Source organism: Roseibium sp. (genome assembly GCF_965232425.1).
Taxonomy (GTDB): Bacteria; Pseudomonadota; Alphaproteobacteria; order Rhizobiales; family Stappiaceae; genus Roseibium.
In genome coordinates, this window is sequence record NZ_OZ246971.1 from 3,062,844 (window position 1) to 3,119,631 (window position 56,788).

General features: G+C 61.1%; 51 protein-coding genes and 1 tRNA gene (2 of these 52 only partly in view). 38 read left to right on the plus strand and 14 right to left on the minus strand.

Features of this window, described 5'->3' with window-relative positions:
* The 6 genes in view from ACO08A_RS14110 to ACO08A_RS14135 are tightly spaced (at most 60 nt apart) and all read left to right on the plus strand, a layout consistent with a single transcriptional unit that may run on beyond the window.
* A protein-coding gene (locus tag ACO08A_RS14110) for a transporter substrate-binding domain-containing protein (protein WP_422041642.1) crosses the window boundary here: on the plus strand, positions 1 to 169 show its final stretch. Its footprint begins 668 nt before the window's first position; only the last 169 of its 837 coding nucleotides appear in the window; its start codon lies off the left edge, out of view; its stop codon occupies positions 167 to 169.
* Between the two features lie 16 nt (positions 170 to 185).
* The gene (locus tag ACO08A_RS14115; RefSeq protein ID WP_422041643.1) at positions 186 to 860 is read left to right on the plus strand and encodes an amino acid ABC transporter permease; all 675 of its coding nucleotides are present in this window, start codon (positions 186 to 188) and stop codon (positions 858 to 860) included.
* Positions 857 to 1,522: an amino acid ABC transporter permease gene (locus ACO08A_RS14120; protein ID WP_422041644.1), complete on the plus strand. Its 666-nt coding sequence runs from the start codon at positions 857 to 859 to the stop codon at positions 1,520 to 1,522. Before ACO08A_RS14115 ends, ACO08A_RS14120 begins: the two co-directional genes overlap by 4 nt.
* Before the next feature lie 2 nt (positions 1,523 to 1,524).
* Complete coding sequence (locus tag ACO08A_RS14125) at positions 1,525 to 2,298, plus strand: amino acid ABC transporter ATP-binding protein (RefSeq protein WP_422041645.1); 774 nt, start codon at positions 1,525 to 1,527, stop codon at positions 2,296 to 2,298.
* Positions 2,299 to 2,322: 24 nt separating this feature from the next.
* Positions 2,323 to 3,231 carry an aminotransferase class IV gene (locus tag ACO08A_RS14130; RefSeq protein ID WP_422041646.1) on the plus strand — a complete coding sequence of 303 codons (909 nt, stop codon included), beginning with the start codon at positions 2,323 to 2,325 and terminating at the stop codon, positions 3,229 to 3,231.
* Positions 3,232 to 3,291: 60 nt separating this feature from the next.
* Positions 3,292 to 3,978, plus strand: coding sequence for a GntR family transcriptional regulator (locus ACO08A_RS14135; protein WP_422041647.1), 687 nt, complete (start codon positions 3,292 to 3,294; stop codon positions 3,976 to 3,978).
* A 28-nt stretch (positions 3,979 to 4,006) separates the two neighbouring features.
* Here ACO08A_RS14135 and ACO08A_RS14140 read toward each other — a convergent pair whose 3' ends face one another.
* Positions 4,007 to 4,309 (minus strand): hypothetical protein, encoded by a 303-nt coding sequence (locus ACO08A_RS14140; protein ID WP_422041648.1) that lies wholly within the window; start codon positions 4,307 to 4,309, stop codon positions 4,007 to 4,009.
* A gap of 105 nt (positions 4,310 to 4,414) precedes the next feature.
* Between ACO08A_RS14140 and ACO08A_RS14145 the strand changes: the two genes are divergently transcribed.
* Complete coding sequence (locus tag ACO08A_RS14145) at positions 4,415 to 5,443, plus strand: LacI family DNA-binding transcriptional regulator (RefSeq protein WP_422041649.1); 1,029 nt, start codon at positions 4,415 to 4,417, stop codon at positions 5,441 to 5,443.
* Positions 5,444 to 5,447: 4 nt separating this feature from the next.
* On the opposite strand, the gene ACO08A_RS14150 is transcribed toward ACO08A_RS14145, so the two are convergent.
* Positions 5,448 to 7,421, minus strand: coding sequence for a C1 family peptidase (locus ACO08A_RS14150; RefSeq protein WP_422041650.1), 1,974 nt, complete (start codon positions 7,419 to 7,421; stop codon positions 5,448 to 5,450).
* A gap of 263 nt (positions 7,422 to 7,684) precedes the next feature.
* Here ACO08A_RS14150 and ACO08A_RS14155 point away from each other — a divergent pair, with 263 nt between their 5' ends.
* From ACO08A_RS14155 to ACO08A_RS14205, 11 genes are all read left to right on the plus strand, one after another.
* The gene (locus ACO08A_RS14155; protein WP_422041651.1) at positions 7,685 to 9,493 is read left to right on the plus strand and encodes a caspase family protein; all 1,809 of its coding nucleotides are present in this window, start codon (positions 7,685 to 7,687) and stop codon (positions 9,491 to 9,493) included.
* 404 nt (positions 9,494 to 9,897) lie between these two features.
* Positions 9,898 to 11,883: an AMP-dependent synthetase/ligase gene (locus ACO08A_RS14160; protein ID WP_422041652.1), complete on the plus strand. Its 1,986-nt coding sequence runs from the start codon at positions 9,898 to 9,900 to the stop codon at positions 11,881 to 11,883.
* Positions 11,880 to 12,707 carry an ABC transporter ATP-binding protein gene (locus ACO08A_RS14165; protein WP_422041653.1) on the plus strand — a complete coding sequence of 276 codons (828 nt, stop codon included), beginning with the start codon at positions 11,880 to 11,882 and terminating at the stop codon, positions 12,705 to 12,707. Before ACO08A_RS14160 ends, ACO08A_RS14165 begins: the two co-directional genes overlap by 4 nt.
* Positions 12,708 to 12,721: 14 nt before the next feature.
* Positions 12,722 to 13,675 (plus strand): branched-chain amino acid ABC transporter permease, encoded by a 954-nt coding sequence (locus ACO08A_RS14170; protein ID WP_421979863.1) that lies wholly within the window; start codon positions 12,722 to 12,724, stop codon positions 13,673 to 13,675.
* A gap of 3 nt (positions 13,676 to 13,678) precedes the next feature.
* The gene (locus ACO08A_RS14175; protein ID WP_422041654.1) at positions 13,679 to 14,755 is read left to right on the plus strand and encodes a branched-chain amino acid ABC transporter permease; all 1,077 of its coding nucleotides are present in this window, start codon (positions 13,679 to 13,681) and stop codon (positions 14,753 to 14,755) included.
* A 106-nt stretch (positions 14,756 to 14,861) separates the two neighbouring features.
* Complete coding sequence (locus ACO08A_RS14180; protein ID WP_421979861.1) at positions 14,862 to 16,196, plus strand: ABC transporter substrate-binding protein; 1,335 nt, start codon at positions 14,862 to 14,864, stop codon at positions 16,194 to 16,196.
* Between the two features lie 58 nt (positions 16,197 to 16,254).
* Positions 16,255 to 17,109, plus strand: a complete 855-nt coding sequence (locus ACO08A_RS14185; RefSeq protein ID WP_422041655.1) for an ABC transporter ATP-binding protein — start codon at positions 16,255 to 16,257, stop codon at positions 17,107 to 17,109.
* A gap of 39 nt (positions 17,110 to 17,148) precedes the next feature.
* On the plus strand, positions 17,149 to 18,387 hold the full coding sequence (locus ACO08A_RS14190; protein ID WP_422041656.1) for a phenylacetate--CoA ligase family protein: 1,239 nt from the start codon (positions 17,149 to 17,151) through the stop codon (positions 18,385 to 18,387).
* 611 nt (positions 18,388 to 18,998) lie between these two features.
* Positions 18,999 to 20,090 (plus strand): ferrochelatase, encoded by a 1,092-nt coding sequence (hemH, locus tag ACO08A_RS14195; protein WP_422041657.1) that lies wholly within the window; start codon positions 18,999 to 19,001, stop codon positions 20,088 to 20,090.
* A gap of 215 nt (positions 20,091 to 20,305) precedes the next feature.
* Entirely contained in the window at positions 20,306 to 21,298 is a 993-nt protein-coding gene (locus tag ACO08A_RS14200; protein WP_422041658.1) for an SPFH domain-containing protein, read from the plus strand.
* On the plus strand, positions 21,295 to 21,750 hold the full coding sequence (locus ACO08A_RS14205; RefSeq protein ID WP_422041659.1) for an NfeD family protein: 456 nt from the start codon (positions 21,295 to 21,297) through the stop codon (positions 21,748 to 21,750). Before ACO08A_RS14200 ends, ACO08A_RS14205 begins: the two co-directional genes overlap by 4 nt.
* A gap of 117 nt (positions 21,751 to 21,867) precedes the next feature.
* On the opposite strand, the gene ACO08A_RS14210 is transcribed toward ACO08A_RS14205, so the two are convergent.
* The 3 genes from ACO08A_RS14210 to ACO08A_RS14220 all read right to left on the minus strand — a co-directional run bounded on the left by ACO08A_RS14210 (position 21,868) and on the right by ACO08A_RS14220 (position 24,705).
* Complete coding sequence (locus tag ACO08A_RS14210; RefSeq protein WP_422041660.1) at positions 21,868 to 22,722, minus strand: flagellar motor protein MotB; 855 nt, start codon at positions 22,720 to 22,722, stop codon at positions 21,868 to 21,870.
* A 26-nt stretch (positions 22,723 to 22,748) separates the two neighbouring features.
* Positions 22,749 to 23,516 carry a motility protein A gene (locus ACO08A_RS14215; RefSeq protein ID WP_421979853.1) on the minus strand — a complete coding sequence of 256 codons (768 nt, stop codon included), beginning with the start codon at positions 23,514 to 23,516 and terminating at the stop codon, positions 22,749 to 22,751.
* A 175-nt stretch (positions 23,517 to 23,691) separates the two neighbouring features.
* The gene (locus ACO08A_RS14220; RefSeq protein ID WP_422041661.1) at positions 23,692 to 24,705 is read right to left on the minus strand and encodes a KpsF/GutQ family sugar-phosphate isomerase; all 1,014 of its coding nucleotides are present in this window, start codon (positions 24,703 to 24,705) and stop codon (positions 23,692 to 23,694) included.
* 75 nt (positions 24,706 to 24,780) lie between these two features.
* On the opposite strand from ACO08A_RS14220, the gene ACO08A_RS14225 reads away from it, so the two are divergent.
* From ACO08A_RS14225 to ACO08A_RS14240, 4 genes are all read left to right on the plus strand, one after another.
* Positions 24,781 to 25,023 (plus strand): hypothetical protein, encoded by a 243-nt coding sequence (locus ACO08A_RS14225; protein WP_422041662.1) that lies wholly within the window; start codon positions 24,781 to 24,783, stop codon positions 25,021 to 25,023.
* Complete coding sequence (locus ACO08A_RS14230) at positions 25,024 to 26,481, plus strand: outer membrane beta-barrel protein (RefSeq protein WP_422041663.1); 1,458 nt, start codon at positions 25,024 to 25,026, stop codon at positions 26,479 to 26,481.
* Between the two features lie 211 nt (positions 26,482 to 26,692).
* Positions 26,693 to 27,844, plus strand: coding sequence for a lytic murein transglycosylase (locus ACO08A_RS14235; RefSeq protein WP_422041664.1), 1,152 nt, complete (start codon positions 26,693 to 26,695; stop codon positions 27,842 to 27,844).
* 101 nt (positions 27,845 to 27,945) lie between these two features.
* Complete coding sequence (locus ACO08A_RS14240) at positions 27,946 to 29,127, plus strand: GDSL-type esterase/lipase family protein (protein WP_422041665.1); 1,182 nt, start codon at positions 27,946 to 27,948, stop codon at positions 29,125 to 29,127.
* Positions 29,128 to 29,210: 83 nt separating this feature from the next.
* Here the strand turns inward: ACO08A_RS14240 and ACO08A_RS14245 are convergent, their stop codons facing one another.
* Together ACO08A_RS14245 and gltB are read right to left on the minus strand one after the other, a co-directional pair.
* Complete coding sequence (locus ACO08A_RS14245) at positions 29,211 to 30,641, minus strand: glutamate synthase subunit beta (protein WP_421979849.1); 1,431 nt, start codon at positions 30,639 to 30,641, stop codon at positions 29,211 to 29,213.
* 86 nt (positions 30,642 to 30,727) lie between these two features.
* A complete protein-coding gene (gene gltB, locus ACO08A_RS14250; protein WP_422041760.1) occupies positions 30,728 to 35,407 on the minus strand; it encodes a glutamate synthase large subunit in 4,680 nt (1,559 codons plus the stop codon).
* 660 nt (positions 35,408 to 36,067) lie between these two features.
* On the opposite strand from gltB, the gene ACO08A_RS14255 reads away from it, so the two are divergent.
* The 5 genes from ACO08A_RS14255 (at position 36,068) to ACO08A_RS14275 (ending at position 39,884) form a co-directional block, all read left to right on the plus strand.
* Positions 36,068 to 36,367, plus strand: a complete 300-nt coding sequence (locus ACO08A_RS14255) for a DUF2282 domain-containing protein (RefSeq protein ID WP_421979848.1) — start codon at positions 36,068 to 36,070, stop codon at positions 36,365 to 36,367.
* A gap of 96 nt (positions 36,368 to 36,463) precedes the next feature.
* The gene (locus ACO08A_RS14260; RefSeq protein WP_422041666.1) at positions 36,464 to 37,354 is read left to right on the plus strand and encodes a DUF692 domain-containing protein; all 891 of its coding nucleotides are present in this window, start codon (positions 36,464 to 36,466) and stop codon (positions 37,352 to 37,354) included.
* Between the two features lies 1 nt (position 37,355).
* Positions 37,356 to 38,138, plus strand: coding sequence for a DNA-binding domain-containing protein (locus ACO08A_RS14265; protein WP_422041667.1), 783 nt, complete (start codon positions 37,356 to 37,358; stop codon positions 38,136 to 38,138).
* A 48-nt stretch (positions 38,139 to 38,186) separates the two neighbouring features.
* The gene (locus tag ACO08A_RS14270) at positions 38,187 to 38,780 is read left to right on the plus strand and encodes a DoxX family protein (protein ID WP_422041668.1); all 594 of its coding nucleotides are present in this window, start codon (positions 38,187 to 38,189) and stop codon (positions 38,778 to 38,780) included.
* 45 nt (positions 38,781 to 38,825) lie between these two features.
* A complete protein-coding gene (locus tag ACO08A_RS14275; protein ID WP_422041669.1) occupies positions 38,826 to 39,884 on the plus strand; it encodes a threonine aldolase family protein in 1,059 nt (352 codons plus the stop codon).
* Between the two features lie 87 nt (positions 39,885 to 39,971).
* Here the strand turns inward: ACO08A_RS14275 and ACO08A_RS14280 are convergent, their stop codons facing one another.
* Positions 39,972 to 40,418 (minus strand): Hsp20 family protein, encoded by a 447-nt coding sequence (locus ACO08A_RS14280; protein WP_421979843.1) that lies wholly within the window; start codon positions 40,416 to 40,418, stop codon positions 39,972 to 39,974.
* 271 nt (positions 40,419 to 40,689) lie between these two features.
* Here ACO08A_RS14280 and ACO08A_RS14285 point away from each other — a divergent pair, with 271 nt between their 5' ends.
* Both ACO08A_RS14285 and ACO08A_RS14290 read left to right on the plus strand, forming a co-directional pair.
* On the plus strand, positions 40,690 to 41,121 hold the full coding sequence (locus ACO08A_RS14285; protein WP_422041670.1) for a hypothetical protein: 432 nt from the start codon (positions 40,690 to 40,692) through the stop codon (positions 41,119 to 41,121).
* 98 nt (positions 41,122 to 41,219) lie between these two features.
* Positions 41,220 to 42,356 carry an alpha/beta fold hydrolase gene (locus ACO08A_RS14290; protein WP_422041671.1) on the plus strand — a complete coding sequence of 379 codons (1,137 nt, stop codon included), beginning with the start codon at positions 41,220 to 41,222 and terminating at the stop codon, positions 42,354 to 42,356.
* 1 nt (position 42,357) lies between these two features.
* Here ACO08A_RS14290 and hisN read toward each other — a convergent pair whose 3' ends face one another.
* Both hisN and ACO08A_RS14300 read right to left on the minus strand, forming a co-directional pair.
* On the minus strand, positions 42,358 to 43,155 hold the full coding sequence (gene hisN, locus ACO08A_RS14295; RefSeq protein WP_422041672.1) for a histidinol-phosphatase: 798 nt from the start codon (positions 43,153 to 43,155) through the stop codon (positions 42,358 to 42,360).
* Positions 43,156 to 43,430: 275 nt separating this feature from the next.
* The gene (locus ACO08A_RS14300) at positions 43,431 to 44,339 is read right to left on the minus strand and encodes an N-formylglutamate amidohydrolase (protein WP_422041761.1); all 909 of its coding nucleotides are present in this window, start codon (positions 44,337 to 44,339) and stop codon (positions 43,431 to 43,433) included.
* Between the two features lie 231 nt (positions 44,340 to 44,570).
* Here ACO08A_RS14300 and cpdR point away from each other — a divergent pair, with 231 nt between their 5' ends.
* From cpdR to ACO08A_RS14325, 5 genes are all read left to right on the plus strand, one after another.
* A complete protein-coding gene (gene cpdR / locus ACO08A_RS14305) occupies positions 44,571 to 44,930 on the plus strand; it encodes a cell cycle two-component system response regulator CpdR (protein ID WP_029060655.1) in 360 nt (119 codons plus the stop codon).
* Between the two features lie 135 nt (positions 44,931 to 45,065).
* A tRNA-Val gene (locus ACO08A_RS14310) sits at positions 45,066 to 45,140 on the plus strand.
* A gap of 151 nt (positions 45,141 to 45,291) precedes the next feature.
* Positions 45,292 to 45,417: a type B 50S ribosomal protein L36 gene (ykgO, locus tag ACO08A_RS14315; RefSeq protein WP_006932207.1), complete on the plus strand. Its 126-nt coding sequence runs from the start codon at positions 45,292 to 45,294 to the stop codon at positions 45,415 to 45,417.
* A gap of 173 nt (positions 45,418 to 45,590) precedes the next feature.
* On the plus strand, positions 45,591 to 46,241 hold the full coding sequence (locus ACO08A_RS14320) for a tetratricopeptide repeat protein (RefSeq protein ID WP_422041673.1): 651 nt from the start codon (positions 45,591 to 45,593) through the stop codon (positions 46,239 to 46,241).
* 66 nt (positions 46,242 to 46,307) lie between these two features.
* Positions 46,308 to 47,318 (plus strand): alpha/beta fold hydrolase, encoded by a 1,011-nt coding sequence (locus ACO08A_RS14325; RefSeq protein WP_422041674.1) that lies wholly within the window; start codon positions 46,308 to 46,310, stop codon positions 47,316 to 47,318.
* A gap of 44 nt (positions 47,319 to 47,362) precedes the next feature.
* Here ACO08A_RS14325 and pyk read toward each other — a convergent pair whose 3' ends face one another.
* Together pyk and ACO08A_RS14335 are read right to left on the minus strand one after the other, a co-directional pair.
* Entirely contained in the window at positions 47,363 to 48,799 is a 1,437-nt protein-coding gene (gene pyk, locus ACO08A_RS14330; RefSeq protein WP_421979837.1) for a pyruvate kinase, read from the minus strand.
* Positions 48,796 to 49,284, minus strand: a complete 489-nt coding sequence (locus tag ACO08A_RS14335) for a DUF1036 domain-containing protein (RefSeq protein ID WP_422041762.1) — start codon at positions 49,282 to 49,284, stop codon at positions 48,796 to 48,798. Before ACO08A_RS14335 ends, pyk begins: the two co-directional genes overlap by 4 nt.
* A gap of 424 nt (positions 49,285 to 49,708) precedes the next feature.
* On the opposite strand from ACO08A_RS14335, the gene ACO08A_RS14340 reads away from it, so the two are divergent.
* From ACO08A_RS14340 to ACO08A_RS14350, 3 genes are all read left to right on the plus strand, one after another.
* Positions 49,709 to 50,518, plus strand: coding sequence for an N-formylglutamate amidohydrolase (locus ACO08A_RS14340; protein ID WP_422041675.1), 810 nt, complete (start codon positions 49,709 to 49,711; stop codon positions 50,516 to 50,518).
* Positions 50,519 to 50,552: 34 nt separating this feature from the next.
* Positions 50,553 to 50,849 (plus strand): DUF1244 domain-containing protein, encoded by a 297-nt coding sequence (locus ACO08A_RS14345; protein ID WP_421979834.1) that lies wholly within the window; start codon positions 50,553 to 50,555, stop codon positions 50,847 to 50,849.
* Positions 50,850 to 50,983: 134 nt separating this feature from the next.
* Entirely contained in the window at positions 50,984 to 51,250 is a 267-nt protein-coding gene (locus ACO08A_RS14350; protein ID WP_420334125.1) for a DUF2312 domain-containing protein, read from the plus strand.
* A 91-nt stretch (positions 51,251 to 51,341) separates the two neighbouring features.
* Here ACO08A_RS14350 and ACO08A_RS14355 read toward each other — a convergent pair whose 3' ends face one another.
* Entirely contained in the window at positions 51,342 to 53,084 is a 1,743-nt protein-coding gene (locus ACO08A_RS14355) for a DUF882 domain-containing protein (RefSeq protein ID WP_422041676.1), read from the minus strand.
* 298 nt (positions 53,085 to 53,382) lie between these two features.
* Positions 53,383 to 54,939, minus strand: coding sequence for a sigma-54-dependent transcriptional regulator (locus tag ACO08A_RS14360; protein WP_422041677.1), 1,557 nt, complete (start codon positions 54,937 to 54,939; stop codon positions 53,383 to 53,385).
* Between the two features lie 185 nt (positions 54,940 to 55,124).
* Here ACO08A_RS14360 and ACO08A_RS14365 point away from each other — a divergent pair, with 185 nt between their 5' ends.
* Positions 55,125 to 56,788: the 5' portion of a M3 family oligoendopeptidase gene (locus ACO08A_RS14365; RefSeq protein WP_422041678.1), read on the plus strand. 163 nt of this gene lie beyond the right edge of the window; 1,664 of the gene's 1,827 nt are visible here — the first part of the coding sequence; it begins with the start codon at positions 55,125 to 55,127; its stop codon lies off the right edge, out of view.

Here is a 56,788-nt window from a genome sequence, read left to right on the forward strand (position 1 = left end):
GACCAGCGCCGCCGTGCGCAAGGGCGACACCGACTTCGTTGCTTTCGTCGATGCGCAGTTGGCGGACTACTACCAGTCCGGCCAGATCCAGACCTGGTACGAGGAATTCCTCTCCGGTTTCGGTCTCGATCCGAAATCCGCTCCGCCGATCATCAAGGAACTCCTCTGAACCGCGCGGACCGATCATGTACGAGTGGGACTTTTCACCGGTACTTGCGGAGGGCGGCTTTCTCCTCGTCGGCTTCCGCAACACGTTGATCCTGACAGCGACGGCGCTCTCGGGCGGGCTGGTCGTCGGTCTCCTGCTCGCGTTCGCGCGCCTGTCCCACAGGCGCTGGCTCAACGTTCCGGCAGGGGTCGTCATCGAAGTGTTCCGGACGACTCCTCCGCTCGTGCAACTGTTCTGGTTCTATTTCGGCCTGCCGATCGTGCTGTCGATTGAAATGACCCCGTTCCTCGCCGCCTCGCTGACCTTCATGATCCAGAGCGGGGCGTTCTTCGCCGAGATCTTCCGGGCCGGCATCGTGTCGATCGAGCGCGGGCAATGGGAGGCCGCCAAGGCGATCGGCATGACCTACAATCAGTGCATGCACAGGGTCATCCTGCCCCAGGCCGTCAAGCGGATGTTTCCCTCCATGATGGAACGGTCCATCGAGTTGATGAAGACGACGACGCTCGTTGCGACGGTGTCGTACGCAGACCTCCTGTTCCAGGCCAACGAACTGGCGCAGAAGACCTTCCGTCCGCTGGAAGTCTTCACGGTCGTCGCGCTGATCTACTTCGTGTCGATTTCCTTCATCAGTTTCGTTGCCTCGCGCCTGGAGCGCCGCTTTGCCAAGAGCGGCGAGTTCACGCCATGAGCTATATCTGGAACTTTCAGGACGTCTTCGACAACTGGTATGCGCTGGCGATCGGCGCGGCCGGAACGCTGCGGCTGTTCGTTGTCTGTCTTGTCATCGGCATGGGGCTCGGCCTGATCATCGCCCTTGGAAAGCGCTCCAAAAACCGGCCGGTCCGCTGGCTCTCCACGGCCTTCGTGGAGTTCTTCAGGAACACGCCGGTTCTGGTGCAGATCCTCTGGTTCTACTATGCGCTGCCGATCATCGCACCGATCGAGATCGGGCCGTTTCTGGCGGCGATCCTCGGGATCTCGTTGAATTCGGCGGCCTATTCGGCGGAGATCTACCGGGGCGGTATCCAGTCCATCGAACCGGGTCAATGGGAGGCCGCGCGCGCGATCGGCATGAATGGTCTTCAGACCTTGCGGCGCGTGATCCTGCCGCAGGCCATCAGGCGCATCATTCCGGCCCTGACCAACCGGGGTGTCGAAATCTTCAAGATGACCACGCTGGCGTCGGTCGTTGCCTACGTGGAACTCCTGCAGCAGGGCAAGCTGATCGCCTCGCTCAGCTTCAACCCGCTGGAGGTCTATACCGTGATCGCCGCGATTTTCCTCATCATTCTATATCCGATCGTGCGCCTGACCTATGCGCTCGAGCGCCACCTTGCACGGAGTGACTGAACGTGAACGCACCTGTTCTCAGATTGTCCGGTTTCGGCAAACAATTCGGGTCGCTGCGCGTCTTCTCGGATATCGATCTTGATGTCATGCCGGGCGACAGGATTGCCATTCTGGGCGCTTCTGGGTCCGGCAAGAGCACGCTGCTGCGCTGTATCAACGTCCTGGAGACACCGAGTGAAGGCCGCCTCGAACTGGATGGTGACACCGTCGGTCAGCCGTCGCGATCCGGTGACATGCGCTTCTCGGAGCGCGAACTCTGCGCCCTGCGGCAGCGGGTCGGAATGGTGTTCCAGCAGTTCAATCTTTTCCCGCACATGACGGTTGCCGGCAATGTCGCGGAAGGATTGAAGACCGTGCGCGGCGTTCCGGCCCCGAAGGCGATGGAAAGGGCGGTCGCGGAACTTGAGCGCGTGGGCCTTGCCGACAAGGCCGAGACCTTTCCGTCACGCCTGTCCGGCGGGCAGAAGCAACGGGTCGCAATCGCGCGCGCCCTGGCGATGGACCCGGAGATCCTGCTTTTCGACGAGCCGACCTCCGCGCTCGATCCGGCCCTTGTCGGAGAGGTGCTCGGGGTCATCGAGCAGCTGGCAACCGAGGGCCGCACCATGCTGCTCGTTACGCATGAAATCGGCTTTGCCTATCATTTCGCGACGCGGATCCTGTTTCTCGCCGAAGGCGGCATTTACGAAAGCGGGACGCCCGACGACGTTCTCAAGAATCCGAAACGCCCCCTGACGCAGCAATTCCTCGCAGAGCACCGGCGATTTCAGTTTTAGATCATTTCTGGAGACCATAATTCGATGAACACGTCTGCAAGCGCGCAAAGCTATGTCGCGGATCCGCGGAACGAAACCGTTCTGGTCTATGTCGATGGACAGCTGGTACCGCGGCATGAGGCCGTCGTCTCCGTGTTTGACAGCGGGTTCGTGCTTGGAGACGGCGTCTGGGAGGGCCTGCGGGTCATAGACGGACGCATTCTCCAGCTGGACGCGCATCTTGACCGCATGTTCGAAGGCGCCAACTCCATCGCGCTCGACATCGGCTTGAGCCGGGACGATCTCAAGGCCGCAATTCGCAGGACACTGGATGCCAACGGCATGACGGACGGGGTTCATATCCGGCTGATGGTTTCGCGCGGGCTCAAGAGCACGCCGAACCAGGACCCGCGCTTCGTGGTCGGCAAGGCAACCGTCGTGATCGTGGCCGAATACAAGTCGCCGCGGGCCGATACAAAGACGAAAGGGCTTTCCCTGTTCACGTCGACCTTCCGGACCAGCGGGCCGGACGTCTTCGATCTGCGTCTCAATTCCCACAGCCGGCTCAACCTGATCCAGGCTCTTATCCAGGCGATCAATGCCGGTGCGGATGAAGCCCTGATGCTCGATCCACGCGGGTTTGTCGCCAGCTGCAACTCGACGAATTTCTTCATCGTCAGGGGCCGGGAACTGTGGACCTCCACCGGCTCCTTTTCCTTCAAGGGATTGACGCAAAAAGCAGTCATCGACAGCTGGCTGAACCGTGGCAATGTCGTCCGGGAGAAAGATTTCACGCTCGCCGAAGCCTATTCGGCCGACGAGGCCTTCATCACCGGAACACTCGGGGGCGTGACCCCTGTCGTGCGTATCGACGGGCGCACCATCGGCACGGGTCTGCCCGGAAGCGTCACGTCGGAAGCTGAAAAAGCTTACAAGGACTGGGTCTTGCGCTAAAACGCAGGGAAAGCTAACCGAAGCAAGACGCCGGCCGAAGAAGACCAAGTGCACAGGACCATGAACAAACCGCAACTCATGTCACAGAACCGGGTCAAACCCGTCAAGCGCGAAACGTTCAGCAACCAGATTGCCGCCAATCTGCGCCGTGCGATCATCAGCGGCGAAATCGAGTCCGGCAGCCAGATCACCGAATCCGACCTTGCCGCCAGGTTCGGCGTGAGCCGCGGACCACTGCGCGAGGCCATGGGGCAGGTCGCGGCTGAAGGCCTGATCGAGACGATACCCTATACGGGGACGCGCGTCCTCAAGCTGTCGCCGGAAGATGTCCGGGAAATCTACTCACTCCGGACCGCGCTCGAGACGCTCGCGTTCCGTGAAATCTGGGATCGCCGGGACGATGCATTCGCGCGCGAACTGGAAGCGCGCCACAAGGATCTACTGGCAACGCTGGAACTTGATGATCACGTGTCATCGAGCGAGGCGGAGGTCCGGTTTCATTCCCTTGTCTACGAGATGAGCGGGCACAAGCTGCTCCTGGAAAGCTGGCGCCGGATCGCCGGGCGGCTGCAGCTTTACCTTGCCGAGCACCAGAGGGCGCATGGCCGCAAGGGACCGATCGTTGATGCCCACGAACGGTATCTGCAACTGGCCCTCGGCGAGCGGCTGGACCTCATGCTCAAGGAAATCGACGCCCACATGCAGCGCGGGGTCAAGCAGATCGAGGAATATCTGGGCTTCTCCTAAGGTCAGGACCCTAGCCGCACCTTTCGCCTCACCCGTATGCGGCCGCAATGCGCTCCCAAACCTCTTTCGGATCTGTCGCACCGGGCGGCTGTTCCGCGCGCCTGAACCAGTAGGCCGCGTTGCCGAGATCGCCTTCGATCAGGTGACACAGCGCATGGATCCAGTCGTGTGTCTTCTGGCCTTCCGCTTCCTGGCAGATCATGTGCGCGCGCTCCCACTCCGGACCAAGGCCGAGGTCACCCTTCCTGAGCCACCAAAGAGCCTTTTGCGGTGCCGTGAAATCCGCGGGAGGTTCGTCGGACGATACGTCCATCAGTCGTTCATCGGGCATAAGTCGCTCCTGAGATTGCCAATCTGGTTGCAAGCATTGCCTTTCCGCACCGATATTTGAAGAATAAATCGCCAGATCGGAGTCTTGTCGTTTAAGAACAATTGAATGAGCGAGTCGAACGTCAGAAAACCCAATCCCACCGTTCAGGATGTCGCGCGTGCGGCCAAGGTCTCCACGGCGACGGTCAGCCGGGCTCTGTCCACGCCTGAACGCGTCTCGATCAAGACGCGCGACAAGGTTGCCAGGGCGGTCGAGGAAACGGGGTATGTGCTCAATCACGCCGCGCGAAACCTGCGCAGGCGCGACACGGGCACCATCGTGGCGCTTGTGCCTGATATCGGCAACTCGCATTTCTCCAACATCCTGCAGGGTATCGAGACCGTTTGTGCGGCAAAGAACCTCAAGGTTCTGATTGCGGACACGCGCAAGCCATCCATGTCGCGTTCGACGGTCAGCGACTTCTTCAGCAAGAACAATTGCGACGGCATCGTCATTCTCGACGGACATTTCTCGATTTCCGCTATCCGCGCAATGAACCCCAAGCTGCCGCCGATCGTGGCCTGCGGGGAGTGGAGCGATGACCCGGCAGTGCCGATCGCCGTGGTGGACAATCTTCTCGGCGCGCGTCTGGCGGTCTCGCATCTGCTTGAGTGCGGGCACACGAAGATCGGGCATGTCACGGGATCACTGACCCACAAGCCGGGCCGGGACCGGCTTGACGGGTACACGTCGACGCTGGCGAAGACCGGTCTCGACCCGGACAAGAACTGGCTTTTCGAAGGCGACTACACGCTGGAGGCCGGGGAAAAGGCGGCCGAGGCATGGCTCCGTTTGAAGGACCGTCCGACGGCGGTCTTCTGCGCGGCGGACCGGATGGCCTTCGGATTCATTTGCGCCTTGAACGAAGCCGGTGTGCGGGTTCCGCGGGATGTGTCGGTCGTGGGGTTCGATGACATCGATATTGCCGGGCACTTCGTTCCGCCGCTGACGACGGTCCACCAGCCGCGCCGCGCGGTCGGCGAGCAGGCTGCAAGGTTGCTGCTCGACCTTCTCGAAGGCGCGCCGCCGGAGGAGGGAAACATTCAGCTGAAACCCTGGCTCGTCGCCAGAAAAAGCACCGGCGCGCCCTCATGAGGCCTCAGTAGCCGGTCATGTCCTCCGGCTGGAACCCTTTCGCGGGTGACGGTTTCACACCGAGTATGTTCTTCAGGATATTGTTCATCGTTGCCCGGTCGTTGTCGAAGCCGCCGTGGGTCTTGCTGTCCGTGATGGTGTCGCCGCGTCCTGCATAATGGAGCTTGTGGGCCGGTTTCAGGGAGAGGTCCTTGCTGAAGTTCTCCATTCCCAGAAGCGGCATCTTGCGCGTGTCTTCAAAGGCATTGGACACGAGGTAGAGAAGCGACTTCCTGTACGGGCCGACCGAATCGTCGCGCTCGCGCTGGTCGATCAGATTGTACTGCACCAGTTGCGCGACATCCGATGCGGCGTTCTTGCCGCCAATGCGCGGGTGGTAGAACCTGTTGAAGAAATCAATGGTGCAGGCGGGTGCCATCAGCGAGCAGGACTGAACCGGTTCGGAGAGCGGGTTGACGGCGTTGAGCCGGTCGAGCAGGTGGCCCAGAAAAATCCCGCCGGCACTGTGACCGATCAGATGGATCTTGAGCGGCTTTTGACGCCTGGCATTGCCCTTGAGCAGGATCTTGAGGGCCTTGGTGCCACCGCCCGTCGACAGGAAAGACTGGCCGGCATCGCGTTTCATGTCGCGCCAGATGGCGCGTCCGGGAAGCCGTGCCGTCGTTTCCAGCACACGGTCGAAAAAGTCGGAAACGCTGCCGACCCGTGCCGCGGCTTTCGCGTTCGATGCGAAAATGATGTCACCGAGCGTTTCGAAAAATCCCGTTTCCCACATGAAGTGGATCGGGTAGATGCCGTTGCGCTTGAACACCTCCTTCATTTTTCTGACGCGGTTCGCCGAAGCGTTCTGATCGTTGAGGCCGCCATGGGCATAAAAGAGCAGGTGCCTGTAGTCGCGCCCGGCCGTCGCGTTTTCATCCGCCAGGAAGTTTGCCGTTTCCTGGAGACTGGCGACAGGTGTTGGATACTTGCCGGTTTCGACGAGATTGCCGTCGTCGAGGTGGATGATGTGTCCGACAATTTCCTCGTGACGGGGTGCACGCGTGGCGGGGGAGCCCAGCAGGTTTCGGCTGGCGTCTTCCTGTGACCGGACCGTGAGATCGAACGAGTCCGGGGTTGGCACATTGAGCCGCAGGACCCAGGCATCCATGATGTTTGCCGACCAGTCCTCGTAGCGCCAGCGGGCGATTCCGGGCTGTCCGTCGAAGCCGCCCCATTCTTCCCCCCAGGAATTCTGGATCAGGAACCCCTTGTCGTCATAGCCGACGATGATGAAGGCGTGGCCGCCCTCCGTCACGTTCGAGGGCGCAATGTCTCCCCGGCGCGGCCGTTGCCAGCCACGGTGCACCATGGCGGAGGCATAAATGACGCCGGCCTCGTTCAGGGCCGCGTGATAATCGATGATCTGGGGGCGCAGGCGAAAATAGGCCCCGAGGCCGAGCTTCCTGGCATCTTCGGCCTGGTCCTTATTCAGATACCAGTTTCGCTCTCCCTCGACATAAGGGGCCAGGTCCTCGCTGCAGACGCCGTTGTTGAAGAACCCTTTCAGCGCCGCCCTTATGCTCGAACCCTCATAGTCCTCTCCGGGCCACTCGTCGTTCAGTTTAGCCATCTCGTAGAGCATGCGCGCACTGGCAAGAGGAGCCTCAACGGGGTCTGAGAGCTGGCTGTGCCGCTTGCGATTAAGGAACGTGATCGCGCTGGAAAGTGCAAAGCCGGTGCAGGAGCCTTCGCCGCCCTGGTCGCGGATGGGGCTGAGGTCCGGACCGGGTGGGCTCATCGAGAGCTCCAGGCCTAGGAGGGCGGGCTCGTAGTAGCGGTCGCGCAGGTCGGTCGCATCCCGCGGAACGTTCAGGACACGCCGGCCAAGAGAAGGGCCGGCTACGGGTGTCGAGGCCTTGGCTGCCGGGGCCTTCTTTTTCGCCGCCTGGGACTTCGTTTTCCTGGCTTGTTTCGCTTTGGCTGGACGTTTGGCCATGGCGTCTCCCCCTCGCAAATCGTTCCGGTTGTATATTGGTTGTATTTTGCGCTTTTGTACGTAAACCGAGTATAGGCATGAACGGCAGGCTGTGCAATTACCCTACGTAAACCATTGAGCTGGAGGACAACACGAGATGTGATTTTGTTTATCGCTTCTGACCAGGAATCCGGACCACTTGCCGAGAACTGTTGATTTTACTTTCCCTTGCGTCCTAGTCTTTGCTGCCTGGGCCACAGTCAACTGTTCGGGGGAGCATGTTCATGAGACGGATCGTTTGCGCGCTTGCAATCGTCTTGCTGACGTCCTTCGGCAGTCCCGCGATGGCAAAGCGTGTGGCGCTGGTTGTCGGCAACAGCGCGTATGAGCATGCTCCGGTCCTGGCCAATCCCGTGAATGACGCAACTGCGGTTGCAGCGGTGCTGAGGCGGCTCGATTTCGAGGTGATTGAAGGCATTGACCTGCAACGCCTGGACTTCGAGGCAAAGATCAGACAGTTCGCACGCGCGATCCGCGGGGCCGACATCGCCCTGTTCTATTTTGCCGGCCACGGATTGCAGGTTGCCGGGAAGAATTATCTTGCTCCGATCGAGACCAGATTGCTGGACGAAGCCGATCTCGAGTTCGAGGCGATCGGATTGCAGGTCATCCTCGCTCAGATGAATAGGGAGCCGCGCACGAACCTGGTCATCCTCGATGCCTGCCGCAACAACCCGCTGCTCCGCAATCTTGCAGCGACGATGGGCACACGCTCGGCAAGCGTCGGGCAAGGGCTTGCTGCGGTCGAGACAGGCATCGGCACCCTGATCGCCTATTCGACCCAACCCGGAAATGTCGCCTTGGACGGCGAGGGGGAAAACAGCCCGTTCACCGGGGCGCTGGTCCGGCATCTGGAGACGCCGGGCGAAGATATCGGCGTCGTCATGCGCCGCGTCCGGCAGGATGTCATTCAGGAAACGGGCGGACGGCAGGTGCCGTGGGACAATTCCTCCCTGATCGGTTCGGTCATCCTGAAAGCGCCCGAACCGGTCGCGGAACCGGAGAAACCCGTTCAGCAGGCAGCGCTGACACCGAATTCGCTACAGGACGAGCTGGCTCTCTACGGCGCGGCGGACAAGCTGAACACACCGAGGGCCTGGGCGCTCTACTTTCGGTCCTATCCCGAGGGGTCCTTGGCAAAGAGTGCCGTGACGCTGGAAGAAGAAGCCTTGCAGTCCGAGGTCAGATATCGCGTTTTCGGGCGATACCGCACACCTCTTGAAGGGACCGAGATCAACGGTGACATGCGCCGTGCGGCGCTGGACATGATCCGCTTGCCGAGGGACAGGATCAAGGCGGTCCAGACGGCGCTCGCGACACGCGGCAATGACGTCGGCGCCGTAGACGGACAGCCCGGAACCAGAACGATCAGCGCCCTGCGTACATTCCAGCGTTACAACGGCCTTGCCGACACCGGCTATCTCGGGCGCGCGACCGTCTCCGCGCTTGGCGTCCTTGATGCAAATCTGGACTACGTGGATATCTTTGCGACGTCCGCCGCGACCGCGCGTCTCATCGACAATGCCCAAACGCGGCTCCTGGAAACCGACCCCAGGCTCCACAAGCTGATCGGCGCCGTGCCGGGCCGCGAGATGATCTACGGGTATTTCCAGGACAGGCTCTACGCGGCCATCTACATGGGATCAACCTTCGGAAGACCGGATATCGAGCAACTGCTCGACCGGTTCGACGGAAAGCTCGTGGAAATCGATTCCGCCGAAGAACACGCCTTCGTCGTCGACATGGTGCGATTCGACCGCAAACTCTGGACCCGCGGCAGCCGCGGGCTTTTCAACGACTACGGCCCGACGATAGGACTGGAGACAGTGGACGGGCGGCCCCGATGGCAGTCCGGCGCGCCGCTGGCTTTCCAGAACTGGGCGAGCGGTCAACCCGCCCGGCGTAGCGGCCGGCAACAGTTCGGAATGCTGGTTCCTGCCGGGCGCATAGCGGAGAACGCACGGATTGTGGATCGCGCGGCATGGGCGCTTGCACAGAATGCGACCCATACGATCATTGTCGAGATCGAGTAGCCACACCACCGGGATTTTCCTTCCTGCCCGCGCAGCTGGCAGGCCCTCGTTCCCCTCTACCGGTCAGGTGCCGAACCGGAATTCGAACGTCGTCCTGCCTGGCCTTCGCAGTCGCAGCGCAATTGCAACAATTGGAAATAATTGGATCATATTGCTGCAAATCAGCCGGTCTAGCGTCCCGATGACAGACAACGGGACACGATGCCGGGCCGTCTTCGACAAATTACCGGTTGAAGGTTGGGACGGCAGGCTGTTTCATATCCGTTGAAACAACGACCCCGGAACCGGGGCACCTTCCAGACCGGCGGTCGCGGCACCGCTGCTGCCGGTTGAACAAGAACGGATCACCGAAGGACGTGTGCACGCAGGTCCGGCGACAGCGGTCCAAGGGGAAGAAACGAATAATGGCAGGGTCGAGCGGCACATCGCCGAGCGGGGAAGACACCTTTCCGAAAATCCTCTTGCGCAATGCGAGGGCGTTTGGAAGCCGGACGGCGTTCCGGGAAAAGGATTACGGAATCTGGCAGAGATGGACCTGGTCCGAGGTGTGCGAGGAAATCCGCGCTTTTTCAATCGGACTGAAATCACTCGGACTGGAAAAGGGCGACAAGATCGCCATCGTGGGCGCCAACCGCCCGAGACTTTACTGGTCCATGGTTGCGGCGCAGGCGCTCGGGGCCGTTCCGGTGCCGGTCTACTCCGACTCCGTTGCCGAGGAAATGGCCTATGTCCTCGGCCATGCCGAAGTGAAATTCGCGGTTGTCGAGGACCAGGAGCAGGTCGACAAGCTGCTGTCGATGTCGGACGAAGTGCCCACCCTCAAAGACGTGATCTATGACGAGATCCGGGGCCTGCGCGACTACGACCATACGCACTTGCATTCCTATGAATCCGTTCAGGACAAGGGCCGCTCGCTGCAGGCGGAAAACGGAGCGCTTGCAGGTGAATGGGAAGAGGGATTTGCCGGGGGCAAGGGATCGGATATCGCGGTGATGCTCTACACGTCCGGCACGACCGGGCGCCCCAAGGGCGTCATGCTTTCCTTCGACAATCTGGCAATTTCGGCCCGGAACGCGAATGTGTTCGATCACCTCGACGAAACCGAGGAAGTGCTTGCCTACCTGCCGATGGCGTGGATCGGCGATCACGTGTTTTCGCTGGCCCAGGCCTTCACGGCCGCCTACTGCGTCAACTGCCCGGAAGGCATGGACACGATCGATGTCGACCGCCGGGAGATCGCGCCGACCTATTTCTTTGCACCGCCGCGGGTGTTCGAAACCCTGCTGACGCAGATCATGGTGCGCATGGAAGATGCCGGTAAAACCAAGCGTGCAATGTTCACCTACTTCATGGACGTCGCGCGCAACGTCGGCGAAAAGATCCTCAACGGCGAAACCGTGGGTTTCAAGGACCGTCTGCTGTACCGGCTCGGCGAGTTTTTCGTCTACGGGCCGTTGAAGAACCGGATGGGACTGACACGGATGAAGGTCGGTTACACGGCCGGTGAAGCCATCGGACCCGAAATCTTCCAGTTCTACCGCTCGCTCGGCCTCAACCTGAAACAGCTGTACGGACAGACGGAAGCCAGCGTCTATATCACGCTGCAGCCGGACGGTGAGATCTTCGGTGACACAGTCGGCAAACCGGCTCCCGATGTCGAACTCAAGATCGCCGACAACGGCGAGGTCATGTACCGGTCTCCGGGCGTCTTTGTCGGTTACTTCAAGAATGACGAGGCAACGGAAAAGACCAAGACGCCGGACGGCTGGGTGCATACGGGCGATGCCGGCATTATCGCCGAAAACGGCCACCTGAAGATCATCGACCGGGCCAAGGATGTCGGCAAGCTCAACGACGGTGCCCTGTTTGCGCCGAAATACATCGAGAACAAGCTGAAGTTCTTCCCCAACATCAAGGAAGCGGTCGCCTTCGGGCACGAGCGCGACATGGTCGCCGTGTTCCTCAACATCGACCTGACCGCCGTCGGGTCGTGGGCGGAGCGCAACAACGTCAACTACGCCTCCTATCAGGAACTCGCGGCCCATCCGGACGTCTACGCGATGGTCGAAAGCCATGTCGATCAGGTCAACCGGGATCTGTCGCGCGAACCGATGATGGCGGGTGCCCAGATCAAGCGCTTCCTGATCCTGCACAAGGAACTGGATGCCGATGACGGGGAGCTGACCCGGACCCAGAAGGTGCGGCGGAGCTTCATCGCGGAACGATATGCACCGCTGATCGAGGCGCTCTACGACGGTTCGACCTCCAAGCATATCCGCACGGAAGTCACCTTCGAGGATGGCCGCAAGGGCGCGATCGAAGCCACGGTCGAGATCCGCGATATGGAAACCCATGATCCTGGCAAGGGCTATCAGGAGGCCGCCGAATGAACGCCTTTGCAACAGACGTGGCAACGGCTCCGGCCGGCGCCGCCGATACCGCGCCGCGCGAGGAGTTGCTGCGGGTTGACAACGTGTCGCTGGCCTTCGGCGGCGTGAAGGCCATCACGGATATTTCCTTTGATATCCTGAAGGGCGAGATCCGGGCGATCATCGGTCCGAACGGTGCCGGCAAGACCTCGATGCTCAATGTCATCAACGGGTTTTACCACCCGCAGGAAGGCACGATCACCTGGCAGGGCAAGGAGCGGCGCAAGATGAAGCCGTACGAGGCCGCCAGCCAGGGGATCGCACGCACGTTCCAGAACGTTGCGCTCTTCAAGGGCATGACCACGCTCGACAACATCATGTCCGGGCGCTCCCTGAAGATGCACCGCAATTTCTTCTGGCAGCTGATCTGGCGCGGACCGGCGGAGCGCGAGGAAATCGAGCATCGCCGCAAGGTCGAGGACATCATCGACTTTCTGGAAATCCAGGCGATCCGCAAAACGCCGGTCGGGCGCCTTCCCTACGGCCTTCAGAAGCGGGTCGAACTCGGGCGCGCCCTTGCCATGGAACCGGACCTTCTCCTTCTGGACGAGCCGATGGCCGGCATGAACCTGGAAGAGAAAGAGGACATGAGCCGCTTCATCCTCGACGTGAACCAGGAATTCGGCACCACGATCGCGCTGATCGAGCATGACATGGGCGTGGTCATGGACCTGTCCGACCGTGTGGTCGTGCTCGACTACGGCAAAAAGATCGCCGATGGCCCGCCCGAAGAGGTGCAGGCCGACCAGAACGTCATCGACGCCTATCTCGGCGTGAGTCACTAGGGGAGAGTGAAACGATGCTCTACGACATTTTCATCGATCCCTTCGTGCAGATGTACGACATGCCGGATTTCTTCCTCCAGGTGCTCTGGGAAGGCTTCGTCGCGGGGATCCTCTATGCGCTGATCGCGCTCGGGTTCGTGCTGATCTTCAAGGCCTCGGGCGTCTTCAACTTTGCCCAGGGCATCATGGTGGTGTTCGCCGGCCTGACGCTGGTCGGCCTCAACGAAAACGGCGTTCCCGCCTATCTGGCCCTCGCCCTGACCATCGGTGCCATGGGCATCCTGGCCTATGGTGTGGAACGGGTGGTGATGCGGCCGCTGGTCAACCAGCCCGACATCATCCTGCTCATGGCGACTATCGGCCTGACCTATTTCCTGATCGGCTTCGGAGAATTCGTCTTCGGCGGTGAACCGAAGCAGATGATCACCGAGGAACTCGGATTGCCGACCGGTTCGACCGCGATCGAGTTTGGAGAGCGCGGCCTGATCATCCTGCAGCATATCGATATCGCCGCGGCGGTGATCGCGGTGCTGATGGTGGCGGCGCTCGGCATCTTCTTCAACAAGACGCGGATCGGCCGGGCTCTCAGGGCTGTCGCCGATGACCATCAGGCGGCGCTTTCGGTCGGCATCTCGCTCAACCAGATCTGGGCCATCGTCTGGTTCGCGGCAGGCCTCGTTGCGCTTGCGACCGGGATCATGTGGGGCGCGCGCTCGGACGTTTCGTTTGCGCTCGAAATCGTGGCCTTCAAAGCTTTGCCGGTGCTGATCCTCGGCGGCTTCACCTCCATTCCCGGAGCCATTGTGGGCGGTCTGATCATCGGGTTCGGCGAGAAGATCGGCGAGCTCTACTGGGGCGGTCTTGTCGGCGGCGGGATCGAGTCCTGGCTGGCCTATATCATCGCCCTTGTTTTCCTCCTGTTCCGGCCGCAGGGCCTCTTCGGCGAACGCATCATCGAGCGGGTATAAAGAATGTTCTATCGCGAAGCTGGCCAATTCAAGACAAGCTACAAGGCGGATCAGGCGCTCATGCCGATCCTGCAGGACCGGGTTGGTCTCATGGTTATCCTGGCGATCGCCTTCGTGGTGATACCGGTCTTTGCCAATGACTTCTTCCTGACGTCGATCATGATCCCTTTCCTGGTGTTTTCGCTGGCGGCGATCGGTCTGAACGTGCTGACGGGTTTCTGCGGGCAGCTGTCCCTGGGCACAGGTGCCTTCATGGGCGTGGGCGCCTACGCGGCCTACAAGCTCACCACCATATTCCCGGATGCCAACGTCATCCTGATGGTGCTCCTGTCGGGCGTTTTCTCGGCGGCGATCGGGGCGGTGTTCGGATTGCCGAGCCTGCGCATCAAGGGGCTTTATCTCGCGGTGACGACCCTTGCCGCCCAGTTCTTCCTGGAGTGGTGCTTCATCCGTATCCGGTGGCTCTACAACGACAACGCGTCCGGTGCGATCGAGATCCCGCATCGCGAGGCCTTCGGTGTCGTGGTGTCCGGTGCGGAGGCGACCCCGATCGTGCGCTATTTCATCGTGCTCGGCATCACCGCGCTGATCGCCTTCCTGATGGCGAACGTCCTGCGCGGACGCATCGGGCGTTCCTGGATGATGATCCGCGACATGGACATCGCCGCCGAGCTGATGGGCATCCGTCCGCTGCAGACCAAGCTCATGGCATTCGCCGTCTCGTCCTATATTTGCGGCGTCGCCGGTGCCATGATGGTGTTCTTCTGGCTGAATGCCGCAGAGCCGTCGTCCTATTCGATCGCGCTGTCCTTCCAGATCCTGTTCATGGTGATCCTGGGCGGTCTCGGCAGCCTGAGCGGATCGTTCATGGGCGCGGCCTTCATCTGGATCCTGCCGGTGTTCCTGAAATTCATTCCCGGTACCATCGGGATCAACCTGGCTGCCGAAACGGTCGAACATGTCACGTTCATGATCGTCGGCGCCCTCATCATCTTCTTCCTGATCGTCGAACCGCACGGGTTTGCGCGGCTCTGGCAGATCGCGAAGCAGAAGCTCAGGGTCTGGCCCTTCCCCTACTAGGAGGCCAGTCATTTTGAACGTCATCCGGATTTGGACCGGTCCGGAGAGGAATGGCGCAACAGGTCTGGCGGTGCCGGATGGTCCGGAACCGCATGGGAGGAGAAACATGAAACGCATCAAGCAAATTGCGCTGGGAACCGCTGTTGCGCTCGGGGTCGGATTTTCCGGTCTTGCCACAACCACGGTCGCCCAGGCTGAAGACAGCAATTATGTGCCGCTGCTGACCTACCGCACCGGTCCGTTTGCCGCTTCCGGCATTCACATTGCCAACGGCATGCATGACTACCTGAAAATGCTGAACGAGCGTGACGGCGGTATCGGCGGCGTCAAGCTGGAGCTCGAGGAATGCGAGACCGGCTACAACGCCCAGAAGGGTGTCGAGTGCTACGAGGCAACGAAGGGCAAGGGTGCTCTGGTCTACAATCCGTATTCCACCGGCATCACGCTGCAGCTGATCCCGAAAGCGGGCGTTGACAAGATCCCGGTCCTGTCGATGGGCTACGGCCTGTCCGCAGCGGCGGTCGGTTCCACGTTCCCGTGGGTCTTCAACGTGCCGGATACCTACTGGGACGGCGCGTCCGTCGTGATCAAGTATATCGGCGAGCAGGAAGGCGGTCTCGACAACCTCAAGGGCAAGAAGATCGGTTACATCTTCCTGGACGCCGGTTATGGCCGTGAACCGATCCCGCTGCTGGAGCAACTGGCCGAGAAATACGGCTTCGAGCTGCTGCAGTACCCGGTCGGCGTCAAGGAAATGCAGAACCAGTCGTCACAGTGGCTGAACGTGCGCCGGGACCGTCCCGACTACATGGTCATGTGGGGCTGGGGCGCGATGAACCCGACCGCCATCAAGGAAGCCGTCAAGATCCGTTTCCCGATGGACAAGTTCATCGGCGTCTGGTGGTCCGCGGGCGATGACGATGCCGCTGCTGGTGGTGAAGGCGCCAAGGGCTACAAGGCCATGAACTTCTCCGGCGTCGGCAGCGATTTCCCTGCTCTCGATGACATCAAGAAGCACGTCATCGATGCCGGGCTGAGCTCAACGGACGCAAGTTCGATCGGCGGCACGCTCTATAACCGTGGCGTCCTGAACTCGGTCATCATCGCCGAGGGCATCCGCACCGCACAGGAACTGACCGGCAAGAAGGTCATCACCGGCGCAGACATGCGGATGGGGCTGGAAGCGCTCAATCTCGACGAAGCGCGTCTGAAGGAACTCGGCCTTGCCGGTTTCGCGCATCCGATGAAAGTCACCTGTGACGACCACGCCGGCAGCCATCCCGTCTTCATCCAGGAGTGGGACGGACAGCAATGGCGTCAGGCATCCGGCTGGATCGAGCCGATGACCGACATCGTGCGTCCGCTTCTCGAGGCAGCTGCCGCCGAGTACGCGGAAAAGAACGCGCCGTGGCCGGAGCGTACCGAACCCTGCCCGAACTGATCAGGCAGTCCGTTCCGCCGCGCACCCTGCGCGGCGGAGCATCCCAGGAGAGAGTTGAATGGCATTGCTGGATGTAGAACAGAACGGTTCGGACGGTGCGGCGGACACTGCGGAGACGATCCTTTCGGTCAACAATATCGAGGTCATCTACGACCACGTGATCCTTGTTCTGAAAGGTGTGTCGCTGACGGTGCCGAAGGGTGGCATCGTGGCGCTGCTGGGCGCGAACGGCGCCGGCAAGACTACGACCCTCAAGGCGATTTCCAATCTCCTGAGCGCCGAACGCGGCGAAGTCACGAAAGGCTCGATCCTGTTCGAGCAGGACGAAGTCCAGGCCCTGTCACCGAACGAGCTTGTCCGGCGCGGCTGCATCCAGGTCATGGAAGGACGGCACTGTTTCGGCCACCTGTCCATCGAGGAGAACCTTCTGACCGGCGCCTATACACGCAAGGACGGGCATTCCGCGATCAAGGCCGACCTGGAGATGGTCTACAATTATTTCCCGCGGCTGAGAGAACGCCGCCAGAGCCAGGCGGGCTACACATCCGGCGGTGAGCAGCAGATGTGCGCTATCGGTCGCGCCCTGATGAGCCGGCCGAAAATGATCCTGCTGGACGAGCCCAGCATGGGTCTCGCGCCGCAGCTTGTGGAAGAGATTTTCGAGATCGTCCGCCAACTCAACGAAAAGGAAGGTGTGTCCTTCCTGCTGGCGGAACAGAACACCAATGTGGCGCTGAAATACGCGACCTACGGATACATCCTGGAATCCGGCCGTATCGTGCTGGACGGCGATGCAAAGGCGCTGCGCGAAAACGAGGATGTAAAGGAATTCTATCTGGGTGTCGGCGGAGAAGGACGCCGCTCGTTCCGGAATGTCAAACATTACAAGCGAAGGAAGCGCTGGCTGGCCTGACGGGCATGTGACCCGGATGCCATAGACGCGGAGACGACCATGAGCGACCAACAGTTTGATGCGCGCGAGCGGCAGGACCCCGCTTTGCGCGAACGGGATCTCTTTGTCAGATTGCCGGAACTCATGGCACATGCCATGCGCCGGGCGCCCGGCTGGGCCGCGCATCTGGAAGGGTGCGATCTTGCGGGCATCGTCGACCGCGTGTCGCTGGCTGCCTTACCGATCCTGCGCAAGTCGGACCTGATGGAACGGCAGAAGGCCGATCCTCCTTTCGGCGGATTTCTGGCGGGCGAGCTTTCCGAAGCCGCGCGCGTCTTCATGTCTCCCGGGCCGATCTGGGAGCCGCAGGCGCCGGGTCTTGATCCCTGGAACGGCGCACGCAGCCTGTTCGCGGCCGGTTTCCGCAAGGGTGACACGGTTCTGAATGCATTCTCCTATCATCTGACCCCGGGCGGGTTCATTCTCGACCAGGGCGCGATTGCGCTCGGATGTACCGTGTTTCCCGCCGGGGTCGGCAACACGGACACGCAGGTCGAGGCCATTGAGGTGCTGAAACCGTCGGGTTTCGTGGGCACACCTGACTATCTGAAGGTGCTGCTCGACCGGGGGCGGGAACAGGGCCGTGATGTTTCCTCCATCAAGAAGGCGCTTGTCTCCGGCGGCGCCCTGTTTCCGTCCCTGAGGCAGGACTACGAGGATCAGGGCATTCAGGTTGCCCAGTGCTACGCAACCGCCGATCTCGGCGTCATCGCCTACGAGACCGAAGCCCGGACCGGCATGGTCGTCAACGAGGACTTCATTGTCGAGATCGTGCGGCCGGGAACCGGCGAACCGGTGGACGACGGCGAAGTCGGCGAGCTGGTTGTGACCAATTTCAACACGCTCTATCCGCTGATCCGGTTCGGGACCGGCGATCTTTCCAAGGTCATACCGGGCCGGTCGGCCTGCGGACGCACCAACATGCAACTCGCCGGCTGGATGGGGCGCGCCGACCAGCGCACCAAGGTCAAGGGCATGTTCGTCGATCCCGCGCAGATCGCCCAGATCGTCGCGGCGCATCCGGAAGTCAGCAAGGCCCGGCTTGCCGTCAGCCGCGCGGGCGAAAGCGACGCGATGACGCTGTCGGTCGAAACGGATATCAGCGCGGATGGTTTGACGGACCGGGTCGCCATGACGCTCAGGGAGGTCACCCGCCTCAAGGGAGACGTTGAAATCGTGCCGCCGGGCGCCCTGCCCAACGACGGCAAGGTGATCGCCGACGAACGCGAATACGGGTGAGGCAGTTTCCCGGCAAACCTTCAGCCGATGCAAACGAAACGGCATGGATGCCATGGTCAAGCCATGGCATGACCCGCGAGAGGAAGGTCTGTCCGGGGTTCGGTCTGTCGGGTGTTATCCCGGAAAGACGGCACGCCCCGCGGTATCGTCATCCCGGCCAAGCGCAGCGCGCGCCGGGATCGGGGAGGCAGAGGACTCGAGGTGTGTCTCCGCCTCTCCCCGAACGCCGGGGCTCCCCGGCCCCGGGTCTCACGGTGTTCGCCCGGGGGTGACGAAGGAGGGGACCGGTGGAATTTCCCTCCGTGATTGCCAGACTTGATCTGGCAATCCATGCCGCTCCTCTTTGAAAAGAGTGACGCCCTTCGGGACGCAACGAAACGGCATGGATGCCATGGTCGAGCCATGGCATGACCCGGACTGTGAAACTCATGTGGCGGCCGGTCTGTCAGGCTACTGGGTCAAACACTCTTGTCCGTTCGCCGGTTCAAGATGCTGTTTCCATGTGATCCGGCGCATTTGTCCAGCGTAAGCGCTATGCCGCATTGGCCTTGACCGCAGGTTGGCCTATGTATGGCATGAGAGGATTTTCCGCTGAGGGACACGCCGAGCCTATGAACGTTCAACCAACCGCACCGCTGAGCGCTGACAAGGTGGCCGACAAGGCTGCCGAATTCCGCAAACTGCATCTGCCCGGGGATCACCCGCCCGTCAAGAGTGGCAAGGTCGGTGTGCTCCTGGTCAATCTCGGCACCCCCGACGCGACCGACTACTGGCCGATGCGGCGATATCTGCGCGAATTCTTGTCCGACAAACGCGTGATCGAATGGCCGCGGGCGATCTGGTATCCGATCCTCTACGGCATTGTCCTGATGACCCGGCCGGGCAAGTCCGGCAAGGCCTATGACGAGATCTGGAACCACGAGAAAGATGAATCGCCGCTCAGGACCATCACGCGCAGCCAGTCCGACAAGCTGGCCGAGGTGATGGCGGGTGAGGGCGACCGGCTGAAAGTGGACTGGGCGATGCGTTACGGGCAGCCCTCGATTCCCGACAAGCTGAAGGCGCTCAAGGAGGAAGGCTGCGACCGGATCCTGGTGTTCCCGCTCTACCCGCAATATTCGGCGACGACGACGGCGACGGTGAACGATGTCGTGTGCAAGACGCTTCTGGAGATGCGCTGGCAACCCGCCATCCGGACCGTGCCGCCCTATCACGACGACCCGGTCTACGTGACCGCGCTGGCGACCTCCGTGAAGGAACATCTTGCCACGCTTGATTTCGAACCAGACGTCGTGCTGACATCCTACCACGGTATCCCGCAGTCCTATTTCAAGCGCGGCGACCCGTATCATTGCCACTGCATGAAGACGACACGGCTGATGCGCGACGTGCTCGGCTGGGACGAACAGAAGCTGCGCGTAACGTTCCAGTCCCGGTTCGGTCCCGAAGAATGGCTGCAGCCCTATACGGACAAGACCGTTGAACAGCTCGCCAAGGACGGCGTTTCCAAGGTCGCCGTCATGAACCCGGGCTTCGTTGCCGACTGCCTGGAGACGCTGGAGGAAATCGCCGGGGAAGCCGGAGAGATCTTCGAGGAAGCCGGCGGTGAGCATTTCACCCACATTCCCTGTCTCAACGACACGGGACTGGGCATGGACGTGATCGAGCATATCGTCAGGCGCGAACTCGGCGGCTGGCTCTGAGGCGATCCGCCGCCCCGGCGGACACTCTTTACGACCTCTCCAGAGCGAACGCGACCGGCGGTCGGCAGCGCCGACCCCTTATTGTGCCCATAACCTTGGAAAAAGAGGTGGGAAGTGCTGCGCACCTGCGGTGCATAGCCGGTAAAGGCGCTGGAACGACTCACGCAAAAAGAGCATAGTGGCCGCGGAAATCCAGACGTCTACAGGAGAAATTCATGCCAATCGATATCGATGGAGCCAGTATTGTCCTGATCGCTCTCGTGGTTCTCGTCATCCTGGTGTTTTTCGCCGGGGTCAAGACCGTTCCCCAAGGCTACAACTATACGATCGAACGGTTCGGCAAGTATCGCAAGACGCTGTCGCCGGGCCTGAACTTCATCATTCCGTTCATCGATACGGTCGGCCAGAAGCTGAACATGATGGAGCAGGTTCTCGATGTGCCCTCCCAGGAGGTGATTACGCGCGACAACGCGACCGTGACCGCCGACGGCGTGACCTTCTATCAGGTGCTGGATGCGGCGCGTGCCGCCTATGAGGTCCTCGGGCTGCAGAACGCGATCCTGAACCTGACGATGACGAACATCCGCTCGGTCATGGGATCGATGGACCTGGACAGCCTTCTTTCCAACCGCGACGAAATCAACGCCAAGGTGCTGCGCGTCGTCGACGCGGCGGCCGAACCCTGGGGCGTCAAGATCACGCGTATCGAGATTAAGGACATCAACCCGCCGCGGGACCTGGTCGATGCCATGGCGCGCCAGATGAAGGCGGAACGCGACAAGCGCGCGTCGATCCTGGAAGCGGAAGGCAAGCGGCAGTCGGAAATCCTGCAGGCGGAAGGGGAGAAGCAGTCGCTGATCCTCGAGGCGGAAGGCCGGCGCGAATCCGCATTCCGGGACGCGGAGGCCCGCGAGAGGGAAGCAGAGGCGGAGGCCAAGGCAACGCAGATGGTCAGTGCCGCCATCGCTTCGGGTGATGTCCAGGCGATCAACTACTTCGTCGCCAACAAGTATGTCGAGGCGTTCCAGGCCCTGGCGACCTCCCGCAACCAGAAAACACTGATCCTGCCGATGGAAGCGACCTCCCTGCTCGGCTCCCTGAGCGGGATCGGCGAGATTGCCAAGGAGGCCTTCGGCGACAAGGCGCAGGAAGACCGCACATCGTCCCGCGTTCCGAATACGGGCCGTCCCGAGGGAGATCCCTCGTGACGTTCATCGAAAACACGATCAGTGCGCTCGGGCCCTGGACGTGGTTTGTCCTCGGCCTGCTTCTGCTTGGTCTGGAGATTGTCGCACCGGGAAGCATTTTCCTCTGGTTCGGGCTGTCCGCCATCGCCGTCGGCGTTGTTGCGCTCCTCTTCGATCCGAGCTGGCAGGTGCTTGTCAGCATTTTCCTGGTCCTGTCGATCGTCAGCCTCCTGATCGGCAGGCGGATGATGCGCAGGCTCGCGTCCGAGGCCGGCGATCCCGGCCTCAATCAGCGCGGCAGCCGCTACATCGGGCGGGAATTCACGCTGCAGAAACCGCTCAGCGAGGGCGCGGGAAACCTGTCCATCGATGACACGATCTGGCGCATCACCGGCCCGGACCTGCCGGCGGGAACCAAGGTTCGCGTCGACTCCATCGATGGTGCCAGACTGGTGGTTTCGCAAGTCGAGTGAGGGCGATACGGACGGCAAAGTTTTTGCCGCCCATCCTTCGAGACGCACGCAAGCGCGCTCCTCAGGATGAAGCTGCGGATTGGAGTGACCTGAAACGACCGGTCGAGTTTCATGCGCTCAGAGTTTGTGGCCTGGCGGGACCGGGGGCTCTTCGGCTTTCAGAAGAATGCCGATGCGGCGGTTCGCGGCAAGATACGGGTCGTTGGGAAAGAGAGGTTCGGTGTCCGCTTTTCCGACAACAGCGAAGAACTGGTCTTCGGGTACACCATATTCCGCAAGGATCTGTCGTGCGACGTTCGCGCGTTCGCTTGACAGGTCCCAGCCGGTGTAGCTCGGGTCGCTGGTCTGCTGGCCCGCCGTGGTGTGCCCGGTGATCTCGACGCGGTTGGGCATGCGTGCCAGCACCGGCGCCATTTTGGCGATGAGCCGCCGTGTCGTCTCGTACGGATATTTGGAGCCTTCGCGGAACATCGACCGGCCGTCCTGGTCGACCAGCATGATGTTCAGGCCTTCCTCGGACTCCTCCAGAATGATGTTGCTCGAGACCTCGGTTATTTCCGGCATTTCCTGCCAGGCCTGGCGCAATGAAGCGGCTGCCGTAGCGAACTGGCGGGGTTTCTCGATGTCGGCTTCCAGCGTGTCATGCGTGTTGGCTTCCGGCCCCTGTTTGCGGCGTTTCTCGTGCCGCTCCTGGGAGAAATCGGAATCGTTTTCCTGCTCGACCTGGCTGATGTCCTTCATGTATTCCCGGATGGGAATGCCTTCGACCTCGATGATGCCCGTGCGGCGCGAGGTTTCCTTGACCCCGAACGCTTCGCGCATCGATCCGGCGACGACCTGCAGTTTCTCCTTGTCCTGAATGGAAAACGAGATGATCAGGACGAAGAAACATACGAGAAGCGACATCAGATCGGCAAAGGTGACCAGCCAGTCTGGAGCTCCGCCACCGCCTTGCTGCTTTTTCCGTGCCATGCGCTTCTGTCCGTTCGATTAGCCCGCTAAGCCGCCTCAACCAGTTCGGCGCGTACTTTCTCCGGCAGGTAGGCCACCAGCATTTCCTTGATGAGCGCGGGGCTCTTGGATTCGCGGATTTGGCAGACACCGTCGATGATCAGCGTCTGGTTGAGTTCGTCCACGTCGAATTTCGCATCGAGCTTGTCCACGAGCGGCAGGCAGATGATGTTCGAGATAAGGGCGCCGTAAAGTGTCGTCAGAAGAGCGACGGCCATCGAAGGACCGATCGCGGCCGGATCGTCCATGTTGGCAAGCATCTGCACGAGACCTACGAGCGTTCCGATCATGCCGAAGGCCGGCGCCGAATCGCCGAGCGCCTTCATCACGCGCTTGCCTTCCGACAGGCGCGACAGCTGAAGGTCCCGCTCCCGTTCCATCGCTTCCTTGATGAATTCGAGCTCATAGCCGTCGGCGATGTACTGCACGCCCTTTGCCAGAACGGGATCCGAGACGTCGACGTTTTCCAATCCGAGCGGGCCGGACTTGCGGACGATCTCGCCTAGATTGGTGATTTCCGAGATCAGGTCGCGCGGACTGTTGCCCTTGCCTGACAGGGCGACCTTGAAACCGGTCACGAACGCGGTCGCGATGTCCGACAGCTGAAAGCGGACAAGCGTGGCCGCAAGGCCGCCGCCGACCACGATCAGGACCGAGGGCACGTCGACGAATTGCGTGAAGCTGCCGCCAAGGAAAATAGCGGTCAACACGATGCCAAACGCACCTACGATTCCAATGAGGGTCGCCAGATCCATTCTGATCACACACCAAGGTCTATGGCATTCCAGCCAGTGAAACTTGGGTGCAGTCTAAGACTGGTATGGCTAATCAAATCCTAATGCGCTTCGACGAAGTGCATGGAAAACGAACTTTTTTGGCTGCGCTGACGGTTTTGTGACCGGTTGCTACCGATGCCTTTCGGCAAAAAAATCAGGCCGCGCCGATCCGCAGCAGATCATGAAGGTGCACGATGCCGACGGGACGGCCGTCTTCAATGACGAAAACGGAGGTGATGGACAGGCTGTTCACCAGTTCGAGAATCGTTGCTGACAGGGTGTCCGGTCCTACCGTTTTCGGCGACGGGGTCATGATGTCCCCCGCGGTCTTGTTCAGGAGGTTCGCGGAAACGTGCCGCCGCAGGTCGCCATCCGTAATGATGCCGATCAGCTGGTTCAGTTCATCCGTCACGCCGAGGACACCGAACCCGCGCTGGGTCATGAGCACGATGCCGTCGCTCATGGATGTGGTTGCAGATGCAAGCGGTAGCCTGTCCCCGGAATGCATAATGTCGCGGGCCGTTTTCAGGCTGGCGCCGAGTCGTCCGCCAGGATGAAGGACACGGAAGTCCTGCGCGGTGAAACCACGCCCTTCCAGCAGCGCGACCGCCAGCGCATCGCCGATGGCGAGCTGGATGAGCGCGGACGTTGTCGGCGCCAGGCCATGCGGGCAGGCCTCCGCGACGCCGGGCAGCTTCAGGACAATGTCCGATGCGCGCCCGAGCGCGCTGTCCTCGCGGGAGGTGATGGCCACCAGCGGAACCTTGAAGCGCCGTGTGTAATTGACGATGCTCGCCAGTTCCTGCGTCTCGCCGGACCAGGACAGGGCTAGAACCACGTCATTGTTGCCGATCATGCCCAGATCGCCGTGGCTTGCTTCCGAGGCGTGGACAAAGAAGGAAGGCGTCCCGGTGGACGCAAGACTTGCGGCGATCTTCGTGCCGATATGACCGCTCTTGCCGATGCCCGTGACGATGACGCGGCCGGTGCTCTTGCTGATCAGGTCAAAGGTGCGCTTGAACGGGCCGGCGAGCCCGTTTTTCAGGGCTGCCCGCACGGCACTCAATCCCGCGATTTCTGTCTCCAGGGTCCGCTCCGCAGATACCACGCTCTGCGTCAGCTTGTCCGAGGTCTGATCGGAAACGGTTTCGGGGGATGGAGTTGCCATAAGATCTTTCTTCTTCTGAACTGGTTATGACCTAGACCACTCGCTTGCGGGGATCAAGAAGCCGTGGTGGCCGAAATGCCTTCGATATCCTCATTCGCTCCCTCTGTCGGCCCAGATTGCGCCAAATCTATGGAGGAAGACCCAATTGACGGGCTGCTCGCGCAGATTTCGGCACGTGTTGTGGATGAAGACAGCGTCCGCGCAGATGCCGGAGCGGCAGGGAGCGGCCGCTTTGTCAATTTGCAAAAAAGAAACGAAGGATTAACCAAGTTTGGTCAGTTTGAAACCGATCTAGACTTCGACCGGTTCGATACCTGAATGCGCCGCCTATTGCCCCTGCTTGCCTCCCTGACCGCTTTCGCGGTGGCGCCGTCCCATGCGCAAACGGCGCTGCCGGACTTGCGCGGCACGGATGTGCCCGGTGGCCGTGAAGGGGCAACCAACGCGGCTGAAGCTAGCACGCAGGCCAATCCGGCCCAGTCCGATGTCTATGCGCTGCGCCGGACGCTCAACAGTGCAGAAGCCGAAGACGGCTCGACCGGCCTTGGCACGAACGGGCAGGTTGCGCCGGTCCGGCCGTTTTCCGACCGGATCGCCTCGGTCGACCGCGCGGTGCCGCTGTCCGAAAGCCTCGTCGACGACAGTGTCTTCGGCGGGGACACGACCTTTGACCGGCCGAGCGGTATCCGCCTCGGGTCGTTCACCTTCACGCCGCAGATCACCCTTGCGACCGGCTGGACGGACAACACCGCCCGATCCTCCTCGGGCACGGCCGGGGCGCTCTACCGCATTTCTCCGGACTTTGCGCTCACCTCGAACTGGTCACGGCACGAGTTTGGCGCTTCCCTGCGCGGGTCCTATACCGGGTATCCGGAAAACACCGACGACAACGACGGCAACGTGTCCGCCGCAGCTGATCTGAGGCTCGATCTCAACGATGTGACACAGATCGACACCGGGGTGTCCTATACCTACACGCGAGAGGAAGACGGGAGCGCCGAATCAACAGCTTCGGGCGCCGATCACGTGCAAACCTTTACAGCCGATCTCGGCGCCACGCGCGCCGTCGGCCTTGTCGCGGCGACCGCCTTTGTCGGACTCGACCGCAGCGTCTACACGTCCGATGACGATATCGACAGCGGTCGCGACAACACGCTCTACTCGGCCAATCTCAGGCTCGACATGGATACCGGCAGCGTGTTCACGCCGTTTGTCGAAGGGTCGCTGCTGCTTCGCCGCTTCGACGAAGCCTGCAGCGACAGCCTGTGCGAAAAGCGTGATGCCAACGGCTATCAGCTGCGCGGCGGGCTGAGCATCGCGTCCGGGCCGAAGGTGACGGGCAATATCGGCTTGGGCTGGCGTATCGAGGACATCGAGGACGATCGGCTGGACGCTCTTTCCGGGCTTGTCGTTGACGGATCGCTGGTCTGGTCGCCGTCCCGGCTGACGACCGTCACGGCCGGGCTCGGAACCAACTTTGTCGCGACGGATATTGACACTTCTAGCGGCTCGATCATTTATTCGGGAGATTTGAGGGTGGCGCACGCTTTCAGCGACCGGTTGGTTGCGGAGACAGGCGTCGGATACAGTTACAGGACGTATGAAGGCGTTTCGATCGAAGAAAAGACATTGACCGGATTTGGCGGCGTGACGTTTGCGCTGACGCGCAACACGGCCTTGATCGTCGATTACACGCATCGCAGGTTCGACAGTTCCGAGGACGGCAGCGATTATACCGAAAATGCGATCGAAGCCGGTCTCAGGTTCCGTCATTAACGGTACAGTAACCACTCAAAGATCATTCATGGGGCGGGGGCAGAAGCGAACACGAACAGGGGCAACGGCCCCAGGGCTTAAGGAGGCCCCGATGCGGAGCTTTAATTGGCGGACTGCTGACGTGACGGCTTTGGTGCCTGGACTGACTGTCTTGAAATCCCGAATTCGGCAGCTTGTAGGCTGTGCTGTCCTGGCAACCGGACTGACCGCCGTGAGTGTACCGGCTCAGGCCGATCCGGGGTTTGACCGTTTCGTGCGCGACTTCTGGCCGACGGCGAAGGCTGCCGGGATTTCCTCGCAGACCTACAATTCCGTCTTCACCGGGATGACGCCTGACGACGACACGATCCGCCTGATGGGCAAGCAATCGGAATTCGTCAAGCCGATCTGGGACTATCTTGACAGCGCGGTCTCCGATACCCGCGTCGAGAAGGGGCGCGAATTGCTGGAGGAATACGCGATTGTCCTGCAGCAGATCGAAGGCAGATACGGTGTCGACCGGGAAGCGGTGCTGGCAATCTGGGGCATGGAGACCAACTATGGCGGCTTCATGGGCCGGCACAACGTGATCCAGGCCCTTGCGACGCTGGCCTATGCCGCACCGCGCAGGAAGAGCTTCTGGAACAAGGAACTCGTCACGGCCCTTGCCATCGTGCAGGCAGGCCACGTCCGGTTTCAGGACATGGAAGGGTCGTGGGCCGGAGCCATGGGACACACCCAGTTCATGCCCTCGAGCTGGAAAGCCTATGCCTCCGACTACGATGGCGATGGCCGCCGGGACATCTGGACATCCATTCCCGACGCGCTTGCCTCGACTGCGAACTACCTGAAGAAACACGGCTGGCAGACCGGCAAGACATGGGGCTACGAAGTCAAGCTGCCGTCCGGCTTCGACTATCACCTTGCCGATGGCGAGAAGACGCTGACGATCGGCGAGTGGAGCAGATACGGCATCGGCCGCTCCAACGGCAGGGCGTTTCCCCGGCCTTCCGACAAGGCCGTTCTGGTGCTGCCGGCAGGTGCGAGTGGACCGGCCTTCCTGATGCTGCGCAATTTCTACGTGATCAAGCGGTACAACAACGCGACGGCCTACGCTCTTGCCGTCGGCCACCTGGCAGACCGCCTGATCGGTGGCGGGCCCCTTGCTGGTGACTGGTCGCGGGATCACAAACCGCTCAGCCGTTCAGAAACCGCTGAACTGCAGAACCTCCTGAACAGCCGCGGTTTTTCCGTCGGAGCCGCCGACGGCAAGGTCGGTCCGGCCACACGCCGGGGCATCCGGGCGTTCCAGCAATCGCGCGGCCTCGTGCCGGACGGGTATGCATCGGTGATGTTGCTGAGGCAGGTGAAGCAAGGCGGTTGATATCCGCCTTGCACAAATCAACAAGCATCTGGTGGCTTCCCCTGCGGCGCTGTTGGGTTTATCTGTGTTAGACGGACCGACGGAGGTGAGCGGTGGCATTGATGGCCGGAAAGGCAAAGCTCAGCACGAAAGCGGTGATGCGTCTTTTCAGGATTGCGTTGGTGGCCGTGCTTTGCGTGACCTTCGGGCCGTCGCCGGACACCTTTGCCCAGCAGGCTGAAGACAAGGAGATCGTCGTCGCGCAAAGCGGGCTGCTGCGCGGCTTCAATCCGTTTTCCCCCCTGCAAAAGCTCTTCGGCAGCAAGGAACGGCGCCGGGGCCAGCAACCCCAGCAACAGACCAAGAAACGCCAGGCACCGGCACGCGCTGCCGGGACACCGCCCAAATACGAACCCGTCGCGAAAGACGAGAATGCAGGCGTGATCCTGGTTGTCGGCGATCGCATGGCGCGCGGTGTTGCCGACGGGCTTGATTTTATCTTTGCCGAAAAACCGCAAATTCGCGTCGAGCGGATCACCGAGGACAAGGCGGGCTTTGCGGGCGAGGGGGCACCGGACTGGAGCACGAGGGCGCTCGCCAAGATCCGCGGCGACGACGTCAAGGCGGTCGTGGTCATGATCGGCCGCCAGGATCTCGGAGAACCGTTCCCGGGCGAAGTGCCGGTCGAATTCATGACGCAGGAATGGATCGATGTCTATCGCAAGAAGGTCGAAGGGCTCGTTCGGGTCGTGCGCCAGGAAAAGAAACCCATCGTCTGGGCGGGCTTGCCTCCGACGAATACGGAGACCGTCAACGCGGATTTCACGCAGTTGAACTCGATCTTCCAGTCTCTGACCGAGGATCGACGTGTCCGCTATGTCGATATCTGGGACATCTTCCTGGCCGAAGACGGCAGCTATTCTTCCTTCGGCCCGGACGTTGACGGCAAGAACGCCCGGCTGCGGACGCGGGACCGGATCGGTTTCACATGGCCCGGTTATCAGAAACTTGCCTTCTTCGTTGATCGCGAGCTTCTGAGGCTGCTAGGCGGCTATGGCGGGCTGGCGTTCGAGGGTATCGAGGATGATCCGAACTTCATCGTTCTGACCGGCAGGACAACTTCGCCCGAGGCGCTTCTGCTGGGGGGAGAGGACGACGAAGGCAAGGTCAACAGGAACAGCGCCGCCTACCGCTTCTTCGTCAAGGGCGATCCGCTGCCGCCCATGCCCGGCCGCGTCGATGACCCGCGCATGGCCGTCGAAGGCACGTCCGTCCTGGAAGACGCGGTTCCAAGCGGCTCATAACTCCACAAAACGCAAGTCGTCTGCTGCTGCGCGGCTTCGGCCAGCCGGGGCAAGCGGCCTTGCGCCGCCTGAACGCCGTTCGATTATCTCGGCAGATCCGACGTGCCGGTCAGGAACTCGTCGACGGCCCGCGCGGCCTGGCGGCCTTCGCGGATGGCCCAGACCACCAATGACTGACCCTTGCGCACGTCACCGGCGGCAAAGACCTTGTCCATGCTGGTCTTGTAGTCCTCGGTGTTGGCCTTGACGTTGGTGCGGCCGTCGAGTTCGAGCTTGTCACCCGCCTCGGCGATGTAGGTGTCCAGCAGCGGGCCGGAGAAGCCGATTGCCGCAAGCACGAGATCCGCGCGCAAGATGAATTCGGTTCCCTCGATCGGGTGGCGCTTTTCATCGACCCGGGCGCATTTCACGCCGGTCACAACGCCGTCTTCGCCCACGAGGGCAAGGGTGGCAGCGGAGAATTCCCGTTCAGCGCCTTCCGCCTGCGAGGAGGATGTGCGGAACTTGGTCGGCCAATAGGGCCAGACCGTCATCTTGTCTTCCTTGAGCGGCGGGATCGGGCGGATGTCGAGCTGGGTGACGGACAGGGCGCCCTGCCGGAACGCCGTGCCGACGCAGTCCGAGGCGGTGTCGCCGCCGCCAATGACGACCACGTGCTTGCCACCGGCCCAGATCGGCAGCTCATCGCCTTCCGGCTCGCCGCCGACGCGGCGGTTCTGCTGTACGAGATATTTCATCGCCCAATGGCAGCCTTCCAGTTCCATTCCGGAGACGCCCGGGTCGCGCGGACGCTCCGCGCCGGCGCACAGGATGACGGCATCGTGGCGTTCGGCCAGTTCTTCCAGAGCGGTATCGACGCCGACATTCACGCCGTAGTGGAACGTGACGCCTTCGGCTTCCATCTGTTCGACGCGGCGGTCGATATAGTGCTTTTCCATCTTGAAGTCGGGAATGCCGTAGCGCAGCAGACCGCCGGCGCTCGGTTCGCGCTCATAGATGTGCACCGTGTGTCCGGCGCGCGCGAGCTGCTGCGCCGCAGCCATTCCAGCCGGTCCGGAACCGATGATCGCAACGGCCTTGCCGGTCTTGCGCGCCGCCGGTTCGGGCACGATCCAGCCTTCTTCCCATCCCTTGTCGGCAATCGCCTGCTCGACGGTCTTGATGTTGACCGGGATGTCTTCAAGGTTGAGCGTACAGGCTTCCTCGCAAGGCGCCGGGCAGATGCGGCCGGTGAATTCGGGAAAGTTGTTCGTGGAGTGCAGGTTGCGCAGGGCAATGTCCCAGTCGCCCTGGTAGACGAGGTCGTTCCAGTCGGGGATCTGGTTGTTCACCGGACAGCCGTCGGGGCCGTGGCAGAACGGAATGCCGCAATCCATACAGCGCGCCGCCTGGCTGGCGACTTCCTGATCGTTCAGCGGGATCGTGAACTCACGGAAATGGCGGATGCGGTCAGAAGCCGGCTGGTACTTCTGCTCCTGACGATCGATTTCCAAAAAACCGGTAACCTTGCCCAAGGCAACCTCCTCAAATTTGCGTCTTCCCAAAGTGGCTTCTATCGGCCGCTGACTGCGGCCGAGAGCCATTTCTTTCCGTTTTCCGATTACTCCGCGGCAACCATGCCGAGGCGCTGTTCTTCCATTTCGCGCAGCGCGCGGCGGTACTCGACCGGCATCACCTTGACGAATTTGGGCCGGTAGGTCGCCCAGTCGTCCAGGATTGCGGCTGCCTTGGTCGAGCCGGTCAGCTCGACATGTTTCGTCAGCATCTGGCGCAGGCGTTCGTCATCGTGCCGGCTCATGTCGGACGACAGGTCGACACGCCCCTTGTGCTCGATGTCGCCGCCATGGTGATGCAGCTTTTCCAGGAGGTCGTCTTCTTCCGTGACCGGCTCCAGATCGACCATTGCCAGGTTGCAGCGCGTGCCGAAGGAACCGTCCTCGTCGAGAACGTAGGCAATGCCGCCCGACATGCCGGCCGCAAAGTTGCGCCCTGTCTGGCCGATCACCACGACAACGCCGCCGGTCATGTATTCGCAGCCGTGGTCACCCACGCCTTCGACAACGGCAATCGCACCGGAATTGCGCACCGCGAAGCGCTCACCGGCCACGCCGCGGAAGTAGCACTCGCCTTCGGTCGCACCGTAAAGAACGGTGTTGCCGACGATGATGCTGTTCTCCGCAACGATGCGGGTGTTTTCCGGCGGGCGGACGATCAGCTTGCCGCCAGCCAGGCCCTTGCCGACATAGTCGTTGGCGTCGCCGACCAGATCGATGGTGACGCCTCTTGCGACAAACGCGCCGAATGCCTGTCCGGCCGTTCCCTTCAGGTTGATCCTGAGCGTGTCGGGTTTCTTGAGGCCCTTGTTGCCATAGCGTTTGGCGATCTCGCCGGACAGCATCGCGCCAACCGAACGGTCAACCGAGCAGATGGTCTCGTCGATGACGGTCGGCTCCTTGCTTTCCAGCGCCGGCTGCGCAGCGGCAATCAGGCGCCGGTCGAGAATGTCGACGATCGGATGTTCCTGGGCCTGCGTCCAGCGGGTTTCTTCCGGCTCGGCATCGGGCTGGAAGAAGATCCGCGAGAAGTCGAGGCCCTGGGCTTTCCAGTGCTCGATGGCCGCATTCTTGTCCAGGAAATCCGAGCGGCCAATCAAGTCGTCCAACTTGCTGACACCGAGGCCTGCCATGATCTCGCGCACTTCCTCGGCAACGTAGAAGAAGTAGTTGATCACATGCTCCGGTGTTCCCTTGAAGCGCTTGCGCAGCACGGGGTCCTGGGTCGCGATGCCAACCGGGCAGGTGTTGAGATGGCACTTGCGCATCATCAGGCAGCCGGCGGCAATCAGTGGGGCCGTGGAGAAGCCGAACTCGTCAGCGCCAAGCAGCGCACCGACGATAACGTCGCGTCCGGTGCGCAGGCCACCATCGACCTGGAGGGCGACGCGCGAGCGCAGGCCGTTCAGCACAAGTGTCTGCTGGGTCTCGGCCAGGCCGATTTCCCAGGGGCTGCCGGCATGCTTGATCGATGTCAGCGGAGAGGCACCCGTGCCGCCGTCGAAACCTGAAATGGTGATGTGGTCCGCGCGTGCCTTGGCAACGCCCGCCGCAACGGTACCGACGCCGACTTCCGATACCAGCTTGACGGAGATATCCGCCTCCGGGTTGACGTTTTTCAGGTCATAGATGAGCTGCGCCAGATCCTCGATCGAGTAGATGTCATGGTGCGGCGGCGGCGAGATCAGGCCGACACCCGGGGTCGAGTGACGAACCTTGGCAATGACCGCGTCGACCTTGTGACCGGGCAGCTGGCCGCCTTCGCCGGGTTTTGCGCCCTGGGCGACCTTGATCTGGATCATGTCGGAATTGACCAGATATTCGGTGGTCACACCGAAGCGTCCGGACGCCACCTGCTTGATCGCGGAGCGGCGCGGGTTACGCGATCCGTCCGGGAGCGGGTTGAAACGCTCGGGCTCCTCGCCGCCTTCACCGGTGTTCGACTTGCCGCCGATCTGGTTCATGGCGATGGCGAGCGTCGTATGGGCTTCACGCGAGATCGACCCGAAGGACATGGCGCCGGTGACGAAGCGCTTGACGATGCTTTCGGCGGATTCCACCTGATCGATATCGATCGCGGACCGGCCGATTTCGCCGGCGTCCTTGATGCGGAAGAGACCGCGGATCGCATAGCGTCCACTCTTCTCGTTCACTTCCTGCGCGAACGCCCGGTACATGTCAGGCAGCTTGGACCTGACGGCGTGTTGCAGCTGCGCGATGGATTCGGGCGTCCACATGTGGTTTTCGCCGCGCGTGCGGTAGGCGTACTCACCGCCGACATCCAGCGAACGGCGCAGGATGGCGACATCGCCGAAGGCTTCCGAATGGCGCAGGACGGTCTCTTCGGCAACTTCACCAAGACCGATGCCCTCGATCATGGTCGCGGTTCCGAAGAAGTATTTTTCCACGAAAGCCGATCCGAGGCCGACGGCGTCGAAGATCTGCGCGCCGCAATAGGACTGGTAGGTCGAGATTCCCATCTTGGACATCACCTTCAGGATGCCCTTGTCGATCGACTTGATGTAGCGCTCGACCACCTCGAACTGGTCGACTTCTTCGGGGAAGTCCATTTCCATGTGCATGGAAAGAAGCGTCTCGAAGGCGAGATAGGGATTGATCGCCTCGGCGCCGAAGCCGGCGAGGACGCAGAAGTGATGGACTTCGCGCGCTTCACCCGTCTCGACCACCAGCCCGACGGAGGTGCGCAGGCCCTTGCGGATCAGGTGATGATGCACGGCGGCGGTTGCCAGCAGGGCCGGAATGGCGATGCGGGACCGGCTGATCAGGCGGTCGGACAGGATGATGATGTTGTAGCCGTCGCGGACGGCTTTTTCCGCACGCTGGCACAGTTCATCCAGCGCGCCTTCCATCCCGTTGGCGCCCTTCTCGGCGTTGTAGGTGATGTCGAGCGTCTTGGCGGAGAACTGGTTGTCGGCGATGTCGCCGATGGCGCGGATCTTCTCCAGGTCCTCGTTGGTCAGGATCGGCTGCCGCACTTCCAGGCGCTTGGACGAGGACAGGCCCTTCAGGTCGAAAATGTTCGGGCGCGGTCCGATGAAGGACACCAGGCTCATGACCAGTTCCTCGCGGATCGGATCGATCGGCGGGTTGGTGACCTGGGCGAAATTCTGCTTGAAGTACGTGTACAGCAGCTTCGATTTGTCGGAGAGCGCGGAAATCGGCGTGTCGGTTCCCATGGAGCCGATCGCTTCCTGGCCGACGGTCGCCATCGGGGTCATCAGAAGCTTGATGTCTTCCTGGGTGTATCCGAAGGCCTGTTGACGATCGAGCAGGCTCTCGCCGGCAACAGGTGCGCGCTGACGCACGCCCGGCAGGTCTTCAAGGACGATCTGCGTCCGGTGGAGCCAGTCCTTGTAGGGATTTGCCGTCGACAGCTCACGCTTGATCTCATCGTCCGAGACGATGCGGCCCTCATCGAGATCGATCAGAAGCATCTTGCCCGGCTGCAGGCGCCACTTCTGGACGATCCGTTCCTCTTCTACCGGCAGAACGCCGACCTCGGAGGACATGATCACGAAGTTGTCGTCCGTCACGATGTAGCGGGCCGGACGCAGGCCATTGCGGTCCAGCGTCGCGCCGATCTGTTGTCCGTCGGTGAAGGCAACGGCCGCCGGGCCGTCCCACGGTTCCATCAGTGCCGCGTGATACTCGTAAAATGCGCGGCGGTTGTCATCCATGAGCGGGTTGCCGGCCCAGGCTTCCGGGATCAGCATCATCGCCGCATGCGCGAGCGAATAACCGCCCATGACGAGGAATTCCAGAGCGTTGTCGAAACACGCCGTGTCGGACTGTCCCTCGTAGGAGATCGGCCACAGCTTGGAGATATCGTCGCCCAGGAGCGCGGACGAAACGGATGCCTGGCGGGCAGCCATCCAGTTGACGTTGCCGCGCAGCGTGTTGATCTCACCGTTATGGGCAACCATCCGGTAGGGATGCGACAGGTCCCAGGACGGGAACGTGTTCGTGGAAAAGCGCTGGTGCACGAGCGCCAGGGCGGACGTGAAGCCCGGATCTTTCAGGTCGGCGTAGTAGGCGCCAAGCTGGTAGGCCAGGAACATGCCCTTGTAGACGATGGTCCTGCTGGACAGGGAAACGATATAGAAGCCCTTGCTGACGGCATCGGTTTCCGCGCGTACGGTGTTGGAGATCACCTTGCGCAACACGTAAAGACGGCGTTCGAAGGCGTCTTGGTCCTCGCTGCGCGCCCGCTTGATGAAAACCTGGCGGGACACGGGCTCGGTCGCCGCGATGTCGAGCGCCTTGGAAAGGGACGAATTGTCGACCGGCACATCGCGCCAGCCAATGAGGTCTTCGCCTTCGGCGGCAATCACCCGCTCGACGATTTCCTCGCACTTGGCGCGCAGTGCATCGTCCTGCGGCATGAATATGAAACCGACGCCATAGTGGCCAGCCTCGGGAAGCGGCGTCCCGGCCTTGTCCATCTCCGCGGCAAAGAAGGCGTGCGGGATCTGAACGAGCATGCCGGCACCATCGCCCATGAGCGGGTCTGCACCAACCGCGCCGCGGTGTGTCAGGTTCTCCAGAACCTGCAGGCCGTCGGAAATGATCTTGTGGGATTTCTCGCCCTTCATGTGGGCAATAAACCCGACACCGCAGGCATCGTGTTCGCGCGACGGATTGTAGAGCCCTTTGTCGGCGGCCGTGCCCAGTCGTTCGGCAAGTGTCGCGGCTGTGGCGGGTTTCATCTCCGCGCTGCCTGCTTGCATGGCTGTGCTGGTCGTCAGCTCTGTTCTCGTCATGTGCGCCCTCACTGTTAACCCCAGTGCTGCCGTGGTTTGAAGCGTCCGGTTCCGTTCGGGTCGCATCCCATCAAGAATGCGGCTCGGCGAACCCTGGCCTCAATGCCCCGGCTCTGTCGATGTATTACCGCGCCGGCCTGTCAAAACAAACCGTCGCATTGACGCAGCGGACATGCCGCTGCCGAAACATCCCGTTTCGTCTTGCCGCGAATCCTCCCCGGATCCGTCGACCGGTCAGCCTACTTGCTGCTTCTTTCCCGCCAGCTTGCATGTGCCGCCGGCGCCGCATTAATTGGGACAGCATACCTGTCCTATTCTAGGCGCGCGGAACATGACAGATTTCGCTGCCGGGAGCAAGTCTGTTTCTGTGGGGCGGCATTATAATTGTTTCATCGAAAAAGTTCCAATTGTCTCGAAAGGCCATTTTCGCCAGAATTTGGGTAAGAATATTTCGTCTGTGAAAATCTCGCCCAAGGCTGCTCTCAAAGCGGTCACAGGCGTTTGATTTCCTATTTATCGGCGATAGGCTCATTTCTGTCTTGCGCCTGCGCCACACCCGGAGCGCGTTGGCCCCAATTGGATTTGGTTCGACCAGAGGAGTTCGAAATGAAAAACAAGGCTATGTCCGCAGCAATCGTCGCTGGTGCCGTTGCAACCGCAGTCGCCGGTCTTTCCGCTACCGCCCCTGCGCACGCGCAAGCCAAGGAAAAGTGCTACGGCGTGTCTCTCAAAGGCCAGAATGACTGCAAGGCCGGCGCCGGAACCACATGCGCAGGCACGTCCACGGTCGACTACCAGGGCAATGCCTGGACCCTCGTACCGAAGGGCACATGCGTATCCATGGAACTGCCGGACGGCCGCAAGGGTTCGCTGACCGAGCTGGACCGCGACCTGCCGGAAGCCTGATTTCCGCGTGATTTGCGGCCGGATGACCGGCCGCCTCTTCGGGCAGGCGGAGTTATGCCGCCTGCCTGACTGCTTTTTCTCCACCCGGAGCCAGACATGTTCGCCGAGCACACACGTCCACACCGCATTGACGCAGCCATACCGGCGCGGGCCGGCGCGGGACTGAAGGCCGAACATGTCAACGACATTCTCCGGACCGAAGCCGATATCGGGTTTTTCGAGGTCCACGCGGAAAACTACATGGGTGCCGGCGGGATGCCGCATCGGCAGCTGGAGACGATCCGGGAAAGATATCCGCTGTCCCTGCACGGCGTCGGTCTTTCGATCGGCGGCGAAACGCCACTGGACAAGGATCACCTGGAGCGCCTTGCGAAGCTCAACAAAAGATACGAGCCGGGCCTCTTCTCGGAACATCTCGCGTGGTCCACCCACGACACCACCTATTTCAACGACCTTCTTCCCGTGCCCTACGATCAGGCAACGCTGGACCGCGTCTGCGACCATATCGACGAGGTACAGACCGTGGTCGGGCGGAAGATGCTTCTCGAAAACCCGTCTACCTACGTTGCCTTCGAGCAGAGCACGATGAGCGAGCTTGATTTTCTGAAGGAAATCACGCGCCGGACCGGCTGCGGCCTGCTGCTAGATGTCAACAACGTCCATGTTTCGTGTACCAACCACGAAAGATCGGCCGAGGATTACCTGGCCGCGTTTCCCATCGGCGACGTCGGCGAGATCCATCTGGGCGGCCACGCGCCGGATACCGATGACGCGGGGCGCCCCCTGCTGATCGATGCGCATGACCGGGAAGTCGACGACGCCGTCTGGGCACTCTACGAGACGGTGATACGTCAAAACGGTCCGATACCCACCCTGATCGAGTGGGACAACGACGTTCCGGCGTGGAAGGTCCTGCAGGCCGAGGCGCAGGCGGCCGATGCGATCCTGAGCGGTGCACCGGCCACGGCCCTGAAACGTGCGGTCTGAAATGAATGCCCCCGAGTTTCCTCCCAAGGTGAGTGCCGGCCGATTCGGCGAAGCGCTGTGGAATCCGGCCGCTGAAACGCCGGCAGGCCTTGTCGGACCGGACGGCAAGACCGCGCCGAAACGGTTCAATGTCTACCGGAACAACGTCATCGTCAGCTTGAGCGAAGCTCTCGAACAGTCGTTTCCGGCGGTTGGAAACCTGCTCGGCGCAGATTACTTCAAGGCGCTGGCGCGGGCCTTCGTCGCCGAACACCCGCCGCAAACCCCGGTGCTGATGTGGTATGGCGCGGATTTCGCCGATTTCATCGAACACTTTCCGCCGCTGCAGGCCTATCCCTATCTCGCGGACGTGGCGCGGGCCGAATGGGCCTGGCTCGAAGCGTATCACGCGGAAGACGCGGCACCGCTCGATCCGAACGAGATCGGGACGATCGCGCCCGATGACGTCGGGCAGGTGCGTTTCGGCAAGCATCCGGCGTCCTCGGTTCTGCGCTCGGCATGGCCGGTCTGGGACCTGATCCGTGCGAACAGGTTCGATGCGGACGCCGACATCGCAATCGATCTCGAATCGCCGCAATCTGTCTTGATCACGCGTCCGGATGTCGAGGTCGAGCTGCTGCTGCTCCGCCCCGGCGGCGATGTATTCGTGACCGCGCTTTTTGGCGGGGCCACGCTCGCGGACGCCGCGGCTGCGGCAAGCGGGCAGGCTGAAGACTTCTCACTGTCCGACACCCTGTCGGATTGTCTTGCAAATGGTGTTTTCACAACTCTCGTAAAGGCTTAAACCAGACAAGAGCCTGAGGTTGTCGTATGGAAAGGGAAGGGGGACTTTATGGGCGCTCTCATCGGATTTTTTGTCAGATTGTACACCGCCGTGTTCGGCTTTTTTGAACGCATCACCAATGGCTGGCTTCTGGGCCTGGCGGCGCGTCTGGCCTTTGCATCGGTGCTGCTGCTGTTTTTCTGGAAATCCGCGATGACAAAGATCGGCGGTGCCGACTGGAGCCTCACCAACCTGTTCTTGCCGACGGATGGTGCCTATATCCAGATCCTGCCGACTGTCTTCGAAGCGGCCGGATACGATTCCAGCGGGATCGCCTTCTTTCCGTATGGACTGATTGTCCTCCTGGGCACCTGGGCGGAATTCATCCTGCCCGCACTGGTCGTTGTCGGCCTGTTCACGAGAGCCGCCAGCCTCGGCATGATCATCTTCATCATCGTGATGACCTATGTGGACATCAACGGGCATGGCGTGGATGCTGCGACGATCGGAGCGATGTTCGACGGCGACCCCTATTCCAAGATTGCCGATGACCGCCTGCTGTGGATCTTCCTGCTGCTGGTGCCGACGCTGAAGGGACCGGGCGTTGTCTCGCTCGACTGGCTGTTCGGGCGCATCTACCGCAAGCGGGAAATGTATTACTGAGAAAATCCTGTTGCCGGTTGAAATCCGACCTGCTTAAACCGGCACATGATTTTTGCTAGTGACAATTGGGCGGGTGCGGCTCCGGCGGTGATGTCGGCGCTCGCCCGCCACAGTTCCGGGTTCGCGCCCGGCTATGGTGCAGATCCGCTGACGGCGAGCGTCAACCAGTCCTTCAACGACATTTTCGAGCGTGAGGTCGCGGTCTACTTCGTGGCAACCGGAACAGCTGCAAATGCGCTTGCCCTTGCCACTTTCGGCAGGCCGGGTGGTGCCGTCTTCTGTCATCGCGACAGCCACATCAATATCGACGAGTGCAACTGCCCGGAATTCATGACGAGCGGCAACAAGCTCGTCGGCCTTCCCGGTGGCGGATGCAAGATCGCGCCGGACGATCTGACGGCAGCAATGTCAAGGTTTCAGGACGGCGTGGTGATGCATGGCCAGGTCGCATCGGTTTCCATCAGTCAGGCCACGGAGAGCGGCACGGTTTACACGGTCGGCGAGATCGGCGCGATCGCGGAGGCTGCCCGGTCCCGGTCGCTGCCGTTGCACATGGACGGTGCTCGGTTCACCAATGCGCTTGTCACGCTCGGTTGCACGCCGGCGGAAATGACCTGGAAGGCCGGTGTCGATGTCCTTTCCTTCGGCGGCACGAAGAACGGATGCTGGTGTGCCGAGGCGGTCGTCTTTTTCGACCCGGAGCAGGCCAGGGAGTTCGAGTACTTCCGGAAGCGCGCCGGACATCTCTTTTCCAAGAGCCGGTTCGTTGCGGCCCAGTTCGAAGGCTATTTTGAAAATGACAGCTGGCTGGATACGGCGCGGCACGCCAACGCCATGGCCTTGAAACTGGCAGAGGGGATCAGGGCAATCGGCGGGCGGACGGCGTGGGCCGTTGAAGCCAACGAGCTGTTTCCGATCGTCAAACGCACCCAGTTCGAAACGCTCAGGGATGCCGGCGCAAAAATCTACGAATGGCCGGCCAAGGATCTGTCGGACAACGTGGCCCCGGCAGCAGACGAAGTGTGTTTCAGAATGGTAACGAGCTTTGCAACGACAGACGAGGACGTGAAAACGTTCCTGGAAACGCTCGCCGGGACAGTCTGACCAGCGGCATTTGACGGGTCATATGTATCAAGGGCGCCCGGTTTCCCGGACGCCCGACTTTCTTGCGGTTCGATGCAGACCCGAACCTTAGTGGGTCTTGGCTTCTATCTGCTTCGACGCGCCGGATGAAATCTCGATCTTGCGCGGTTTCATGGCTTCCGGGATCTCACGTACGAGATCGACATGCAGAAGTCCGTTTTCGAGGCTCGCGCCATCGACACGAACGTGCTCGGCGATCTGGAAGCGGCGCTCGAACGTGCGCGAGGCGATGCCGCGATACAGGATTTCCTTGTCGGAATCCTCGTCGGTCTTTTCGCCCTTGATCGTCAGGACGTGTTCCTTGGCTTCGACGGAAAGTTCAGCGTCGGTAAAGCCGGCCACGGCCATCGTGATCCGGTAAGCGTTCTCGCCGGTGCGTTCGATGTTGTAGGGCGGGTAACTCGGGGTGTCGTTGCCGGCGGTGTCCAGCATGGAGAAAAGCCGGTCAAAGCCGACGGTCGAGCGATAAAGCGGGGAGAAGTCCAAGTGACGCATTAAAGTGTCCTCCTTTGAGCAACAGATACTTCACTGATTTTCATGTTTTTCCTGTCCCCCATGGTGGCGGGACGGGAGGTGATTGCAGACCCGATTGGCGCCTGCACGGTTGAGGTGGGAATTGCCCGGTTCGATTTCAAGGCCGCGGATCGGCGGCCGGCATACGACATGAACGCCCGATGAACGGTCCCTTCCGGTTTGGTTCAAGCTGGATCGGGCATCTTCCGGTCAACGTCAGCAAAACGCTGGCGATCAGACCAGGAGAATTGAAATGTCATCGATTGCTTCAAAACTTTCCGCTCCGATCGCCGGAGCCATCCTGCTGGCCACAATCGGTTTCGCACCCGCAGCGGCTGCATCGCCGCTCTCCGCTGTGAAGCAGATTCAGTCCGCGCAGGACGCGCCCGTCATCCAGATCCATCACAAGAAAAAGGGTTACGGCAAGCACAAGGGAAGAGGCCACGGCTGGCAGGGCGGACACGGCGGAGGGCACTATTCCCTCGGACCGCGCCAGATCCGCCGCAGCCTGCGCCATCGCGGATTTCACCGGATCCGGATCATCGACCGCCGCGGGCCGATGTATATCGTCAAGGCGGTCGGATGGCGCGGCATGCCCATGAGACTTGTCGTTGATTCGCGCAATGCACATATCGTGCGCAGCCGCCCGATCGGCCATGGCGTATACTGGCAATACCGCTGGTAGGATTTGCCGAGGCAAAAGGCGACTTTCCGGCCGGTGCTTCGATGCACCGGCCCGAAGTCTGTTGTCGGGCCGCGTGAAGGCGGGTATCACAAAGAACCATGGACCTGATCGATCACCCCGACAATCCCGTACCCGACGGGGCCAAAGCCGGATTTGCGACCACGCCCGACGGTGTCCGCATCCGCTATGCGCACTGGGCCGGAACGGGAGAGCACCGGCGCGGGACCGTGACGCTTCTGCAAGGACGTGCGGAGTTCATCGAGAAGTATTTCGAGGTGGTCGAGGATCTGCGCAAACGCGGCTTCGACGTGGTTGCCTTCGACTGGCGCGGGCAGGGCGGTTCCCAGCGCGTGACACGCAGTGCGCGGCGGGGGCATATTTCAAACTTCCGCAAGTTCCGGACAGATCTGCGCACGATCCTCAAGGAAGTCTCCCTTGCCCACTATGCCGGCCCGCATTTCGCTCTTGCGCATTCCACAGGCGGCCTTGTGCTGCTGAGCGACACGGCGCGTCTTCGCACGATGCTTGACCGCGCGGTGATCACGAGCCCTCTGCTCGGTCTGCCGTCTGGCAGCCATGCACTGGGGATCGGCGATTCCTATCGCCGGTTCATGCGGATCGTCACCTTAGGGCTTCTGGGCAAGCCACCTCTGCGTGCAAGCGCTCCGAAGACGTCGGCCATCGTGGAGAAGGTCGGGTATCCGCTGGCGCGCCTGATCTCGATCATCGGCCTCGGCCGGCTCTATGTGCCGGGGGGCAACAGCAAGCTCATGGTGCCGTTTGACAAGAACCGCCAGACATCGGACCGGACGCGTTTCGAACGGTGCAGGAAGGTTCTGGACAAGGCGCCGGAACTCGGGATCGGGTCGGCGACCTTCGGGTGGCTGAACGCCGCTGCGCGTACGATGATGCCGCTTCGCAAGCGCACCGCCGGTCCCGGGATCAAGCTGCCCTGCCTGATGCTCGGCGCCGGAGAGGACCGGATCGTCTCAACACCGATCATCGAGGACTTCGTCGCCCGCACCCGGTCGGCCGCTTATGTGGAGATACCCGGCGCCGCCCACGAGATCATGATGGAACGCGATGTCTACCGCGATCAGTTCTGGGCGGCCTTCGATGCCTTCATTCCCGGTTTCGAAGCGGAGCAGGAACTGGCCGAGGCCCGCCTGAAGTCGACGGCCACGGTCGTGCGCGATGCCAACAAGCCAGGTTTGGCCGAGGTCAGCCAGGCCTAAATCAAACCCGCGAAAGCTCTTTCAGAAGCCTGTCGTGGAGACGCGGGTCTCCACTGGCAAGTATCCGGCCGCCTTCGGACGGTGAACCACCCGTCCAGGTCGTGACGACACCGCCGGCGCCCTCGATGATCGGCACAAGTGCGACTATGTCATAGGCCTGAAGGCCGGATTCGATCACCGCGTCCCCATGTCCTGCCGCAACCATGCAATAGGCGTAGCAGTCCGTTCCATACCGGGAGAGGCGCGCTGAGGCTTCGATGCGGTCAAAGGCCGTGCGCTCCGTTTCGCTGAAAAGAACCGGCGTTGTGGTGAAAATGGATGCATCCTCAAGGCGGCTGCAGCGCCGGGCGCTGAGCGTCCTGGTTCCCTGCGGACCGCGGTACCAGGCCTGGCGGCAGTCTCCGGCAAAGCGCTCGCCGATAAAGGGTTGCACCATCATGCCGAGACTTGGCGTCCCGGCAGTCCGAAGTCCGATCAAGGTCCCCCATGTGGGCAGACCGGTGATGAACGCCCGTGTGCCGTCGATCGGATCGAGAACCCACACATGGTCCGCATCCAGTTTTTCCGGCCCGTGCTCCTCTCCGAGTATGCCGTGATCGGGAAAGGTGCTGTTGATCAGGGCACGCATCGCGGTTTCGCCATCGCGGTCGGCAATCGTGACGGGATCGAAACCGGTGTCGAGCTTGTTGTCGACATCGAAACCCTGGCGGAAATGCGGCATGATTGCCGCCGTGGAGGCCGCTGCCAGATCCTCCAGAAAGGGAGCAAACCTGTTGGAGCTTGTGACGGTTTCATTCATTGGATTTTCCTGACGGACCCTGCGCACGCGCATCGAATATCACTCGATTTGCCGCTTGTATAATCTCTTGTGCTGAAAATTGAATCTCAAAATCAGGGTAATTTGCCTATAGTTTGTACAGGATACTACCTATTTCCGACTTGACCTTTGTGCACTGCAATGCGATTTTATTGCAGTGCGATATCTTTTATCGCATCGCCCTCCTTGGGCGTTTCCTCCCTAGACTCGGGCCGCCTCGAAAGAGTGCGGCCTCTTTTTTTGCGGTTGAGGAACAGTTACTCGGCGGCAATGGTATCCGCAGGCAGTGCGGCATCCGGCATCGCGATCAGTTCCTGTGCGAATTGCTTCAGATTGTGAAACAGGTCGTCGAAACCGGGCGAGCGCTCGTGCGTTGCCTCGTTCATGTAGAGGCCGCGATTGATTTCGATCTGCAGTGCGTGCAGCCCGCTGGCCGGCCGGCCATAGTGCTCGGTGATGAAGCCGCCCGCATAAGGCTTGTTGCGGCTCACGCTGTATCCCATGCCCCGCAGAATTGAGCACGCATACTCGGTCAGTTCGCTGTTGCAGCTCGTGCCGTACCGGTCCCCCAGAATGAAGTCCGGGCGCACGTCGGTTGCCTGGCATTTGACACTGGAGGGCATGGAGTGGCAGTCGATCAGGACGGCGTAGCCGAACGTGACATGCGTTTGCGCAAGCAGGCGGCGCAAGGTCGAATGATAGGGCTTATAGATTTCCTCGATCCGGTTCAGAGCCTCTTCGACCGGCAGCCTGTGCCGATAGATCTCGTGGTTCTCGCTGACGATGCGGGCAACGGTTCCCAGTCCACCGGCGACCCGGATCGAGCGGATATTGGCATAGGAGGGCAACCTGCCGTCGAACATCTTGGGATCGAGCTCGTACGGTTCCCGGTTCACATCCAGATAGGCGCGCGGGAAATGCGCCCGCAACAGCGGCGCGCCAAGGGGGATGACATGCGCGAACAGATCGTCCACGAAGGCGTCTTCAGACCGACGGATCGCGCTCTCGTCCAGGCGTGAAGAGGCCAGAAACTGCTGCGAGTACTGCCGACCGGAATGAGGTGAGTTGAATACGTAGGGTACCCGTTGATCGGCAGGACAAAGGACATCAAATGCTGGCAAGCCGTTAAAGTCGGCTACGAATGGCGCTTTGAACGGGGGCTGCATATCGTCCGTCAAATTGTCCGTCCTATTGTTTTACCTTCGGGCAAGGCCACTCCGATCACTTTCGATTACCTTGGTCTATGGTGCCAAGGAATCAACACACAGTCCACAGTCGGCTGATCAAAAGCTTTGAAGAACTATTTCTCCCTATCATTCTGTGGAATTCGGGCTATAACCGGCAAAAGGCCGGATCCCGATGCCGCCAAATCGAAAATTAAGCAATGGTTGTTTACAATGTCGCGTATCCTGCTTGCTGAAGATGACAATGATATGCGCCGGTTTCTTGCAAAAGCGCTGGAAAACGCCGGGCATGATGTCGTTTCTTTCGATAACGGCAGGAGCGCATATGAAAGATTGCGCGAAGAACCGTTTTCCCTGCTGCTGACCGATATCGTCATGCCGGAGATGGATGGAATCGAACTTGCGCGGCGGGCGACGGAACTGGACCCCGACCTCAAAGTCATGTTCATAACCGGGTTTGCCGCGGTCGCGCTCAATCCCGAATCCGATGCACCCAAGGATGCGAAGGTCCTGTCCAAGCCCTTCCATTTGAAGGATCTTGTTCAGGAAGTGGAGCGTATGCTGGCGGCGTGACGCATCGCGTTTCAGACAGGCAATCGGGACAGGGAAAATTTGACGGTTCGATGAAGAACAGGGTTGCGCTGAATGCCGATCCCCGTTATATCGCACCCCACTACGGCACAGCGGTGCCGGACTACCGAGAAATTCGGGCGTGTAGCTCAGCGGGAGAGCACTTCGTTGACATCGAAGGGGTCACAGGTTCAATCCCTGTCACGCCCACCATTATTGCGCTGATTGAGGGTTTCAAGACGCGCGGGTTGATCCGGAGATCGGCGCAGGATCTGCGCTTCGCTCGAAGGCAACCGACTGGAACGTGAGCGCCTCAGGCGCTCATTTGGTTTAAAGTAACGGGACCCCGAAAGGGGACAGTGACATGAAGATCAAGAACTCGCTCAAGGCGTTGATGACCCGCCATCGGGACAATCGCATGGTGCGCCGCAAAGGCCGCGTTTACATCATCAACAAGAAAAATCCGCGCTTCAAGGCGCGCCAGGGCTAAGTCCCGTTTTTCGCACGCGTCCCGGGAGTGTTGAAAACTCCTGACGATCGAAGCCCTTAATCGCCTGACGGTTGCGGCTTCGGACACCGAAAGGGTGGCGCGCACGAAGAAGTGTCAAATTCCCGGATTGACCGCCGCATTCAACGACCCATAATCGTTGGATGCGGATTTTTGTGTTTATATGCCTGTTCTCCATGGTGCCGCTCCTTGCCGGAGCGCAGCCGGTCCCGGATCTCGGCCCCGAGGTTGACCCGCCATCTGCGGAAGACTTCAATCCCATGCCTGAGGACCTGCCCGAGGCCGGTGGCCAGGTCGTGGTCGAAGAAACCGACCCGGAAGAAGAAAAGTCCCGGCTGGACCAGTTGTTCGATGATCTGGCCCAATCCGACGAACCATCCGCCGCGGAACGCGCTGCACGGGAGATCCAGATGATCTGGATGGAATCGGGCAGCGATACAGTCGATATCCTGATGTCACGCGCGGGCAAGGCGATCCAGGCAGACGATCACGCCCTGGCGCTGGATCTTCTCGACGTTGTCGTCGTGCTGAAGCCGTCCTTTGCAGAGGGATGGAACCGGCGGGCAACTGTTCATTACATGCGCGAAGATTTCGGCAAGTCGCTCGTTGACATCGAGCGGACGCTCGCGCTTGAACCGCGCCACTGGGGCGCCCTTTCCGGACTTGCGATCATTCAGCGCCGGCTGGGTTTCGACGACGACGCGCTGGTGAGCTTCAAGCGGGCGCTCGAGGTCAATCCCGGGCTTGAAAACGCCGTCGAGGCAATTGAGGATCTTGAAAAGGAAGCAGAGGGCGCGCCGGCATAGCACCGGCGAACCCGATCCTTGCATGGCGGCCCTTGAACCGTCCGGCGCGAAAGCTATGTTCGCGCTATGGTTCTGATTGGTTTTCTTTTCATCGGCGCACCGGTCCTGGCGGTGTTCCTGTATACCCTGGTTCAGGTTCGGCAAATCAGGCAGAGCTACCAGCCCGATGGCAGCGTCTTCGAGGCCGGCGGCGTCAAACTCCACTATCACCTCCACAGTGTGCCCGAGAAGGGCAAGCGCGCGCCCGTGCTCGTGTTTCTGCACGGAGCAAGCGGCAACGCCTATGACATGAAGATGGCGTTCTTGGAGGCTCTGGAGGGCCGCCATTCGCTTCTTTTCATCGACCGGCCAGGTCTCGGCTTTTCAAGCTGCGGGTCTCCGGGCTCGGACCTGCCCGGCGGGCAGGCCGACGCGATTGCCGGTCTGCTGGAGGCGCTGGAGATCGAGACCGCTGTCGTCGTGGGGCATTCTCTCGGCAGCGCCGTGACGGCGGCGCTTGGTCTTGCCGCGCCTGAAAGGATCAAGGGCCTGGCGTTTCTCGCCCCGGTCAGCCATGCGTGGCCCGGTGGTGTGAACTGGTACTACACTGTTGCCGCCATGCCGGTGATCGGCGCGCTTTTCTGCTGGACACTGACGCTTCCCGTAGGCGGTCTGCTTGCGCCGCGTGCCATGACAAACGTGTTTCTTCCCGATCCCGCGCCGCAGGATTATGCCGACGGGATAAGGTTGCCGCTTCTGTTCAGACCGGCCTCGTTCCGCGCCAATGCGCGCCAGATTGCCTTTCTGAAGCCGGAAATCATCCGTCAGTCCCGGTCCTATTCCAAGCTGCAGCAGCCTGCGCTCGTGGTCAGCGGGACGCAGGATACCGTGGTCTGGCCCTCGATCCACTGCGAGGGGCTCCTGCGGGATTTGCCGAACGCACAGTTGCTCATGCTGGACGAAGCCGGTCACATGCCCCATCACACGCACACGGAAGACATCGCCAAGGCACTGTCGCAGCTGGTGCGGCAGGTTGAGGAAGCGGACACGGTTGAGACGGACGGGGACGGTGCAGACCAGCCGGTCCGAACCGCCTGATCATGCGGTGTTGCCGCCCGATACCGTTTCAACCGATTAGACCGTCAAATACCGCCCTGGCCGTCGTTGCCGACGAAGGCGATCCGCAGCATGTTCGTGGATCCGGGCGTGCCGAAAGGGACACCCGCGGTCACGATGACCCGCTGGCCCGGTTTCGCAAATCCCTCGGAATAGGAAATGCGGCAGGCCCGATCGATCATGTCCTCTTCGTTGGACGCATCTTCACTGACAACGCAGTGAAGGCCCCAGCCAAGCGACAGGCGGCGCGCCGTCGCCAGAACGGGAGACAGAACGATCACCGGGGAGGACGGCCGTTCACGCGACGCGCGCAAGCCGGTGGCACCCGACGTCGTGTAGCAGACGACGGCGGCGAGATTGAGCGTTTCCGCGATCTGCCTGGCCGCTGCGGAGATCGCATCCGCACCGGTTGCTTCCGGTTCCGCGCGCTGGGCGTCGATGATCGTGCGGTAGTTGTTGTCCTGTTCGACCTGGTGCGCGATCTTGTCCATGGTCGAGACGGCTTCGACGGGGAAGTCGCCGGCGGCCGATTCCGCCGACAGCATCACCGCGTCCGCACCCTCGAACACCGCCGTCGCGACATCCGAGACTTCGGCGCGGGTCGGTACCGGCGAGGAAATCATGGATTCAAGCATCTGCGTGGCGATGACGACCGGCTTGCCGGCGCGTCTGCAGGCACGCGTGATCCGCTTCTGCAGGCCGGGCACCTGTTCCAGCGGCATCTCGACGCCGAGATCGCCGCGTGCCACCATGATGGCGTCGGACAGCTCGATGATCTCGTCCAGACGGCCGATGGCCTGCGGCTTCTCGATCTTGGCCAGAACACCTGCGCGTCCGCGCGTGATCTTGCGGACTTCGGCAAGATCGTCAGGGCGCTGCACGAAGGAGAGCGCGACCCAGTCGACTTTCTGGTCGAGAGCGGCAATCAGGTCCTTGTGGTCCTTTTCCGTCATCGCGCTTGTCGCGATCTCGGAATCGGGCACACTCACGCCCTTGCGGTCGGAGAGCTTTCCGCCGACGACGACCTCGGTCACCGCCTTGGTCGCGCTTGCCTCTTTCACCGTCAGCTGGATCTTGCCGTCGTCCAGCAGGAGCCGGTGGCCGGGTTCAAGAGCTTCCAGGATTTCCGGATGCGGAAGATGCACCCGATTGATATCTCCGCCGGACGTATCGGCATCCAGCGTGAAAGTCGCCCCGTTCTCAAGCATAACGGGGCCGTCTGAGAACGTGCCCACACGCAGTTTCGGACCCTGAAGATCGGCCAGAATGCCGATCGGTCTCCCAATCTTTTCTTCAGCAGAACGGATTCGCTCAACGAGCTGTGCCAAACGATCATGGTTTGTATGGCTCATGTTGATGCGGAACACATCCGCTCCAGAGCGATACAGGTTTTCAATGATGTCTTGTTCTGAGGAAGAGGGTCCGAGAGTAGCTAGAATTTTCACTCGCCGGTTTCGCCTCATCGCCCACCTGTCCCTTGTTGCACGGGTTCTGTCAACTGGACCGTCCAGCTGCTTTGTTCACCCGTGTCGATTTCAAAAAAGCCTGTCCGCTCAAAGCCACGGGCCACACAGTCTTCGATGCCGCGGATGGTGAATTCCTTCTCGCGGGTGCACATGAATGCACGTCCGCCCCATTCGCCGAACTGATCGTAATCAACTGCGTAGATGTAATAGTATCGTGACACCAGGGAGCCCGGAACCAACGTCTCGCACGAATTCGAGGCGAGGTTCCACCAGCCCTCGGTAACCCAGTCGCTCTTGTCCTTGTAGCCGATGGCCACGCCAACCTGACTGTCCGTCTTGTTGCAGAGCCGCAGATCGGCATATGCGCCGTCACTGGATATTGAGAAAAACAGCAGTGTAAAGACAGCGACCACGACTGCCCTCAAAGGCGCGTTGACGCGCGCCCGAGACCATCCTTGGTGTCGTTCCCCAACCTCATACATATGCAGTCGTTCACTTTGCTGCTTTACTGACATTCGCTTTTTGCGTCGACAACAGGGTCTTGTCAACGTCGTTAACAGGTTAATGTGCAGGCACCCACCCAACCGTGTTTACAGAAACCGTTCAATAAAATCTGCCCGCCGGAACGATAAGGACACCTATGTGGCCAGAAATGGGGCGGGAACATGGCGGTTTTCCCGCTGATAGATGTTAGCCGTCAATAAAGCGTATACAAAACCGGTTTGGCGGGACAAAGCGCCATGAATTCACAGAGTTTTCCAGAGATCACTTCACATCCAGCGGACTCGGCGCGGGGACGGCACGACTTTCCGGTTTTTGCGGATTCCGACTTGGTTCTTCTCACGGTTTGACGTAAAGCTGTCGACGACCGCATTCCGCGCTCACCAAACTTCCACGTAGCGAGACATGACACAGACAGCAGCGATAGCGAGTGAGATTTTTCGGCCGACCGAATACGTGGCCGGCGACCTGAAGTCCGGACTCCTGCTCCTGTGCGACCATGCCCGCAACACCGTGCCGCCCGGCTACGGAAATCTTGGCGTTGCGCCGGAGCAGTTCGAGCGACACATCGGCTACGATATCGGCGCCCGAGCCGTCACGCTTGAACTCGCAGAGCAACTGGGCGCGCCGGCCTGTCTTTCGACCTTCTCCCGGCTGCTGATCGATCCGAACAGGGGAGAAGACGACCCGACGCTGATCATGCGCCTGTCCGACGGCGCAGTCGTGCCGGGCAATGCCCGTGTCGACGAGGCCGAGCGCGCGTACCGTATCGAACAGTTCCACAAGCCCTATCACGATCTGATCGACCAGACGCTGGATGCGATGATCGGCGTTGCCGCGCCACCCGTCATCGTGTCGATGCACAGCTTCACGCCGATCTGGCGCGGTGTGCCCAGGCCCTGGCACGCGACCGTCCTGTGGGACCTGGACGCTCGTGCGGTCGAGCCCGTGCTGAGCGGTCTGAGAGCCCAGGACGATCTTGTCATCGGCGACAACGAGCCTTATGACGGCGCACTCAAGAACGATACGATGTACCGGCACGGCACCAGTCGCGGGCTGGCTCATGTTCTTTTGGAACTGAGGCAGGACCTGATCGCCGACCAGGCCGGTCAGATGGAATGGGCCGGACGGCTGGCGCCGATCCTGCGCGACATTGCGAGCCTTGGTGCGTGCAGGGAGATCCGGCATTTCAGTTCGCGCACCGACACGCATTGACAGGCAGACAGCAACAGTGAAGGAACCCGTTGCGATGGATGATCAAACGAAACAGGAATTGGAGGCTGCGGTTTTCCGGCGCCTCGTCGATCACTTGCGGAACCGGACCGATGTTCAGAACATCGACATGATGAACCTCGCCGGGTTCTGCCGGAATTGCCTGTCCAACTGGTACCAGGACGCAGCGCAGGAAAAGGGCATTTCGCTGGAAAAGGCGGATGCGCGCGAGATCGTCTACGGCATGCCGTACGGCGAGTGGAAGGACAAGTACCAGACCGAAGCCACGGCTGAACAGCAAGCGGCATTCGACAAGAACAAACCCTCACATTGAACTGCCGGCCCTTCGCGTGACCTCAAACGGCGCGCAAGACCGGTGACCCCTTCTGTCAAAGATCCGGGTGGGCAGCTTTCGCCCGGAACAGGCTGTCGAGCCATCAAGAAGAATGAAAAAGGAGACCAGAATTCATGTCCGATCCGGGTGGAGTCGCAGCAGATCAGCTGCGCGCCTTTGTTGAACGCATCGAGCGTTTGGAAGAAGAAAAGAAAGTCATCGCCGACGACATCAAGGATGTGTATGCCGAAGCCAAGGGCAACGGCTACGACGTGAAGATCCTGCGCAAGGTGGTGTCTCTGCGCAAGAAGCAGCCGCATGAGCGCGAAGAGGAAGAGGCCGTTCTGGACCTTTACATGCACGCGCTCGGCATGGCCGGTCCGGCAGACCCGGAGAGCTGAACCTTACCCGGGCGCCGGCATTCGCAACAAAATCAAAAGAGCGGTCAATGACCGCTCTTTTTTGTTTCGTGTCTGTTGTTTTCGAAGCCGGTTACCGCGCGTAGCGAACCGGCAGCACCACGATTGCCGGACCGTCGAACCTGTCGGTTCTCAGCGCGCCGTAGGGTGCGTCCTCGAAGCTCGCCGAGACGAAGCGGTTGCCCGGCATCATCACGTTCTTGAGCTGGCGCTGGTTCGGGTGGCTGAGCAGCGCGAATTTCTGATGGCGCGTGGTTCCTGCGCCCGAAAGCAGAACCGGTTCGGACTTGTCCGGCAAGCTTGCGAAGCCGGCCATCGGGTCGATGATCTGATCGCGGGGAATGCGGCCCGAGAGAGACGGCTGGGCGGTTGCGGGCGCAGTGCCGGTCGGAGCCGCAGCAAGCTGAGCGGGGGCGGCCTGCCGCTGCGACGCGGCGTTCGTGCGCAGCGATCTGTTCAGCACAGGTGGCGTTGCCGTTGCCGATGCATAGGCCAGTGTCGCCTCCGGGCGCGGTGCAGGTGCCGGGAACGGCGCGGCGGTCCCCGTGGCAGCCGCGATCGCGGCAACGGGATCGTTGGTCTCAGGCGCCGCTGATGTCGCGGATGTTTCGTCGATGCCAAGTTGCGCCGCCGCGATCTTCGCGGCTTCGCTCAGGTCGCTGTCCGGCTTCTGACCGGGCAGCGCGGCGACCTGGAACCGGGAGTCGATCGCTTCGTTGGCGGCCACCGTCTGCCCGCTTTCAAGCGCAAAACGCTGAGCGTCGAGCGTGTTGGGAGCGGGCGTCGTGCCGATGGCCTGCGGCGGTACCGGTCCGGCCGGGGCCGGTTTGGCGCCGGGCGAGGCGCTTGCAAGCAAGACTGCCGGAGCCGCGTCTTCAGGCGGTGTTGCCCTGAATTTGGGCGCCGGGATCGGCGGGTTCTTGAGAACCGGGGATACGCGCGCGGCGGTCGTCCGGTTGCTGGTCGTGCCGCCCCGGTTCGCCTGGTTCTCGTCTCTCGAACCGCCCCGGAACAGGCCTGCAAAGAGGCTGCCGCCGCTGCTTTCCGAAGACGCCGGTCTTTCACTTGTGGATGCCGTCTGGATCGGTTTGCCGGGCGCGGTCAGGTTCTGGTCCCTTGTGTTCAGGCCGGAACTGGAAGTGTTGGAATTCGCGTTTCTGCCGGAGGCGACGATGGTCGGCTTGGTGATCGACCTGCGTTTTCCGGACTTGGATTCGGCGAGCGCCAGCTTGTAGCCCTTCATCGGCTTGCCGTCCGAGGGAATGTGAAGCGTCTTGCCGTTCGGGAAAACCTTCGCCAGCTGGGACCTGCTCATCTTCGGCCAATGGCGGACCCGGCCGGTGTCCATATGCACGAAGGGCGATCCGGAGCGCGGGTAGTAGCCGACGCCGCCGACCTGTTTGCGCAGTCCGGCTGCGCGCAGCTTGGCGAGATTGACACCCGGAATATAGAAGTCCATCGCCTTGCCGAGCGTGTGCTGGCTGTTCTTGGCCACACCCCTGGAGCGCTTGCGCAGCATGTTGTTGGTTGCCGGCGAGCGGTAGCTGGAAACAACGTAGATGTAATCCCGGGCGCGGACCTCGCGGTAGACTTCCCAGATCAGATCGAGAAGTTCAGGATCGATCTTGGTGATCTCGTTGCGGCGCCAGTCTCGCAGGAAGCGATTGACTTCGCGCAGGCCGCCCGGAATGTAACGGCCGTTCTTCTTGAACGTGATCGAGACACGTTCCTTGGTATGGGTGTTGTAAAGCTTCAGCGTGCGGGTCTGCGCATGCGCGATAGTCGTAATGCAGGCAAGCGTGATCACGCATGCCACTGCAACCCTCGCTGCTCGCGTCAGCCAATCGACGGCGCCGAAATCAAAAAATCGGTTACGCAATCTCTATCTCGCCGTTTTTCGAGGGCTCACGCCCATCCCTTGCTCCCCAGCAGGAGCCAAATTCTAACCGCTGCAAGTTAAGAAGTTTTTACCCTAAATTCGCTTGCCGGGAAATCGTAGCATAAATGCAACGAGGCCCCCGCAAACCGGAAAAACCCTGCATCAGGGCTGGATAAGGGCAGAATGCGTCAAAAAATCGTCCATTTAACAGATGCCGCCTGATTCTTGACGCGATTCAGGCTGCGGCATTCTTGTCGTCGTCTTCCAGACCGTATTCCTTGAGCTTGCGATAAAGTGTGGACCGGCCGATTCCAAGGCGTTTGGCCACTTCTGTCATGCGGCCGGAATAGTGGTTTATGGCGGCGCGAATCAGCTCTTCCTCGATGTCGGCAAGCTTTCTGACGTGGCCTTCCTTGTCGAGATTGCGCATGAAGCCGAAGGGAGCGGCAAACTCAAAACCGGCCGGCGAGGCCGAACCGCCGGCAGACTCGGGCGGCGCCGTGTCCGCGCTCGCACCTGCGGCGGCCTGGGTGGCGGCGGGTTCAGTGTTGATGCTCTTCGACTGCAGCGGCGGAACAGGTTCCGTGACTGGCTGGTCGACGGCGGCTGCAACCTGCGGGAAATCGTTGATTGTCAGCTGGGCGCCGTCGCACAGGACGACAGCCCTGAATACCGCGTTCTCCAACTGGCGGATGTTGCCGGGCCAATGATAGTCCTGGAGCATCGCGACGGTGTCGCTTCTGACGCCGGCGACATGCGGTTTTCCTTCCTCGGCGGCGAAGCGCGCCAGGAAATGACGGGTCAGCGCGGGGATGTCCTCGCGCCGGTCGCGCAGTGGCGGGATCCAGATCGGGAAGACGTTGAGCCGGTAGTAAAGATCCTCGCGGAAAACGCCTTCCTTGACCTGATCGATCAGGCGGCGGTTGGTCGCCGAAATCAGGCGGAAATCCACCTTGACCGGCCGGCGGGCGCCGATCGGATCGATTTCGTTCTCCTGCAGGGCGCGGAGCAGCTTGACCTGGACATCCTGCGGCAATTCGCCGACCTCGTCGAGGAACAGAGTTCCGCCATGGGCTTCCTGGAACTTGCCGACATGCTTGTCGACGGCGCCGGTAAACGCCCCCTTTTCGTGTCCGAACAGGATGGATTCCACGAGGTTCTCGGCGATGGCGCCGCAATTGACGGCGATGAGCGGTTTGGATCTGCGGTCGCTGGATCCCTGGATGGCGCTGGCGATCATCTCCTTGCCGACGCCGCTCTCGCCTTCGATCAGGATCGGAATGTTGGAGGCGGCCGCGCGCTTGCCCAGGCTGATCACACGTTCCATGGCCGCCGAGTGCGTGATGATGTCCGCAAAGGTCAGCGTGCCGGACGCCTGTTTCCGGAACCGGGTGATTTCATCTTCGAGGGCGGAAGTCTTCAGAAGGTTGCGGATCGAGACATTGAGCCGTTCGGGCGCAACCGGTTTGACGACAAAATCCTGCGCGCCGGCATTCATGACGCTGACCACGGTGTCAATGCCGCCATGGCCGGTCTGAACGATCACCGGCGTCGCATTCTTGTTGCTGCGCAGCTGCTCCAGAACACCCATGCCATCCAGTTCCGGCATGACCATGTCCAGGATAATGAGGTCGACCTCACTGGCCTCCGGACCGTTCATGATCTGCATCGCCTCGACGCCGTTTTCGGCCGTTTTCGAGCGATAGCCGAATTTCTTCACCGCTTCTTCGAGAAGCCGGCGCTGAATCGGGTCGTCGTCGACAATGAGAATTTTACCACTGGATGCTTGCATGGGCCGGATCAGTTCACTTGAAATTGTCTCGTTTCGATCCATTGTGGTCGCAATCGGGTAAATAAATCGTCCCCGACAAACGAGAATTTTCGGATTTCCGAATTGCACGGCGGCGGCCGACCGTCCTACATATCGGAAAACACACGCCTGCTGCCCGATCGGGCAGGGTCTCACCGGAGTTGAATATGCCTCTTCCGCACCCCGTCCATGCTCCCCAGTCCGCCGGACCCGCAGAACTCGGTGCCCTGCCGGAGTGGGATCTGACCGATCTCTATGCCGCTATGGATGCCCCCGAGATCGAGCGCGATCTGAAAGAAAGCCTGGAACGCGCGAAAACGTTCGAAGCCTCTTACAAGGGCCGGCTTTCGGAGCTGGCGAAGGACAATGTTGCGGCCCTCGTGACCGCGATCCGCGCCTATGAGGACCTGGAAGATCTCATGGGGCGGCTGATTTCGTTCGCGGGTCTGGTCTATGCTGGCAACACCATCGACCCTGCGGCACAGAAGTTTTACGGCGACGTGCAGGAGCAGATCACGACGGCGAGTTCCCACCTGCTGTTTTTCGGTCTTGAGCTGAATACCGTCGAAGACGGGGTCATGGATGCGGCGCTGGAGGACAGCCAGCTCGGGCATTACAGGCCCTGGGTCGAGGATCTGCGCAAGGGCAAGCCGTATCAGCTCGAAGATCGTGTCGAACAGCTGTTTCACGAAAAGTCGGTCACGGGAAGCAATGCCTGGAACCGGCTGTTCGACGAGACGATGGCTGCGCTCACGTTCAACGTCGACGGCGACAAGCTTGCGATCGAACCGACGCTCAATCTTCTGGTCGACCCGTCGGCGGACAAGCGCCGCGAGGCCTTTCAGGCGCTCAACGAGACCTTTTCGGAGAACCTGAGAACCTTCGCTTTGATCACCAACACGCTGGCAAAGGACAAGGAAATTTCCGACCGCTGGCGCAATTTCAAGGACATTGCCGACAGCAGACACCTGGCCAACCGGGTTGAGCGCGACGTCGTGGACGCGCTCGTGGCCGCCGTCCGCGATGCCTATCCGCGGCTTTCCCACCGGTACTACAAGCTCAAGGCGGGTTGGCTTGGAAAGGATCAGCTGAACAGCTGGGACCGCAACGCGCCGCTTCCGGACGCGGACACGCGGGTGATCCCCTGGGACGAAGCGCGGCAGACGGTGCTGTCCGCCTATGACGCCTTTTCGCCGCAGATGTCCGAAATTGCGGGCCGGTTCTTCGACAAGGGCTGGATCGACGCGCCGGCCCGGTCAGGAAAGGCGCCGGGGGCCTTTGCCCATCCCACGGTGCCGAGTGCGCATCCCTATGTGCTGGTCAACTACCAGGGCAAGATCCGTGACGTGATGACGCTCGCCCACGAACTCGGGCACGGCGTCCACCAGGTGCTGGCCGGTCACAACGGTCCACTGATGGCACCGACCCCCCTGACGCTCGCGGAGACCGCCAGCGTCTTCGGCGAAATGCTGACATTCAAGTCGCTTCTGGCGAAGGCGGACAATCCGCAAACCCGCAAGATCATGCTGGCGTCCAAGGCCGAAGACATGATCAATACGGTGGTCAGGCAGATCGCATTCTACAGCTTCGAGCGCAAGGTCCACACGGAACGGCGCAACGGCGAGCTGACCGCCGAAAAGATCGGCGAGCTGTGGATGTCGGTTCAGGGCGAGAGCCTCGGGCCCGCGATCAAGCTGAACGAGGGATACGAAACGTTCTGGACCTACATTCCACATTTCATCCACTCGCCGTTCTATGTCTATGCCTACGCGTTCGGCGACTGCCTCGTGAATTCGCTCTTTGCGGTCTATGAAGATGCCGAAACCGGATT

Excerpts from the sequence above, each read along its gene's own strand:
- ACO08A_RS14115 (WP_422041643.1), top strand. The coding sequence starts at position 186 with ATGTACGAGTGGGACTTTTCACCGGTACTTGCGGAGGGCGGCTTTCTC.
- ACO08A_RS14120 (WP_422041644.1), top strand. The coding sequence starts at position 857 with ATGAGCTATATCTGGAACTTTCAGGACGTCTTCGACAACTGGTATGCG.
- ACO08A_RS14130 (WP_422041646.1), top strand. The coding sequence starts at position 2,323 with ATGAACACGTCTGCAAGCGCGCAAAGCTATGTCGCGGATCCGCGGAAC.
- ACO08A_RS14135 (WP_422041647.1), top strand. The coding sequence starts at position 3,292 with ATGAACAAACCGCAACTCATGTCACAGAACCGGGTCAAACCCGTCAAG.
- ACO08A_RS14140 (WP_422041648.1), bottom strand. The coding sequence starts at position 4,309 with ATGCCCGATGAACGACTGATGGACGTATCGTCCGACGAACCTCCCGCG.
- ACO08A_RS14145 (WP_422041649.1), top strand. The coding sequence starts at position 4,415 with ATGAGCGAGTCGAACGTCAGAAAACCCAATCCCACCGTTCAGGATGTC.
- ACO08A_RS14150 (WP_422041650.1), bottom strand. The coding sequence starts at position 7,421 with ATGGCCAAACGTCCAGCCAAAGCGAAACAAGCCAGGAAAACGAAGTCC.
- ACO08A_RS14155 (WP_422041651.1), top strand. The coding sequence starts at position 7,685 with ATGAGACGGATCGTTTGCGCGCTTGCAATCGTCTTGCTGACGTCCTTC.
- ACO08A_RS14160 (WP_422041652.1), top strand. The coding sequence starts at position 9,898 with ATGGCAGGGTCGAGCGGCACATCGCCGAGCGGGGAAGACACCTTTCCG.
- ACO08A_RS14165 (WP_422041653.1), top strand. The coding sequence starts at position 11,880 with ATGAACGCCTTTGCAACAGACGTGGCAACGGCTCCGGCCGGCGCCGCC.
- ACO08A_RS14170 (WP_421979863.1), top strand. The coding sequence starts at position 12,722 with ATGCTCTACGACATTTTCATCGATCCCTTCGTGCAGATGTACGACATG.
- ACO08A_RS14175 (WP_422041654.1), top strand. The coding sequence starts at position 13,679 with ATGTTCTATCGCGAAGCTGGCCAATTCAAGACAAGCTACAAGGCGGAT.
- ACO08A_RS14180 (WP_421979861.1), top strand. The coding sequence starts at position 14,862 with ATGAAACGCATCAAGCAAATTGCGCTGGGAACCGCTGTTGCGCTCGGG.
- ACO08A_RS14185 (WP_422041655.1), top strand. The coding sequence starts at position 16,255 with ATGGCATTGCTGGATGTAGAACAGAACGGTTCGGACGGTGCGGCGGAC.
- ACO08A_RS14190 (WP_422041656.1), top strand. The coding sequence starts at position 17,149 with ATGAGCGACCAACAGTTTGATGCGCGCGAGCGGCAGGACCCCGCTTTG.
- hemH (WP_422041657.1), top strand. The coding sequence starts at position 18,999 with ATGAACGTTCAACCAACCGCACCGCTGAGCGCTGACAAGGTGGCCGAC.
- ACO08A_RS14200 (WP_422041658.1), top strand. The coding sequence starts at position 20,306 with ATGCCAATCGATATCGATGGAGCCAGTATTGTCCTGATCGCTCTCGTG.
- ACO08A_RS14210 (WP_422041660.1), bottom strand. The coding sequence starts at position 22,722 with ATGGCACGGAAAAAGCAGCAAGGCGGTGGCGGAGCTCCAGACTGGCTG.
- ACO08A_RS14215 (WP_421979853.1), bottom strand. The coding sequence starts at position 23,516 with ATGGATCTGGCGACCCTCATTGGAATCGTAGGTGCGTTTGGCATCGTG.
- ACO08A_RS14220 (WP_422041661.1), bottom strand. The coding sequence starts at position 24,705 with ATGGCAACTCCATCCCCCGAAACCGTTTCCGATCAGACCTCGGACAAG.
- ACO08A_RS14225 (WP_422041662.1), top strand. The coding sequence starts at position 24,781 with ATGCCTTCGATATCCTCATTCGCTCCCTCTGTCGGCCCAGATTGCGCC.
- ACO08A_RS14230 (WP_422041663.1), top strand. The coding sequence starts at position 25,024 with ATGCGCCGCCTATTGCCCCTGCTTGCCTCCCTGACCGCTTTCGCGGTG.
- ACO08A_RS14240 (WP_422041665.1), top strand. The coding sequence starts at position 27,946 with ATGGCCGGAAAGGCAAAGCTCAGCACGAAAGCGGTGATGCGTCTTTTC.
- gltB (WP_422041760.1), bottom strand. The coding sequence starts at position 35,407 with ATGAAACCCGCCACAGCCGCGACACTTGCCGAACGACTGGGCACGGCC.
- ACO08A_RS14255 (WP_421979848.1), top strand. The coding sequence starts at position 36,068 with ATGAAAAACAAGGCTATGTCCGCAGCAATCGTCGCTGGTGCCGTTGCA.
- ACO08A_RS14260 (WP_422041666.1), top strand. The coding sequence starts at position 36,464 with ATGTTCGCCGAGCACACACGTCCACACCGCATTGACGCAGCCATACCG.
- ACO08A_RS14265 (WP_422041667.1), top strand. The coding sequence starts at position 37,356 with ATGAATGCCCCCGAGTTTCCTCCCAAGGTGAGTGCCGGCCGATTCGGC.
- ACO08A_RS14270 (WP_422041668.1), top strand. The coding sequence starts at position 38,187 with ATGGGCGCTCTCATCGGATTTTTTGTCAGATTGTACACCGCCGTGTTC.
- ACO08A_RS14275 (WP_422041669.1), top strand. The coding sequence starts at position 38,826 with ATGATTTTTGCTAGTGACAATTGGGCGGGTGCGGCTCCGGCGGTGATG.
- ACO08A_RS14280 (WP_421979843.1), bottom strand. The coding sequence starts at position 40,418 with ATGCGTCACTTGGACTTCTCCCCGCTTTATCGCTCGACCGTCGGCTTT.
- ACO08A_RS14285 (WP_422041670.1), top strand. The coding sequence starts at position 40,690 with ATGTCATCGATTGCTTCAAAACTTTCCGCTCCGATCGCCGGAGCCATC.
- ACO08A_RS14290 (WP_422041671.1), top strand. The coding sequence starts at position 41,220 with ATGGACCTGATCGATCACCCCGACAATCCCGTACCCGACGGGGCCAAA.
- hisN (WP_422041672.1), bottom strand. The coding sequence starts at position 43,155 with ATGAATGAAACCGTCACAAGCTCCAACAGGTTTGCTCCCTTTCTGGAG.
- ACO08A_RS14300 (WP_422041761.1), bottom strand. The coding sequence starts at position 44,339 with ATGCAGCCCCCGTTCAAAGCGCCATTCGTAGCCGACTTTAACGGCTTG.
- cpdR (WP_029060655.1), top strand. The coding sequence starts at position 44,571 with ATGTCGCGTATCCTGCTTGCTGAAGATGACAATGATATGCGCCGGTTT.
- ykgO (WP_006932207.1), top strand. The coding sequence starts at position 45,292 with ATGAAGATCAAGAACTCGCTCAAGGCGTTGATGACCCGCCATCGGGAC.
- ACO08A_RS14325 (WP_422041674.1), top strand. The coding sequence starts at position 46,308 with ATGGTTCTGATTGGTTTTCTTTTCATCGGCGCACCGGTCCTGGCGGTG.
- pyk (WP_421979837.1), bottom strand. The coding sequence starts at position 48,799 with ATGAGGCGAAACCGGCGAGTGAAAATTCTAGCTACTCTCGGACCCTCT.
- ACO08A_RS14335 (WP_422041762.1), bottom strand. The coding sequence starts at position 49,284 with ATGTATGAGGTTGGGGAACGACACCAAGGATGGTCTCGGGCGCGCGTC.
- ACO08A_RS14340 (WP_422041675.1), top strand. The coding sequence starts at position 49,709 with ATGACACAGACAGCAGCGATAGCGAGTGAGATTTTTCGGCCGACCGAA.
- ACO08A_RS14345 (WP_421979834.1), top strand. The coding sequence starts at position 50,553 with ATGGATGATCAAACGAAACAGGAATTGGAGGCTGCGGTTTTCCGGCGC.
- ACO08A_RS14350 (WP_420334125.1), top strand. The coding sequence starts at position 50,984 with ATGTCCGATCCGGGTGGAGTCGCAGCAGATCAGCTGCGCGCCTTTGTT.
- ACO08A_RS14360 (WP_422041677.1), bottom strand. The coding sequence starts at position 54,939 with ATGCAAGCATCCAGTGGTAAAATTCTCATTGTCGACGACGACCCGATT.